This window comes from Cupriavidus sp. GA3-3 (assembly GCF_000389805.1).
Taxonomy (GTDB): domain Bacteria; phylum Pseudomonadota; class Gammaproteobacteria; order Burkholderiales; family Burkholderiaceae; genus Cupriavidus; species Cupriavidus necator_D.
Map to the genome: position 1 here is coordinate 197,237 of NZ_KB944503.1, position 56,432 is coordinate 253,668.

The following is a 56,432-nucleotide window of genomic DNA, read 5'->3' on the forward strand; positions in this document are numbered from 1 at the left end:
GGGCGCCGGCCTTGAGGCCGGCGCCCGCCGCTTTCCTGCATTTCCCTCAACCTGCAGTGCAGTTCCGGGAGGCAGTCATGTCGAGCAATCCGCAGTTGGCCGGCACCTGGCCGGTCATGTCGCTGGCCGAGGCCCACGCCCGGCTTACCGCGCCCGGCGCGCCGTTCGAAACCGAAACGCGCGTGATCCGCGGCATCCCCACCACCGTCTGGAAGAACGCACCGCCCACGCTGCGCGAGCTGTTGCTGAACACGCGCGCGTTTGCCGACCGCACCTTCGTGGTCTATGAGGACGAGCGCGTCTCCTACGATGCCTTCCGTCGCGCCGCCATCGCCCTCGCCCATGCACTGGTGCGCGATGGCGTGCGCAAGGGCGACCGCGTGGCCGTAGCCATGCGCAACCTGCCTGAATGGCCGGTGGCGTTCTACGGCGCGCTGCTGGCGGGTGCCATCGTGACGCCGCTCAATGCCTGGTGGACCGGGGCCGAGCTGGAGTACGGACTGGCCGATTCCGGCAGCCGCGTGGCGATCGTCGATGCCGAACGGCTCGACCGCATCCTGGAACACCTGCCGGGCTGCCCGGCGCTGGAACGCGTCTATGCCTCACGTGCCGGCGGCACCGCGGCCGAGCCGCGCGTGGCCCCGCTGGAAAGCGTGATCGGCAGCCCGGCTGACTGGGCCGCGCTGCCAGACCAGGCGCCGCCGCAGGTCGATATCGATCCGGACGACGACGCCACCATCTTCTACACCTCGGGCACCACCGGCAAACCCAAGGGCGCGCTCGGCACGCACCGCAACTCCACCAACGTGGCGGTTGCAGGCAGCTTCAGCCCGATGCGCAACCTGTTGCGCCGGGGCGAGCCGATTCCCGCGCCGGACCCCGCCGCGCCGCAAAAGGCCATGTTGCTGGCGGTGCCGTTCTTCCATGTCACCGGCTGCATGGCGGTGCTCAACGGCGCCATCGCCACCGGCGGAAAGATCGTGCTGATGCACCGCTGGGACGCGCTGCGCGGCATGGAGCTGATCGAGCGCGAGCGCTGCACCGCGGCCGGCGGCGTGCCCACCATCGCGTGGCAGATCCTGGAGCATCCGGAGCGCGGCCGCTTCGACCTGTCCTCGCTGGAGAACGTCAACTACGGCGGCGCGCCGGCATCGCCCGAACTGGTGCGGCGCATCGGCGAGGTATTCCCGCTGGCCGCTCCCGGCATCGGCTGGGGCATGACGGAAACGTCGTCCACCTTCACCAGCCACAGCGCCGAGGAATACGTGATGCGCCCGGACAGCAGCGGCCCGGCGCTGCCGATCGGCGAGATGAAGGTGGTGGACGGGCACGGCCGCGCCTTGCCGCCCGGCGCAACCGGCGAGCTGATGGCGCGCGGTGCCAATGTCGTGCGCGGCTACTGGAACAAGCCCGAGGCCACGGCGCAGACCTTTGCCGACGGCTGGCTGCGCACCGGCGACATTGCGCGGCTGGATGAGGAAGGCTACGTCTATATCGTCGACCGGATGAAGGACATGCTGATCCGCGGCGGCGAGAACATCTACTGCATCGAGGTGGAAAGCACCCTCTACGAGCATCCCGCGGTGATGGATGCCGCGGTGGTCGGACTCGCGCACAAGACGCTGGGCGAAGAACCGGCCGCGGTGATCAGCCTGAAGCCCGGCATGCAGGCAAGCGAGGCCGAGCTGCAGGATTTCGTGCGCACCCGGCTGGCGGCATTCAAGGTGCCGGTGCGTATCCTGATTTACCAGGAGATGCTGCCGCGCAATGCCAATGGCAAGATCCTGAAGTCGAACCTGCGCAAGCTGTTCGACGCTGCCACCTGAGCTGCGGCAGGACCGCCGACTCGACAAGAACAACAAGGAACGACAAATTGACGGAACAAGCAAAGCGTGACCACTCCCCGTCCGCCCCGGTGCGGGCAACTATCGCGGTGGCACTCGCCGCCCTGGTGGCTGGCTGCGCCGCCGGCGGCACCAACCTGTCCGCGGTGCCGGAACTGCGCCCGGGCGTGCCTGCCGGCTACCTGGCTACCGACGCGCGCCCGGACAGCCTGAAGCTGCTGCCCGCGCCGCCGGCGCAGGGCTCGGCAGCGCTGGCGCTGGATGAGGATGCCGCGCGGCAGGCCGGGACGCTGCGCGGTTCACCGCGCTGGCAAGTGGCTGGCGAGGATGCCGTGTTGACGTTCCCGCAGGCCGCCAGCGCATTCTCCTGCGCGCTGGGCGTGCCGGTCAGCGAAAAAGAAACGCCGTACCTGAACATCCTGCTGCGCCGCAGCCTGGTCGATGCCGGCCTGTCCACCTACAAGGCCAAGGACCACTACAAGCGCACACGCCCCTTCGTTGCCAACAAGACCCAGATGTGCACGCCGGCCGAGACCGCCAAGCTGGAAAAGGACGGCTCGTACCCGTCCGGCCACAGCGCCATCGGCTGGGCCTGGGCGCTGATCCTGGCTGAGGTCGAGCCGGAACGCGCCAATGACATCCTGGCGCGCGGGCGCGCGTTCGGCCAGAGCCGCGTGGTCTGCAACGTGCACTGGCAAAGCGATGTCAACGAGGGCCGCATGATGGCCGCGGCAACGGTGGCGCGGCTGCATGCCGACCCCACCTTCCGCGCCGACCTGGACCGCGCCCGCCGCGAAGTGGCGGCGGCACGCGCCAGCGGCGCGCGCCCGTCGCGCGACTGCCAGGCGGAGAGCGCGGCGCTGGCGCCCTGATCCACCAGGTGCCGGGGCCGGCTGCTGCAGGGTTACTTCACCGGGATAACCGTGCCGGCCGGCACCGGCACGGCGGTGACGCTGTTCTGCGGGCTGCCGCTGACAATGCGGTCGGAGTACGTCAGGTACACCAGCGTATTGCGCTTGCGGTCGACCGCGCGCACGACATGCAGGGCCTTGAACAGGATCGACATGCGTTCGGAGAAGACGTTGTCCTGTTGCCGGATCGGCCCCTTGAAGGCAATCGTGGCCACCTGCCGGCAGGCGATCGATGCCTCCGGCGGGTCTTCGGCCATGCCCAGCTGGCCCTTGATGCCGCCCGTGCGGGCGCGCGACACATAGCAGGTCACGCCGTCCACCTGGGGGTCGTCATAGGCTTCGATCACGACCTTGTCGGAGCCGGTCATGCGGAAATTGGTACTGACGCTGCCGATCTCCTCGGCGTGGGCGCCCGAGGCGGCCGTCAGACAGACGACGGCCAGGACCGTGCGGATGCGATTGCAGTAGCGCTTCATGGCGGGGGTATTCAGGTCACCGACGACTTGATGTCGTCGTGGCGCTTTTCCATTTCCTGGCGCAGCGCGCGGCGCTGCTGGGCGGCGGCAAAGCGCTGGCGCTCCACCTCGTCGCGCGGCTCCAGCGGCGGCACCTCGGCCGGCGTGCCGTTGTCGTCCACGGCCACCATGGTGAAGTAGCAGCTGTTGGTATGGCGCACCAGCTTGCTGCGGATATTTTCCGTCACCACCTTGATGCCGATTTCCATCGAGCTGCGGCCGGTGAAGTTGACCGAGGCCAGGAAGGTCACCAGCTCGCCCACGTGGATCGGCTGGCGAAACACCACCTGGTCGACCGACAGCGTTACCACGTAGCGGCCGGCGTAGCGGCTGGCGCACGCATAGGCAACCATGTCCAGGTACTTGAGGATGGTGCCGCCGTGGACGTTGCCGGAGAAGTTGGCCATGTCCGGCGTCATCAGCACGGTCATGGAAAGCTGGTGGGACAGATCGTTCATGATGCGGGTACGGATTGCGGGGGCGGGATTTCTGGGGCGAACCTGCGACGGCGGCATTGCCTGACTGCACGCCGGAACGCTGGCGCCGGCAGTTTAACCCGGATCGTGCCCGCCGTTGCCGGCTGCAGCCCGGTACCGGCAGGCGTGGCCGTGCCAGGCAACAAAAAAGCGGCCTGCAAGGCCGCTTTTCACGCTGTGGACGCAAACTGCTTACTTCTTCTTGTTCACCGCGTCCTTGAAACCCTGCCCGGCAGAGAACTTGACCGTCTTGGCGGCCGGGATCTTGATGGTTTCACCGGTGCGCGGATTGCGGCCGGTGCGGGCGGCGCGTTTGCCGGCGCTGAAGCTGCCAAAGCCCACCAGCGTCACCGAATCGCCCTTTGCCACTGCCTTCTTGATACTGTCCAGCGCTGCGTTGAGCGCGCGCTCGGCGGCGGCATTGCTCAGTTCTGCTTCCGCGGCGATGGCCGATACCAGTTCACCTTTATTCATGGCTGATTTCCCTTGTTGGTCGTCGTCACCGATGTGCGTGCCTCGCGGCAAAGCCATCGATCGGCGCAGTCTAATCTGCCCGTCGCGCGTAGAGCAATCCCCAGTGGCACCAATGCGACAAAAAAACCCGCAAATCCTTGATTGAGGCCGGTTAGCGGGCAATTTTCCACGCTTTTCCCGCTTGCCAGAAGCCGGCTTTGCCGGGCCGTCCCGCAGCGCGGCAACGCCAGACCGGCCCGCGCGTGGGGCAAACCAGCAGCATAGGATAGATTCCCACAAATGGGGCGCCGCACCATAACGGTTCAGCCCGCGCCGCCGTTTCGCGCCATTTTGGCGCATCTGCACTATCACGGCGATGCCAGCGGCAACGCTACCAGCAGCGCCCGCCCCTGCCTGCGCGCGGCATTCCGGTGCGGTTTTACCCGACAAGGTGCACATGGCACCAGGATGCGGCCGTTGCTGGAATGCTTTTTGCGTACTCACGCTCCCATTTTGAGCATGAGGTCACTATGGACGACTGGAAGACCGGCACCGACGCCCTGTTTATCCTGCTAGGCGCCATCATGGTGCTGGCCATGCACGCCGGCTTCGCCTTCCTGGAACTGGGCACGGTGCGCAAGAAGAACCAGGTCAACGCACTGGTAAAGATCCTGGTGGATTTTGCAGTTTCGACCATCGCCTATTTCTTTATCGGCTACACCATTGCCTACGGCGTGCAATTCATGTCCGGGGCCGAAACGCTGGCGCAGAAAAACGGTTACGAACTGGTCAAGTTCTTTTTCCTGGCGACATTTGCCGCGGCCATTCCTGCGATTATCTCGGGCGGTATTGCCGAGCGTTCACGCTTCAACCCGCAACTGGTCGCCACCTTCGTGCTGGTAGGTTTTGTCTATCCGTTCTTCGAAGGCATCGCCTGGAACCAGCGCTATGGTGTGCAGGACTGGATTACGCGCGTGGCCGGCGCGCCATTCCATGACTTCGCCGGCTCGGTGGTGGTGCATGCGCTGGGCGGCTGGATCGCGCTGCCCGCGGTGCTGCTGCTGGGCGCACGGCGCGGGCGCTACCAGAAGGACGGCCGCATCAGCGCCCATCCGCCCTCAAACATCCCGTTCCTGGCGCTAGGCGCCTGGGTGCTGGCGGTGGGCTGGTTCGGCTTCAACGTCATGAGCGCGCAGACGGTCGACAAGGTCAGCGGCCTGGTGGCAATCAACTCGCTGATGGCAATGGCCGGCGGCACGCTGGCGGCCTGGGCGGCCGGACGCAACGACCCGGGCTTTGCCTACAACGGGCCGCTGGCCGGACTGGTGGCGGTGTGCGCTGGCTCGGACCTGATGCACCCGCTCGGCGCGCTGATCACCGGCGCGGTGGCCGGCGCGCTCTTTGTCTATATGTTCACGCTGGCGCAGAACAAATGGCATATCGATGACGTGCTCGGCGTGTGGCCTCTGCACGGGCTGTGCGGCGCCTGGGGCGGCATTGCCGCGGGCATCTTCGGGGCCAGGACGCTGGGCGGGTTGGGCGGTGTGTCGCTGGGCGCGCAGGCGATCGGCACCGTGCTTGGCATCGTGGTGGCGCTGGCCGGGGGCACCCTGGTATATGGCGCGCTGAAGAAGCTGGTGGGCATCCGGCTCGATGCCGAAGGCGAATTCAACGGAGCGGACCTGACCTTGCACCGGATTTCGGCAACGCCGGAACGGGAAACCAACTGGTAATGGCGTGCGGGCCGTCCTGATTTAAATAGACAAGCTGCGCAAGGCAGCTTGTCTTAACAATAATTTGCTTGCACTTCCGGTACGGCGTCTCAATAATTGCCGTGCCCATGTATTGCGCCGCAACAGCGCGCAGGGCTAGCACATTGCTGCCGGCTGAATCGGGGGATGTTGTGCCGGCGGCCGGCCGGACACCAACATGAAAGGACTACGCCGATGGATGCCACTACCTTCGATAACCTCAAGGCCCTGGTCGTCACCTACGCGACAGAATTCGGGGTCAAGATCCTGGCAGCCCTTGCCTTCTGGGTCATCGGCCGCTGGCTGATCCACTTTGTCGTGCGCATGGTGCAGAACGCGCTCGGCAAGCAGAAGGTCGATCCCACGCTGCTGCGCTATGTCGGCTCGATCGTCACCGTGACGCTGAACGTGGTGCTGGTGATCGGCATCCTTGGCTACTTCGGCATCCAGACCACGACCTTCGCCGCACTGATCGCCGCCGCTGGCGTGGCCATCGGCATGGCCTGGTCGGGGTTGATGGCGAACTTCGCTGCCGGTGCGTTCCTGGTGGTGCTGCGCCCGTTCAAGGTGGGAGACTTCGTGACGATCGGCGGCGTGACCGGCACGGTGCGCGAGATCGGCCTGTTCGCGACCTCGCTCGACACACCGGACAATGTGCAGACCGTGGTCGGCAACAACAAGATCTTCAGCGATACCATCCAGAACTTCACGGCCAACCCGTACCGGCGCGTGGAACTGAAAGCGCAGCTTGCCGGCAGCACCGACACCGCCCATGCGGCAGCGCTGCTGAAGGCCCGCATCGCGGAGATCCCCAACGTGCTGGCCGAGCCCCCGGTCGATGTCGAGATCCTGGAGTTCACGCTGGTCGGCCCGGTGCTGGCGGTGCGTCCGTACTGCCACAACGACCACTACTGGCAAGTCTATTTCGATACCAACCGCATCATCCGCGAGAGCTTCGGCCAGGCCGGCTATGCCGCACCAATGCCGGCGCAGATGGTGGTGGTGCAACAGGCTTTGGCGCAGCAGGCCGCCGCGCAACAGGCTGCCTGACGACGGCTCGCAGACGGTATCAGCGGGGGCCTGAGCGCCCGTAGTATCGCATCAGCACCGCGCCCGCGCCGCAGGCCGCCATCACCACGCCCAGCGGCAGCGCGGTGCCGTCGCGCCACAGGCTGACTGCCGCGCCGCCCAGCGTCCCGAGTGAAAACTGCAGCGTGCCCATCAGCGCCGAAGCCGTGCCGGCGCGATGGCCCTGATGGGCGAGCGCCAGTGCCGACGCATTCGGCGATACGCAGCCGAGCGCGCCGATAAAGACGAAAAAGCCCGCCAGCAGCACCGGCAGCACCGCCACGCCTGCAAGCGCGGCAACAGCCAGCGCCAGGCCCGCTGCACAGGCAGCCAGCAGCGCGCCCCCGAGCACCTGATCGAGCGAGCGGCCGCGCACCAGCCTGGCGTTGAGCTGCGACATCGTGATCAGGCCCAGCGCATTGGCACCGAACACAAAACCGTAGTGCGACGGCGCAATGCCGTGCAGCTCGATCAGCACGAACGGCGAGCCGGAGATATACGCGAACATGCCCGCCGAGCCGAAACCCGCAGACAGCGAATAGCCGAGGAATTCGCGATCCCGCAGCAGCTCGGCGTAGCTTTTCGCCACCGTGCCGAGCCTCAGCGGCGCCGCATGGCGCCGGTCCAGCGATTCCTCCATGCGCAGGTGTACCAGCAGCAGGATCAGCATCCCTGCCACCGCCAGCACCCAGAAGATCGCGCGCCAGCCCGACACCGAGAGAATGGCGCCGCCGACGATCGGTGCCAGGATCGGCGCAACCCCCATCACCAGCATCAGCGACGAGAAGGCGCGCGCCGACTCATGCGCCTCAAGCCGGTCGCGGATCACCGCGCGTGCCATCACCATGCCGGCGCAGCCGCCCAGCGCCTGCAGGAAGCGCCACAGCATCAGCGACTCCACGCTGCGTGCCAGCGCGCAGCCCACCGCGGCGGCCACATAGAGGCACAGGCCGACATAGAGCGGCGGCTTGCGCCCGAAGCGGTCGCTGAACGGCCCATAGAACGCCTGCCCCAGCGCCAGCCCCACCAGGAATGTGCCGAGGGTCAGCTGCACCTGGCCGATGTCCACGCCGAGATCGCCGGCCAGCGACGGAAAACTCGGCAGGTACATGTCGATCGACAACGGCGCGATCGCCATCAGCGAACCGCAGATCAGCAGCCAGGCAGGAAAGCGCGCGGCCGAGGCAGCGCTGGTGGAACGGAGCATGGGAAGTATCCGGGGGGAACGGCGTTGTCATGCACGGCCAGCCTGCTTGCGCCGCAGCCCGCGCCTGCAACCCGTGAAAAGACGCAATTGTTGCACAGCATAACGAAAGCGGTACGGCACTGGCGTAGCCGGTTTTGAAACAGTCGTTCAGAAAAACTGCCCCGCCAAGGTCGGGTTCGATGATGCTGGCGAAGTTGGCGCTATTGGTGAATAGTGGTGTCAGGTCATTTGCGATCACGGCAGCGCGAATCCGGCGCTGCGGATGCCCTTGCGGGGTGGCGCGGCTTTCACCTGTGGCAAGGTGGAGGGTACAATGCCAGCCTGTCGGCGCAAGCCACACCGTCGGCCACGCAGAGACGGACGACAGTATCGGTCCCGGCAACGTTAGCCTGCATGAGAATACGACACACGCCGCTTTCCGCTTCGCTAGGCCCGGCCGCACTCGCGGCTGCGCTGCTGTTGCCTCTGCCCCAGCCCGGCAACGCCGCGCCGGCGCAGGCGCGCAATGTCGCCGCCTCGGCGCCGGCCCCAGCGATCGATGAGGCCGACCCGCTGTCACGCATGCTCAAGGGCGCTGCCACTGGCCAGAACACCGGCGCCGCCGGCGTGCCTGAATTGCTGCGCAACACCACGCGGCCCGACAACGTGCTGGCACGCGCCTGCCGCCAGCTCAACGACGCCCTGCCAATCGAAATCGACGGAGAAACGCGGCTGCGCCGCTGCCAGTCGATCCCCGGCAAGCATGTGCTGTTCCAGCTGGAGCTCACCAACTACCGCGGGCCGATGCTGGACCTGGCCAGCTTCGAGGTCAACTACGCTGCGCCCCTGCAGCGCAATATCTGCGCCAACCGCGACGTCGAGATCCTGACCAAGCTAGGCATCAGCCTGATGTTCCGCTACATGACGCGCAAGGACCGTGGCGAGCGCCGCATCGGCGATGTCTACATCAACGCGCCCATCTGCACGGCCGCGCTGCGCTAGCCAATACAAACAAGAATCGATTGCAATTGATGCGGCACGGCACGCCGCCCGCGCAAAAGAAAGACGGCCCGCAGATGCGGGCCGTTCTCGTTTGGGTCAGTACCGCTCAGGCAGCGCGCGGGCGCAGCGGCAGCACGTTGGCCGCGCGCCGCACCAGGATGCGCGTGTCCTTCCAGCCGGCATCGGCCAGCGGCGAGCCCCACACCAGTTCATGCAGGCGTGCCAGTGCAAACGGATTGCCCAGCAGCACATGCTTCTGCGCGGGCGTCAGCGCGCGCGGGCCATGCGTGAGCGCATGCTCGACCAGGGCCTCATGGCGCTTGCGTGCCGATTCCGGCTGCACCACGCGCGGCGTGGCGGTCGCGCACATCAGCGCATTGGTAACCGGGTCCACCACGGCATCGACAAAGTCAGGCGTTTCGGCCGCGGCTTCGACATGCTGCTGCGTCTCGACGATCTCGCGCGGTACCTGCGTCTCCTCGGGGATCATGAAGAGGCCCGCATTGCGCGAGGCGCGACCGAACGACACCCGCGACAGCATCACCGACAACGGGATCGACAGCGCCAGCGAGCCCACGATCGGCAGCAGCCACAGCACGTAGGACGGGTTCAGCCAGTACACCAGGCCACCCCAAGCCAGGCCCAGGGCGGTGTGCCAGCCGTGGCGACGGAATGCTTCGCCCCAGCTGGTCTCGGCGTCTTCGCGCGGGGGCGACTTCCACGAGATGCCCCAGCCGCTGTACGCGGCGATCACGAACTTGGTGTGGAACAGCATGCGCGTGGGCGCCAGCAGCGCGGACAGCATCACCTCGATCAGCATGCTGGCAATCAGCTGCACCGCCCCGCCATAACGGCGCGCCTGCTTCAGCAGCAGCACCACGCTGGCCAGCTTGGGCAGGAACAGCAGCGTGGCCGTGGCGGAGAACAAGGCCAGCGCTTTTTCCGGATGCCATTCGGGCCAGGTCGGGAACAGCTGGTATTGCTGCGTGAAGTACTCCGGCGGCACCAGCGCGTGCTTGGCCAGCATCGCCGTGGACAGCAGCAGGAACAGCAGCCACAACGGCGCCGACAGGTAGGCCATGATGCCGGTCAGGAACACCGCGCGGTGCACCACGTGGAAGCCCTGCTTGAGCCACAGCCTGAAGTTCATCAGGTTGCCCTGGCACCAGCGGCGGTCGCGCTTGACCTCGTCCAGCAGGTTCGGCGGCAGTTCTTCGTACGAGCCTTCCAGGTCGTAGGCGATCCACACGCCCCAGCCGGCACGGCGCATCAGCGCGGCTTCGACAAAGTCGTGCGACAGGATCTCACCCGACAGCGGGCCGCGGCCGGGCAACGGCGCCAGCGCGCAGTGCTCGATGAACGGATGCACGCGGATGATGGCGTTATGGCCCCAGTAGTGCGATTCACCCAGCTGCCAGTAATGCAGGCCGGCCGTGAACAGCGGCCCGTACACGCGCGTGGCGAACTGCTGCACGCGCGCGTAGAGGGTCTCGCGACCCACTGCCAGGGGTGCGGACTGGATGATGCCCGCGCCGGGGTTGGCTTCCATCAGCCGCACCAGCGTGGCCAGGCAGTCGCCGCTCATCACGCTGTCGGCATCGAGTACCACCATGTAGCGGTACTTGCTGCCCCAGCGGCGGCAGAAGTCGGCCACGTTGCCGGTCTTGCGCTTCACGCGGTGGCGGCGCCAGCGGTAGAAGATGCGGCCAAAGCCGCCGACGGCGCGGCACAGCTCCATCCACGCGTCATGCTCGGCGGTGCGCAGGTCCGGATTGCCACTGTCCGACAGCACGATGAAATCGAAGTTGGACAGGTGGCTGGTGCGCGCCAGCGATTCATAGGTGGCGCGCAACCCCGCGAACACGCGCGTCACGTCCTCATTGCAGATCGGCATGATGATCGCGGTGCGCGCCTCGGGCGCTATCGGCCCGTCGGGCGCGGCCGAGCGCGAGATCAGGTGGCGGTCGCCGCCCTTGGCCAGCACCAGGAAGCCCATCATTGCCGTCCAGAAGCCGGCCGACACCCATGAGAACAGGACGGCGAACAGCACCAGGATGGCGATCTCGAGCGGATCGGCGCCGTGGTATGGCAGCACGTTGCTCATGAAGTAGGTGGCCAGCACGGTCTGGATCACGACCAGGCCCAGCAGGAACCAGCGTCGGTGCGAGCCGGCGGGATGCCATTTGCCTTCGGCATCGGGACCGTCGTGCAGCGTGTCCCAGGTCTCGGGCACGGGCGGGCGGCCGAGCATGCGGCGCCAGGTATTGCGCAGCCAGCCGGTGACGATATGCGGCGGCCATTGGCGCGGCACCATCGAGCTGCGCTCGGGCTCGGGGCCGGTGTCGACCTTCACGGTGCCGTCTTCGCGCCGCTGCAGCAGCGGTGCGCCATCCACCTGGGGATTGCCGTATGCGATCGTGAAACGCCGGCCGACAGAGGCGTAGGCACTGCCGCCTTGCGCGGGCGGCGTGTCCTTGGCCGCCAGGCGCGACTGCAGGCGCGTGATCGCGTCCTGCGCATCGCGGCCGTCGGCGGTAACGGCGATCACGGGGGCAACGGATGCCACGGGCGTGACCGGTGCGACCGGCGTCGCGGGCGCGCCGTCTGCCAGCAGTTCGCTGCGCACTTCAGGCGATACCGGCAGGCGGTCGACATAGCGCTCGCATGCCGCCGCCTTGGCCGGTCGCTGCTTTAGCCTGGGGGTAAGATGTAGCTCCATGTCTCGGATAGGGTTGTATTGCCGTTGCGAAGATAGCCGCGCAACTCAACCGGCTTGGTTTCGTCCTTGCGGCGCATCACCATGGTCATGCGCCAGCCGCCGGTCGCCTCATTGCGCTGCACCGACGTTTTCAGCAGCTCACCGTTGGCATCGGCCGAAACTACCGGGTCGATGCGCACGTTCGCCGGCAGCTTGCCGAAGGCAGGGCCTTCGAAGTCCACCACCAGCGAAAAGCTCGTGTCTTCCTTGTTGCGGGTCTGGCCCTGCCCCAACCGGGTCTGGGTCACCCACGACAGCGGCGGTTGTTGTTCGCCGTCCTTCTGCCACAGCAGCCGGTACTCATAGTCGAAGGGTTGCTTCGGCTTGGGCGGGTTGTCCGGCACCCAGTACGCGACGATATTGTCGTTGGTCTCGTCCGGCGTCGGGATCAGCACCAGCTCTACCCGGCCCGAGCCCCAGTTGCCTCGCGGCTGCACCCAGCCACTCGGCCGGCGCTCATACCACGATCCGATCTCCTGGTAGCTATTGAAGGTGCGGTCGCGCTGCATCAGCCCGAAGCCCTGCGGATTGGTCGCCGCGAACGAGGTGACCAGCAAGCGCTTGGGATTGACCAGCGGGCGCCAGACCCATTCGCCGGTGCCCAGGTGGATCGACAGGCCGTCAGAGTCATGCACCTCGGGACGGAAATCCTGTGCGGGCGACGGCTGGTTCTCGCCGAACAGGAACATGCTGGTCAGCGGCGCCAGGCCCAGCTTGGTCACGTTCTCGCGCAGGTAGAGGCGCGACTTGACCTCCATCGCGGTCTCGGCGCCGGGCTTGATGGTGAAACGGTACGCGCCGCTCATGCGGCGCGAATCCATCAGCGCGTAGATCGTGATCTCCTTGGCATTGGGGCCGGGACGCTCGATCCAGTACTCAACAAAGCGCGGGAACTCCTCGCCCGAATTGAGCGCGGTGTCCACCGCCAGGCCGCGTGCCGACAAGCCGTACCACTGGTCCTTGCCCAGCGCACGGAAATAGCTCGCGCCCAGGAACGACGCCAGCTCATCCTTGCGCTTGCCCTGGTTCAGCGGATACAGGATGCGGAAGCCCGCGAAGCCCAGGCCCTTGAGCTTGCCGGCATCGACCTTGTGCGGGCCGTAGTTGAACGCGGACGGGTCGAAGCGGAATTCACGCACGCTGTTGCCCACCACTTCATGGATGCGCACGGGCTGGTCGAACACCATGCCCTCGTGGAAGAATGACAGCTCGAACGGCACGCGCGTGCCGCGCCAGGCAAAGCGCTCGGGCTTGTATTCGATCTCGCGGTAGCGCTCATACGACAGCTCGCGCAACTCGCGCGGCAGGTTCTGCGGGGGCGCCTTGTAAGGCGAGGCTGCCAGCTGGCGCGCACGCGCCGCCACCGTGTCGAAATCGAACGCCTGGGCTGCCATGGCACACAGCGCCAGCGCGCTGCCACCAAGCCAGGCTGCGATCCGCACACCCGCCCGCGCCGCCCGGCGGCGGGCCCCCGGCCCGGCGGCGGGCAAGGTATGGGGAATGGACAGGCGTGGCGTGGCGATCTGTGACATGTATGCCAGGGTAAGCGGTTGAATCGGGGTGACCGGCATCGGCGGTCGGAACGAAGGACGACACAGCAAGAGACGGGCCCGGCGCCGAGTGGCGAGGCCCGGACACGAGGCAGACGGCCCGCGGGGCACTGTGTCCGGTTTGTTGCGATGCGCAATAAACCATAACAATTCGAGATGCAAAAGTCACGTTTCGATCACGCAAGGTTTGAAACAAAATGTTGGCCAGGTTGCCTGAAAGCCGCTCCGGACAAGGCTTTGCGGGCGTCGGGATCACGCGGCCGCAAGCTCCGGCGAGGCGAACGCCTCCCGGCTGCGAGAACCTGGTGCGGATCGGGGCCGGCCGGCAGCCGGCCCTTTTAATACGGTGTTACTTTTTAGCGCCTTCGCTGTACGGATCGAACTTGCCGCTCTTGGCGCCTTCGGAATACGGATCGAACTTCCCGCTCTTCATGCCACCCTGGCTATATGAATCGAAGGATTTCTGCGCGCCGCCCTGGATCGGCTCCATCTGGTCAGGGCGGGCACCCGGGTTCAGCGAAGTCACGTTGTCGCTTTTTGCGCCATCCGAGTACGGGCTGAATTTGTCCTGCTTGGCGCCATCGGAGTAGGTACTGAACTTGTCTTGCTTGGCGCCGTCAGTGTAAGGATTGAATTTGTCGGCCTTGCCCGTGGTCTGGGCGTGCAGCGTGCCGAATGCGCAGGCCAGGGCCAGGCCGATGGTCAGATAGCTCAGCTTCATGGGATCTCCTCTCGCTGGGGGAAAGGCGCTTGCCTTGCAAAGCGCACGGCAGGCGCCGCTGCCGGCCGACGCGAAGCGCGGGGGCAACAATCAACGCTAGGTCAGCGGCTGGCACGTGTCAACCGCACCGCAGCGCCGCTGCGGCGCTGCATTGCGCTTACAATGCCACCCAAACGCCACCACGAAGCCACAAGGAATCGTCATGCTGCCTCGGCCATCCGACCCTACCGTCAGCCCTGTCCGCCCTGCCCTGCGCGCCGCCGTCACTGGCGCGCTTGGTGCCGCCCTGCTGTTTGCCGCTGCGGCACCGGCGCAGGCGTACTTCGACAACTACCTGAGCGGCACCATCATCGGCACGCTCAACGACAAGGAAGGCGCATCGCTGGCCAAGTCAGTGCGCACCGCACTGAACGATACGGCCGACGGCAAGACGGTTGAATGGACGTTCCCGGCGGCGGGGCGGCGCCAGCAGATCGACGGCACCATCACGCCGGTCGAAAGCAAGACCGACAAGGGCCAGCCCTGCCGGCGCCTGAAGTCTGACCTCAAGCGCGGCAGCGCTGAAGAGCACTGGAGCGGCTGGTTCTGCAAGCAGTCCAACGGGCAATGGAAGTCGCGCCACGTCGATGAGTAAGCGGCGCTGAGCGCTCGCGCCGCCGGCGTTCATGCCGCGCGCGACGGCGCGCGATGCGGCCGCGCCGCCGGATCGACCTGCGGCGACCCGGGTTCCTCGTACCACCTGGTCCCGGGCACGTAGACGGTCTTGTCCGGCTGCGCCATGAAATGCGGCGACATGATCTGCACCCCGTGGGTGTTGAACTGGTCCTGGATCGCCGCGTGCAGTGCCGACAGCGCGTAGAAGCGATTGCGCGGATGGTCCAGCGCGCAGAACAGTTCGTACTCGACGTAGAAGTCGGACAGCCCCCGCTGCAGCACGAATGACGTCGGCGACGGCGCAATATGCGCCGCCTCGGCGGCGGCTGCCAGCAGCATCGCATGGACCTGCCGCCAGGGCGTGTCGTAGCCGATCGTGACCGAAGTCGAGATCAGCGCAGCCTGCCAGCCTTCCTGCACGCGGGGATCACGCACGCTGCCGTGCCGGGTGTAGTTATGGATGGCACTGCCGACCACCACCGCATTGGGCAGCGTCACCTCTTCATTGCGCAGGTTGATCACCTTCACCGACAGGGCGTCGAGCGAGGCCACGGTGCCCACCGTATCGCCGATGCACACCATGTCGCCACGCCGCAGCGCACGCGAATACACCACCACCATGCCGCTCATCAGCTGGTTGACCACGTTGGCCGATCCCAGCGTCACCATGAAGCCCAGCAGCACTGACAGCCCCTTGAAGACATCGCTGTCCGAGCCCGGGATGTAGGGGTAGGCAAAGGTGAAGCCCAGCGCCCAGATCACCACCGCCGCCAGCCGCCGCGTGGCGCCTGCGGTTTCCGGATGCATGCCGGGCACCGTGATCTGGCCCTTCTGCACCGCCTTGAAGATATTCGACACCAGCCGCTGCACCGCGCGGGTAATCAGCACGATCACCGCCACCGTGACCAGGCCCGGCACCGACGACACCATCGACAGCGCGATCTGCGACAGCAAACCGACGATAAAGGCGCCCATGCGGTCGCCCATGGGCTGGGTCAGCGGAAACAGCTCGAGCGCAAACTCCAGCCAGGCAAAGGCCAGCACCAGCACCAGCCCGATCGCCAGGATCTGCACGATGCGGGCAACCAGGTGGTAGAGCGCGCCGGTCCAGTCGAACTGGCCGCCGACGCGCCGCGCCAGGTGGCGCTCCAGTGCCACCTGCAGGCGAGCGCGCAGGGCCACGCCGGCTCGCGCCACGCCCCATGTCAGCGCGGCCAGCACGGCCAGGCCAAGCAGGCTCAGCGCGGCGCCGCGCAGCAGGTTGGGCCAGTGCAGGTGCGCGCGCCGCGCGGCAATGGCCTGGCGCAGGCCCGCCGCGGTGCGCGTTGCGGCAGCCTCAAGCGTAAGGTGATCCTCCGGGGAGAGGTCTTGCGAGGTCAGCGCGAACAAGAGCCGGTCGCCCAGCCGGAAGGCGACCATCGGCGCATCGCCGAACGTGCCGCTGACCTGCCCGAGCGGCAGTGCCAGTTCGCTTTCCGTCAGGTCGTCGAACACCAGCTGCGCGCGCGAGACGCGCATGGCCGGGGTGGCTCCCGCGATCTCGGCGCGCATGGTGGCGATGGGCCTATCCATCAGGCGCAGCTCGACCGCAGCGCCGCTGCGCACGGCGATCGGAGCCGGCACGGCCGCGGGCTCGGACGCCGGCGCAGCCAGGCTGGCTTGCATCCAAAGCGTGCCTATCACCCAGCCCAGTCCCGCCATCCAGAATGCCGTCAATCGCCGCCACCGCCGCCACACCGCTAGCGTTGCCATAAGACCGCTCCCGTCCGAGTTGGCCTGCGCCGGCGCGAGGGCTCCACGCCCGGTCCGGCACGATGCCCGCAAGCATAGCGTGCGGCGGCGCAGGCGCAAAGCCGGCGCGGCGGCAGCCGCCCTGCGGCAGCGGACGAAAAAAAGGAGGCCGAAGCCTCCTGGTTGCGATCCGCCCGGACATGCCCTGCTCTATCCCCCCGGAAGACACGCAACGCGTGCCGCGGGGCTGTCCTGCGCACGGCGGGTCCGCGCCATGCAGGCGCGGCCGGCCATTATCTGCGTGGCGGCATGGCAGTCACGGGCGCAGCCTGCCTCCCCGCTTGCCGGGGAGCCGTGCGCCCGCCGCCATCATCAGCGCGCTCAGGCGCCTTTGTTCTTCGTCGGATCCTTGGCCGCAGGCGCGTGGCTCTTCTTCTTGCTGCTGGTCTTCTTGGCCTTGGCCTTGCTGCTGTCTGCCTTGGCCGGCGCGGCCTTGTCAGTCGACGCTGCCGCCGGCGTGGCCGGGGTGGCAGGCGTCGCCGGAGTAGCCGGCGTCTGCGCCATCGCGCCCGCACCGAACATTGCCATCGACAGCATGACGATCCATTTCTTCATTTCCGTCTCCTCGTTTGCCCTGCGGGTAGGTATGGCAGGGATGCCTGCCATGACGGGCGCTTTTGGCTCGCGCCCTGTCACCAGCATCAACGAGGAAGGTTTGCGCGCCGTTGACCGGGACAAACCCTGATAGGGAGCTGGACAGGCAGCCGTGGATCGCCGCTCGCCGCCAGGCTTACCGGCACAGCTTGCGCAGCAACTCTCCGGCAATCGTGCCGGGGCCGGCGACCTGGAAGGTGCCGTACTGCGGCGCGCGGATCGTATAGAGCGAATCGCCGCGCGCAAAGCGCTTGTTGTAGAGCGTCTGCTCGACCACGGCGAACATGGACGTGGCGCAGTTCAGCACCATGCGCTTGAGCGACGAGCGGATCGGCTCGCCGCTGGCGGTGCGGATCACCCCCGACGGCGAATTGCGCATCACCACCACGCCGACTTCGGTGCCCTGGCGGCGCACCGTGGATTGATCGAAATACGAAATCACGCCGTTGGCACCCATCAGGGGAAGCCATCGTTGCGGATCGGGGGCGGCGGGATCGGGTGCCGCGACCAGCCGGCAGCCTTCCCTGGGCGTGGACCGGAATACCGTGCCGGTGCCAGCGACCTGGCACTCGTACAGGCCAGCGGCGGCAGCCGGGCGGGTGGTGCTGGAGGGAACGGGGGACGGCGCCGTCACGGCGCTGCCTTCGGCATGCGCCAGCGGTGCGGCCAGTCCGAGCAGGCAGCCAGCAAACGCGGCTGCGTGCCTAAAAATGCGGAACATCATGGAATTGCCCTCATATAGACGGGAAAAAGCGATCCGCATTGTCGCACAGGAAGCACGCATCCCGGGCGCGTTTGCATGCCGGGGTGCGTGCAGGCGGCGACTTTTCAGTCGTGCAGGCGGCGCCAGGCCACCAGGTCCTCGATGGTCAGCACCGGTAGCTGGTACATCTCGGCAAAGGCCAGCGCCTCCGGCCGGCGTGCCATGGTGCCGTCGGGGTTCATCAGCTCGCACAGCACCGCGGCCGGTGACAGGCCTGCCATGCGGGCCAGGTCGACCGAGCCCTCGGTATGGCCGCGGCGCACCAGCACCCCGCCGTCGCGCGCCACCAGCGGAAACACATGGCCGGGGCTGACCACAGCATCGGTGCCCGCATCCCCGGCAATGGCAGCGCGGATGGTGGTGATGCGGTCGGCGGCGCTGACACCCGTGCCGACACCTTCGCGGGCTTCGATCGATACCGTGAAGGCGGTGCCATACTGGCTGCGGTTGTGCTCGACCATCGGCCGCAGGCCGAGGCTGCGCACCTTGTCCTCGGTCAGGCACAGGCAGACGATGCCGCTGCATTCGCGGATCATCATCGCCATATTGGCATTCGTCAGGCGTTCCGCGGCCAGAATCAGGTCGGCCTCGTTCTCGCGGTCGTCATCGTCGAGCAACACGACCGGACGGCCTTCGCGCATGGCGTCCAGCGCCTGCGCGATGCGCGCGGCCAGGGAACGGGAGTCGGCATCGGCGGCAAGATCCGCGGACACCTCGGGTGCAACAGCTTCGGTGGAAAGGCTAGGCATGAAACGCTCCTTGTTCAGCATCAATGGGCGTTCCAGGGGAAGGATCAACGGAGTTGCAGCGCCGCACGCCGCGCCTGAAGCGCACGCACGAACAGCCGCGCCCTGCGCGCGGCGCAAGGCAACAGCGAACCGCAAGGCTCGGGCAAGGCGCCGGGCCGCGCGGGCAAGCTCCGCCCATCTTCTTTCATCCGGACTATGACCGTCGGCCCTGGCCTCTCACCAGGTCTGCTGACCTCGCACGGGAATGCGAGCGCTCGCGGGCTCGCCGGACACGCACTGCGCGCCGCGGCATACCGCCGGTGGGGACTTTCACCCCGCCCTGAAGACGTAACGAACCGGCGCGGCCTTGTAGCCGGCACCGGCGCGCGAATGTTAGCACGATTATTTTTTTCTTTGTCCCGACGCAGAGCGCCGGACGGGCGCTCGACCACGCTTGAACAAATCCGACCATCGCAACGTGGCCTCGCGTGTACTACAAATAAGGCAGGGAGGCAGCGCATGTGCAAGCTGGCGCCCGCCGTGGCGGCCGGCTCATGCCTTGCCGGACAACAACGCAGCACCTCTTCATCCGTGCTTCCCATGCGCCGACACGAACCAGAAGCCAGACAAGACCGCCGTGTGAGTTGTTCCTCGTTCCATCCCCCCCCGCCCTGCCGACATGCGTGGCAACAGCGGGTGCGCCGCACCGTCGCCGCGGGCCTGCTTGCCCTGCCCTTGTGCCTGGCAGCGACGGCACGCGCCGCGCCTGCCGTGCAGCTTGGCTACGGCTTCGACGATGGCCACGACGTGCAGAAGGCGGAGGTCGCCATGTTGTGGGATTCGGGCTTTGCGTGGGGCAATCCGCAAGGCTGGCAGGTCGACCTGCAATGGGAGGTCAACATTGCGCGCTGGCGCAGCAGCAGCGACAACCAGCCCAACGACCTATGGGAGTTTGGTGCCTCGCCGGTGGTGCGGATCGCATGGTGGCGCCACACCTGGGTGCCCTTCCTCGAGCTGTCGGTCGGGCCGCGCCTGCTGACCAGCACGCACACCTCGGCCAACCACGACATTTCCACCGCCTTCCAGTTCTCGGAGTACGCCGGGATCGGCTTGACGGTGGGCAAGGACCGGCGCTTTGCCGCGGGCTACCGGTTCCAGCACCTGTCCAATGGCGGCATCAAGGACCCCAATCCCGGCACTACCTTCCACGTCATTTACCTGCGCTACCGCTTCTGACAGCGGCCGCTGCAGCCCCGGCCTGCGCTTCAAACAAGGTGCGGGTGGCGTCGTCAGCCGGGAAGAAGCACTCGATGCGCAGCTCCTGCAGCGTGATGTCCTGTGGAATGCCGAGCGTGGTCAGGGTCGAGAACAGCGACGCGCGGAACGCGCCCGCATGCAGCACCACCGGCAGCAATGGCGCCGGCGGGCCATCGGTGCCGTCGTCCTCGGGCAGCAGCGTGCCGCCCGGCCCGACCATGTCAGGATGCCAGGCGGCGATGCGCCCGAAGATCTCGCGCGCGGTCTGGTCGTGGGCCTGCACCTGCAGCTCCTGCCACACGCGCCGCAACAGGTAGCGTCCAACCTGGCGCGCGTTCTCGATCACTGGCCACAGGCCCTCCGGATCAAACACGGTCAGCATCAGGTTGATCCTGTGGCTGCCTTCCGTGAGCGATGCCGGCTCGCGCCCGCCCAGCAGGGTCTCGAGCATGCGCCGGTAGGCCGGGTTGGCATCCACCAGGTTCCAGAAACGGTCCAGCACCACGGCCGGGTACGGCTCCTGCTTGGCCAGGATCAGCGCGATCGCCTGCTGCACCATCTGCAGCGGCGGCGAAGCCAGCGCGTGTTCGCTGTAGGCCGGGGCAAAGCCGCCGGCCAGCAGCAGCCGGTTGCGCTGGCGCAGCGGCACGCCCAGGCGCTCGGCCAGCGCCAGCACCATTTCACGGCTGGGGCGGGCGCGGCCGGATTCCAGGAAGGAGATGTGGCGCTGCGACACCCCGGCGGCCAGCGACAGCGCCAGCTGGCTGTAGCCGCGCTTGCTGCGCCAGTAGCGCAGCAGGCCGGGGAAGTCGAGGGTGGCCTCGGAGGCTGGGGTCAGCGTGTCCATGGCATGCATTACAGCATGCACCGCGGCGTATGACCATTACCTTGCAGGTAATGGCTCCAATTCAGTCATCGCCTGCGGAGCGCCGGGCCCCGCCGCGCGCACCGCGTCGATCAGCAGGCGCATGGCCGGCGTCGCGGCCCGCCGCCGGCGCAGCACAATCCCATAGGGGACCAGCCGCCCGCGCATCGCCACCGGCAGGACCGCCAGCGCACCCAGGGCGACGAAGTACTCCGCGATCGCGCCCGGCACGACGGCAATGCGGTCGCTATCCGCCAGCAGCGGCAGCGTGCCCATGATCGACGAAGTCTCGATGATGTCTTCCGGCAGCGGCACGCGGTTGTCGCGGAAGGTCTGGTCGATGATCTGCCACATCGGCACCGCCGCTGGCGGGATGATCCAGGGATAGCCGGCCAGGGAAGCCAGCTTGACGCCGCGCTTGCCTGCCTGCGGATGGCCGGCGCGCGCCACGATGGCCAGCGACTCTTCGAACAGTGGCTCGAAGTCAAGATCGTCGGCCACCGTGCCTTCGGGAATGCGTCCGATCACCACGTCCAGCGCATCCTGCCGCAGCGCCTGTACCAGTACGTCGCTGGTATCGACCTGCATCACGATATGCAAACGCGGATAGCGTGCCTTGAGCGCGTTGATGACGCCCGACAGAACGGAAGGCACCGGGGCCAGGATCGAGCCGAGCCGCACCTTGCCCACCTCGCCCGCGGCGATGGCGGCAAATTCATCGTGCAGGGCATCCAGGTCGGCCAGCACCACGCGCGCATAGCGGATCAGCGCCTCGCCGAACACCGTCGGCTCGATGCCGCGCGCATGCCGCGTGAACAGCAACGTGCCGACCACGCTCTCGAGCTCGTGCAATGCCTTGGTGACGGCTGGCTGGGACAGCGCCATCTGTGCCGCGGCGCGCCGCAGCGAGCGGTGCTCGGCAAGGGCAAGGGCCAGGCGCAGATGCCGCATATGCAAGCGTTTGCGCAGGGTGGCGGCACTGGAGAGGGTGGCTGGGAGGTCTGGCATGGTGGCCGGGCTGCGGCGAAGATAGGACTTATAGCATGCTTGTGCCTGCCGCTGGTTCTAGGCCAGCTCGGACGGCCTTGGAACATTGATCCGATAGAACCTGGCCGCATTGCCAGCCAGCACGCGCTGCCTGGCGACGGGATCCGGCAGCGCCTCGCACACCGTGCCAAGGATCGTGCCCAAGTCCGCGCTCAGGCCCGACACCGGCAGGTTGCTGCCGAACATCGCCCGCTCATGCCCGAATATCGCCAGCACCTCGCGCACGATGCCGCGGTTGCCCTGCGCATCCCAGCGCCCGCCGGCCAGCCCGAACTCCGACAGCTTGACCAACACATTGGCGCAGGCGGCCAACGCCTCCATGCCGGCGCGCCAACTGGCCAGGCCCTCTTTCGAGCGGTCCAGTGGCAGGCCCGCGTGATTGAGCGCGATCGGCACGCCCGGCAAGGCGGCCGCCACCCGCGCCGCCTCGCGCAAATGCCAGAACGGTACCCGCAGATCCCACGACAAGCCATGGCGCTCCAGCCGCGCCAGGTCGTCCAGCCAGGCCTGGTCCTGCATCGACCCGGGCCGCCCTGCCACTGACTCGCCCTGCGCCGCGGCTGTCAGCGGTTTGCACCGGATCCCCCTGACCCGCGCGAAACCGGCCTGGCGCGCCAGCAGCTCCGCGCATCCTGGAGTGCCGAACGGCGCGTAGGCCACCACCGCGGCAGCCATGCCGGGGCGCCAGGCCTGGCCGTGCAGCCACGCGGTCTCGTCGACGGCTTCGCGGCGGTCGCGTTCGGCCTCTACGTGCACAGTGGCCAGCACTGTGACGGCGCTAGTGTCATGCGCGTACTGCGCCTCAAGGTAATCGCTGCGCAGGGCCTGGTAATCGCCGAGAAAGAAGCTCTGTGGCCGGTATTCGTCCTGCAGCCAGGGATAGCGGCCGCGCCCGAGTTGCCACAGGTGGTGGTGGGCGTCGACGATGGCCAGGCCTGCGGGCAGCGCGGCAGTTGTTACGCTGCTCATCGGCACCGCCTCGGCAGCGTGGCGGCCAGGGCGCCGGCCATCACCAGCGCGGCGACCAGCAGGTAGACACCGGCGCCCGCGCTGACGCGCTCGATCAGCACGCCCGCGGCATAGGGACCGCAGAATCCGCCCAGGTTGCCCAGCGCATTAATCACGCCGCGCGCCACGCCCGCGTGCTCGGCGGCCAGCAGCCGTGGCGGCAGGGTCCAGAACACCCCCGCCGCGGACTGCAGGAAGAAGCCGCTGCCGACCAGCAGGCCATAGGACAGCCAGGTATTGTCGTGCCACCAGACCGAACCGGCCAGGCAGGCGGCGAAACCCAGCAGCGGCCAGACCACGAAGTCCTTGCGCCGGCCGGTGCGGTCGGACAGCGAGGAGATCGCGAGGATGCCGGCCATGGTGCCCAGGTACGGCAGCACGGCCAGCATGCCGACCTGCCCCATGCCGCCTCCGGTCAGGCCCCTCAGGATGGTGGGCAGCCACAGCGTGTACCCGTAGATCCCCATCTGGTAGAGAAAATTGACGGCGATCAGGCGCCAGATCACGTCCTGCGACAGGATGTGCGCCAATACCGCCCGCGTGCCGGCCGCGCCCTGCCCCACGCTTGCGCCAGCGGCGGCTGCCTGCTGCTCTTCCTCGCGCAGGCGGGCCAGCAGATAAGCCTTCTCTTCGGCGGAAATCCAGCGCGCCTGCTCCGGCCGGTCACAGGCCAGCTTCCACCACACGCCGAGGCAGGCCAGCGAAATCAGGCCTTCCACGATAAACAGCCAGCGCCAGTCGAGCGCCGCGATTACCAGGCCCGACAGCGGCGCGGTGATGACGCCGGCGATCGGCACGAACAGGATCACCAGGGCGTTGGCGCGTCCGCGTTCGTGGTCGGGAAACCAGTTGCCGACCATGGTCAGCACCACCGGCAGCATGCCGCCCTCGGCCACCCCCAGCGCAAAGCGCAGAATCAGCAGTTCGGTCTCGTTGCGCACCAGGCCGGTCAGCACGGAAATGACGGCCCAGGCCAGCATCGACCAGGCGATGAAATTGCGCCCGCTGCCGCGCACGGCCAGCTTGCCGCCGGGAATCTGCAGGAACAGATAGCCGACAAAGAAGATGCCGCCGGCCAGGCCGGCCATGCTGGCGCCGATACCGAGCGCATCGCCCATCCCGCCCGGCATCGCGAAGGCGATATTGACGCGATCCATGTACGAGACGATGCAGACCATCAGGATCGGCGGGATGATGCGCCACCAGCGCTGGGCTGGAATGCTGGCGGCACCGGTGAGTGGTGTCGCATCGATGGCGACCGACGTGCCGGCGCCGGCTTGGTCCAAGCCTTTCATACTCTGTCTCCGTATGGATTTCCGGGTATGGGCCGCTGGCATCCGCGCTGCCTTCGCGGCCGTGAACGCCAGTTGACTACCGCGTCGGCAAAGCCAGGATGGCAAGACCGTCCGGTTCCTTGCCGGTGGTGAAGGCATGGCGCAGGGCCAGGCCAGGCAGGTCAAGCTGGCCGACGGTGTGGTCGTTGAGCGCGATATAGGCGCGGCTCGGGTCAGCCGGATGGAAGGCGAGCGCAATCGGCCTGGCGCCGGTGTCGACCCGGCCGGTTTCGGCGAGCGTGTCGGGGTCGAAAACGCGGATGCTGCGCTCGCCGTAGTTGAGCACGAACAGGCGGTCGTCCGGCGACCAGTAGATGCGGGTGGGATCCTCGCCGGTCGGCACCGTGCGCACCGCTTCCATCGTGCGCGCGTCCAGCCGGGTCAGACTGTGATCGTCGCGGCTGGCGACGTAGAGCGCCGCTTCGTCGCGGCTCAGGCAGCAGCCCTCGGGGCGCCTGCCGGCGTACGCCGCGCGCGGAGCGCGGGTGGCATCGTAGGGGTGGACCAGTGTCACGGTATGCGACAGCAGGTTGGTCACGTAGGCACGCTCGCCATCGGCCGACAACACGAACAGATGGCTTTTCACCCCGCCCGCGGGCACGGCGCGGTCAGGCACGGGGTGCTCCAGCGGCGCCTCGAACACCACCAGCATATTGTCGCGCTCGCTCAGCGCGTAGACGCGTCCTTGCCGGTCGATCTGCAGGCCATGGATACGGTGATAGGGCGAGCAATCGAGCCGTGCCCCCACTGCGCCGCGCATCAGGTCGACCGCGATCACCGCGGCGCCGCCGTCGCCGGCGTGCGCGAAGGTCTGCACGCCATAGTGCCCGACGTAGCCGCACAGGCGCTCGCGGTCCACCACGAATTCATGCGGATAGTCAGGCAACTGCACACTGAAGCGGCGCTCGCCGCCATCCAGTTCGTAAGCGCTGAAGCTATGGCCGAATTTCTCCACCAGCACGGCCGTCCATTGGCTTTCCATTCTGTCTCCTTGTGATTCGCACGCCTGTAGGCTCCAGGCTGTTCGGAAGGCGGCACAGGTGCTGCCATGGGCGGAAGTCTGGCGCAGCCAACGATAACTATCTATTGAATATTAGGTATCGAGCTATCTCCATTAGTTATCGCCACGCCAGGCGGAGGCGCCACCATCACCTGCACCGGGGAACCGCCGGGCCGTCATGCGCGGATGGTATGCTTGGTGCTTTCAACTCACACGCAAAGAGCGCGTACCCTGATGGAAATTGCCATACTACTGGCGCTCATTCTGCTTAACGGCCTGTTCGCGATGTCCGAGATCGCGCTGGTCACGGCCCGTAAGGCACGTCTGCAGCGCCAGATCGAGAACGGTGACCGCGGCGCGATTGCCGCGGTCCAGCTGGGCGAGGACCCCACGCGCTTTCTGTCCACGGTGCAGATCGGCATCACGTCGATCGGCGTGCTCAACGGCGTGGTCGGCGAATCCACGCTGGCGCAGCCGCTGGGCCTCTGGCTGCAAGGCTTCGGCTTGTCGCCTAACACCTCCGGCTATGTGGCAACCGCCATCGTGGTGGCCGGCCTGACCTACTTTTCCATCGTGCTGGGCGAACTGGTGCCCAAGCGCCTGGGCCAGATGGCGCCCGAAGCCATCGCGCGGCTGGTGGCGCGCCCGATCGGCTGGCTGGCGGTGGCCTCCACCCCGTTCGTCAAGCTGCTGTCCAGCTCAACGCGGCTGGTGCTGCGGCTGCTCGGCACCAAGGTCGACCGCGGCCCGGGCGTGACCGAGGAAGAAATCCACGCGCTGCTGGTCGAGGGTTCCGAAGCCGGCGTGATCGAACAGCACGAGCACACCATGGTGCGCAACGTGTTCCGGCTGGACGACCGCCAGCTGGCATCGCTGATGGTGCCGCGCGGCGATGTCGTGTACCTGGACGTGGAAGAGACGCTCGATGAAAACCTGCACCGCATCGAAGAATCCGACCACTCGCGCTTTCCGGTCGTGCGCGGCGGCATGCACGACATCATCGGCGTGGTCAGCGCGCGCCAGCTGCTGGCGCGCCGGCTGCGCGGCGAGGAAGCCGACCTGAAGGCCGCGGCGCAGCCGGCGGTGTTCGTGCCCGAGAGCGTGACCGGCATGGAGCTGCTGGAGAATTTCCGCGGCTCCGGCGGCCAGATGGCCTTTGTCATCGACGAATACGGCGAAGTGCTGGGTCTGGTCACGCTGCAGGACCTGATCGAGGCCATCACCGGCGAATTCAAGGCCGACGCCGCCGGCGAGGAATGGGCGGTGCAGCGCGACGACGGCTCGTGGCTGCTCGACGGCCTGATCCCGATCCCGGAACTGAAGGACCGCATCGGCCTGCGCCAGGTGCCCGAGGAAGAAAAAGAGCGCTACCACACCCTGTCCGGCATGCTGCTCCTGCTGCTGGGCCGCCTGCCGCAGATCGCCGACAGCGTGCAATGGGGCGACTGGCGCTTCGAGATCGTCGACATGGACGGCAAACGCATCGACAAGGTGCTGGCCGCGCGCCTGCCCCCGCAGGAAGGACCTGAGGAAGAGACCACCGGCTGATCAGGGCCAGCCCATCCGCCGCTGCCGGATTCCGGCGGTGGCGTCAATCCAGGATCACGGCCAATTCCGGCCATATTGATCCATATCAAGTTGCAGGTTGCGACCAAGTCACCTTGGCGCAATTTGCAATGTTCCGCACCTTCCCCTTCGCTTATGATCGGCCTGTGCGGCCCGCATGCGGCCGTGGCAGGCGTGGATTACCAAGGCCTGACGACAAGCGCCGGCGGCCGTCCCAGCGGCAAGCCGAACGACCAAATCTGATACCGGGGAGACGCGGGCAGCGCACGGCCTTCAACAGGCTGCCCGCAAGACCATCCATGCATCCTGATGCCGATGACAACGCCGCGGGCGCGCCTGGCGCGATGCAGCCGTCCGCCCTGGTGTCCGCGCTAGCGGCACGCCGCTCCGGCACCGGGCAGCCAGCGACGATCCTTTCTATCCGCCTGGACCGGTTTGCCAGCGCCTGCGAAACCCTGGGGCCACGGCGCGCGGCCAGGCTGCAGGCCATCGTGCAGGCACGCATCGCCTGCCTGCTGCCGCCCGGCGCCATCATGCACTGGATGGCGCCGGCAGACCTGGTGGTCATTACCGCGCTGCCGGACGGTGAGCCCGACCCCGGCCCGGTGGCCAGCCGGCTGGCCGACGACCTGTCCCGGCCGTTCGCGCTGGAGGGCTTCGAGCTGTTTATTTCGTGCAGCATCGGCGTGGCCACCGACCATCCGGATATCCCGGCGGAACGCAGCCTGCAGCAGGCCCTGGACGCCATGCTGCGGGTCGATCGACGGGGAGGCGACGGCCTGGCGCGCGCCGACAAGCCCGCCGCGCCACCGACGGCGCCCCTGCTGGCCGCCCTGCCCGACGCACTGGAGCGCGGCGAACTGAGCCTGCAGCTGCAGCCGCGCGCCGACTTCGCCAGCGCCGTGGTCAGCGGCTACACCGTGCGGCTGCGCTGGCACCATCCGGCGCTCGGGCGGGTGGCGCCGCAGGATTTCCTGCCGGCGGTGGAGTCGCTGGGGCTGGTCGGCCGGATTGGCAGCTGGCTGCTGGAAAGCGTGCTGCCGCTGGTACGCGCCGCCGAAAACGTGGCCCCGCTGCAATTCACCCTGCTGGCCTCCAGCGCCCAGCTGCACCGCCCGCAGATGGTGGAGGCACTGGCCCAGGCCATCGACGCAGGCGGCATCGCACCGGACCGCCTGTGCATCGAAGTGTCGGCCAGCGCGGTGCCGGCCGACGCCGACATCATTGCCCGCTTTGCCGCCCTGCGCCGGCGCGGACTGCAACTGACGCTGGGCGATTTCGACGACAGCCCGGGCTGCCGCCAGTTGCTGGCGGCGCTGCACCCGGACCGCGTCACGCTGGACGCGCGCCGGCTGGGCCATGCCCCCCGGCCCGGTGATTCCGCCAACCGTGCCGACAGCCTGCGCGCCGCCTGCCGGCTGGCCCGGGGCGCCGGCGTGTCGGTCTGCGCCAAGGGGATCGAGACCCGCCAGCAGCTCGAGGCGGTGCGTGCCTGGGGCTGCCACAGCGTGCAGGGCTACCTGCTGGCGCAGCCATTCCCTGCGACCTGGCTGCTCCAGACCCATGCGGCAATCCAGCAGCGCGCCCGGGAACTGCTGGCGCCCCACGCCTGAGAAGCGGCTGGCGTTGCGCCCGTTGCACGATTTACAAATTGGCACATACCAGATGTCAAACCCGCTCACAGCAGCGGTAAAATCGGCGCAAATCCCTCAATCCCTGAATCTCTCGATTCTTGAAATCCTCGAAAGGAGCCCGGCGTGAAGAAAGGTTGGATCTGGTGCGTTTTGTTTGCCACACTGTTGGCTGGATGCAACACGATGGCGGGGCTCGGCCAGGACATTCAGCGCGGTGGCCAGAAGCTCGAAAGCTCGGCGGACCGTCACAAGTAAGCCGCCAGCCCCCCAAGCCTGATGCGGCCCGGACCGCGTCGATATGAAAACGGCACGCCGCATGGCGTGCCGTTTCTCTTTGCGCTGCCGCTGCTCAGCGCTTGTTGCGCAATGCCCTGGCCTGCTCGGCCAGCGTGCGGATGCGGCCCCAGTCGCCACTGGCAACCGCGTCCTTGGGCACCACCCACGAACCGCCCACGCACACCACGTTCGGCAGCGCCAGGTAGGTCGGCGCCAGCGCGGCGTCGATGCCGCCGGTCGGGCAGAAGCGCAGCTGCGGCAGCGGGCCGCCCAGCGACTTCAGCATCGGCACGCCGCCCGCTGCCTGCGCCGGGAAGAACTTGAGGAAGGTGAAGCCGGCTTCCAGCGCCGCCATCGCCTCACTGGCGGTGGCCACGCCCGGCAGCAGCGAGATGCCCGCGCCCTGCGCGCCCTCGGCCAGCGCCGGGGTCAGGCCGGGCGAGACGGCAAACTGCGCGCCCGCATCGCGCACGGCGTGCAGCTGCTCGACGTTCAGCACCGTGCCGGCTCCGACGCAGGCCTGCGGCAAGGCTGCCGCCACCGCCTTGATCGCCTCCAGTGCCACCGGCGTACGCAGCGTGATCTCAAGCAGCGGCAAGCCGCCGGTGACCAGTGCCTCGCTGACGTGCAGGGCCTCGTCGACCGAGTGGAATTCCAGCACCGGGATCACCGGCACGTCGGCAAGGCGTTGAAGCAGCGGGGAAGTCTGGTTTTGCATGGCTGTCTCGGAGTAGGGAGTGCAGGAGCAGGGTTTCAGGGAAGCAGGAGTTCAGGCCAACCGGGTCATGCGATCACCGACACCGACTGCGCCAGCCGGCCCAGCACGGTCTGGGCGTCGGGGATCGGCGCCACCGCGCCATAACCGGTGGTCGACAGCGCGGCAGCCACGTTGGCATAACGCGCCGCCTCGAACGGGTCGGCACCCGCGGCCAGGCGCGCAACAAAGCTGCCGCCGAAGCAGTCGCCCGCCCCGGTGGCATCGACCGGCTTGACCGGATAAGGCGGCACCAGCGCGCGCGACTCTGGCGTGGCCACATAGGAGCCCTCTTCGCCCAGCTTCAGCGCGACCAGGCCGATGCCGCAGCCCAGCAGGTAGTCGACGATGGCGTCGCGGTCGTCCAACCCGGTCAGCACGGTGATGTCATCCCAGCTGGGCAGGCACACGTCGGTCAGCATCAGGGCCTCGCGCATGATGCCGCGCGCGCGCGCCAGCGACCACAGCCGCAGCCGCAGGTTGGTGTCCAGCGTGACCTTGGTGCCGGCCTTGCGCGCATGCTCCATCGCGTCCAGCCCGGCATCGCAGGCGCTGGTGCTGATGGCCAGGCTGATGCCCGACAGGTGCAGGTAGCGCGCCGCGGCGATCGCGCCCAGCGGCAGATGCTCGTGCTGGTAGCGGCTGGCAGCAGAGCCTTCGCGCAGGTAATCGAAGCGGTGGCCGTGGTTGTCGTGCGAGACAAAGTAGACCCCGGTAGGCGCGCTCGGGTCGACGCGCACGTGGCGGGTATCGACCCGCTCCTGCGTCCATAGCGCGCGCAGGCGCTCGCCGAAGGTGTCGGCACCGACCGCGCAGATATAGCCGGTGCTGGCGCCCTGGCGCGCAGCGGCAATGCAGAAGTTGGAAGTGTCACCGCCAAAGCCTTGCAGGTAGCGCGACGGATCGTCGGGCTGTTGGTTGAACTCCACCAGCGGTTCGCCGTAGGCCAGGATATCGATGCTCATGGGGCTGCCTGCCTCAGAAGAAGGTTTGCACGATGTCGATCACGCGCATGTCGCGGTCCAGCACCGGGATATGGCGCCACTTGTCGAAAGTCAGGCACGGGTGCGAGATATCGAAGGCGATCATGTCGCCGACCTGAACGTCGTCGCCAGGCTTGACCTGCAGGTAGGCGTGCTGGTCCATCATGCCGGTGACTTCCCAATGCGCGGGGACGTCCACCAGCGCCTCGGTGCCAGGCCGGTACAGCCGTGCCGGGATCGGCATGCCGGCGTCGAAGGCCGCATCGCGCTTGCCCATGCCGATGATGACGCGGTCCGGCTCGGGGATCGACTGCACATAGGCCCACAGCTGCAGCGCCGGCAGCAGGCCCTCGCGCATCTTCTGCGCGACCGGGTTGCTGGCCAGGATGCGCTGCTGCGCGGCGCGGTAGATGCCCACGTCATGCGTCAGGTAGCAGCCCGGGCGCAGCACGATGTCGATCGGCGCGCCGATCTCGGTGCGCGCGAATTCCTCGGCCACCACGTCGTACCAGGCCGAACCCGCGCCCGACATCACCACCGGGCTGCGGCCGAAGCGGCCTTCCTGTGCCAGCTGCCGCGTTACCGCCACGGTGCGCTGCAGGAACTTGCGGATATCGGCTTCTTCCTTGAGCACGCCTTCATAGATCTCGACGCCGGCCAGCGACAGCGCCTGCGGCCAGCGCGCCAGCGCGTCCAGCACGGCCTGCTGCTGCGCGTCGTCGCGTACGCCGGTGCGCCCGCCTTCCACGCCCAGTTCCAGCAGCACCTGCAGCTTCTGGCCGCGCTCCTGGAAGAACTTGCCGAGCTGGTCGACCAGCGCGGCCGAGTCCACCAGCGCGAAGAATTCGAAATCCGGATCGCGCAGCAGGTCAGCGATGATTTCCATATTGCGCCGGCCCACCAGCTGGTTGGCCATCAGCACGCGCTTGACGCCGTGCGCATGCGCGGCAGCGGTCTGGTGCGCGGTGGCCAGCGTGATGCCCCACGCGCCGGCGCCAAGCTGGCGCGCAAACAGCTTGGGCGCCATGGTGGTCTTGCCATGCGGCGCAAGCTGCACGCCGTATTCGTTCATGAAGCGGCGCATCCATTCCAGGTTATGCGCAAGCCGGTCTTCATAGAGCACCGCGGCCGGCAGGCTCAGCTCTTCCCGCAACAGGTTCCAGCCGGTCTGGCCGGCCGCATCCGGGGCGATCGGGGTCTCCATCCGTCCCAGCGCCTTGTTGAGCGGATCGATCACGCCAGCCTGATACTTTATTTCACGCATGCTTGTCATCACCCTGAAAAAATCTGATTGACGTAATGATAGCCCTGAAAATAAGATATTTCATCCTTGTTATAAAGTAACACGCAGATGCCCGGAAGGGCTAGCCGGGACCACGCGACTGGCATCCGCCACGTGCGCCAATCACTGTTATAGCCCCTGCCTGCAAGCACCGCAGTTTTCGTCACATTTCGATCCGACCCGTCTTCCGACCAGACCTGCCGCCCATGACTGCGCCCTTCGACATCCTGACCCGCATCGCCGAGCGCGGCCCCGCGCTGCGCCTGGCCGAGCAGAAGGTGGCGCAGGTGGTACTGGAAGACCTGGCCGGCGCGGCCGCCGCCAGCATCAATGAGCTGGCGCGCAAGGCCGGCGTCAGCGAGGCCAGCGTGACGCGCTTTGCCAAGGCCATCGGCTGCCGCGACGTGCGCGACCTGAAGCTGCGCCTGGCGCAGGCCACCGCGGTGGGTGCGCGCTTCCTGCAGCCCGGCAGCGTTCCCGCCGGTGAAGCCACCCCGGCCACACTCGCTGACAGCATCCACGCCGACATCCTCACCGCGCTCGAAGTCAACCGCGGCATGATGGATGCGCAGCGCATCGAACAGGCCGCGCGCCTGTTGCTCGGCGCACGCATGGTCTACGCTTTTGGCATGGGCGGCGGCTCGTCGTTCATGGCCGACGAGGCCCGCCATCGCCTGGCGCGCCTGGGCCAGCCGGTGGCGAGCTACCAGGACGCGCTGCTACAGAAGATGGTGGCGGCCACGCTGGGCCGCGACGACGTGGTGCTGGCCTTCTCGGCCAGCGGCCGCGTGCCGGAGATGCTGGCCAGCTGCGATATCGCGCGCGAGTACGGTGCCCGCCTGGTGGCCGTGACCGCGCTGGGCTCGCCGCTGGCCGCGCGCGCCGACGTGCTGCTGCCGGTGCGCACGCTGGAGACGGATTTCATTTTCAAACCGTCGGCATCGCGCTACGCCATGCTGATGGTGCTGGACGTGCTCGCCACGCAATGCGCGCTGTTGCAGCCGGACCAGAGCAAAGAGCGCCTGCGCCGGCTCAAGTACGTGCTGGACAGCCACCGCGGCGAAAGCGGCCCCGCCCGGGGCCCTGACAGCCGCCAGCCGCTCGGAGACTGACCATGCCACACCTGTTCGATACCCTGATCCGCTGCGTCACCCTGATCGACGGCTCCGGCGCCGCCGCACGCCTGGCCGACGTGGCCCTGCGCGACGGCCGCATCGCCCGCATCGATGAAGCCGGCGCGATCGATCCCGACGCCGCCTCGCATGTAGTCGAAGGCGACGGCCTGGTCCTTGCACCGGGCTTTGTCGACGTGCATACGCACGACGATACCAACGTGGTGCGCCAGCCCGAGATGACGCCCAAGCTGTCGCAGGGCGTGACCACGGTGGTGGTCGGCAACTGCGGCATCAGCGCCGCACCGGTGACGCTGGCGGGCGAGCCGCCCGACCCGATGAACCTGCTCGGCCATGCCGACGCCTTCCGCTACCCGGATTTCAAGTCCTACGTCGATGCGGTGGAAGCCGCGCAGCCCGCGGTCAACGTTGCCGCGCTGGTCGGCCATACCGCGCTGCGCAGCAACCATATGGACCGCTTCGACCGCGCCGCCACGCCGGAAGAAATCGCGGCAATGCGCGCGCAGCTGGAAGAAGCGCTGCAGCACGGCGCGCTGGGCCTGTCCACGGGCCTGGCCTACGCCAACGCCTTCAGCGCGCCGACCGATGAGGTGCTGGCGCTGGCCGAACCGCTGGCCAAGGCCGGCGCGCTCTACGCCACCCACCTGCGCAGCGAGTTCGCCGAGATCCTCGACGCCATGGACGAGGCCTTCCGCATCGGCCGCCATGCGCGCGTGCCGGTGGTGATCTCGCACCTGAAATGCGCGGGCGTGGCCAACTGGGGCCGCAGCACCGAGGTGCTGGACGCGCTCGACGGTGCGCAGCGCTGGCAGCCGGTGGGCTGCGACTGCTACCCCTACACCGCCAGCTCCTCCACGCTGGACCTGAAGCAGGTCACCAGCGACTTCGACATCATGGTGACCTGGTCCGAAGGCGCGCCCGAGATGGGCGGCCGCCTGCTGGCCGATATCGCCGCCGAATGGCAGGTAAACCTGCACGAAGCCGCGCGCCGGCTGATGCCCGCGGGCGCGGTCTACCACTGCATGGAAGACGCCGACGTCGACCGCATCCTGAGCCATCCGGCCACGGTGGTCGGGTCGGACGGGCTGCCCAACGACCCGCTGCCGCATCCGCGCCTGTGGGGCGCCTTCCCGCGCGTGCTGGGCCACTACGCCCGCGACCGCGAGCTGTTCCCGCTGACGGTGGCCGTCAACAAGATGACCGGCATGTCCGCCGAGCGCTTCGGGCTGCAGGAGCGCGGCTTCGTGCGTGAAGGCTACTGGGCCGACCTGGTGCTGTTCGACGCCACCACCATCCGCGATGCGGCCAGCTTTACCGATCCCATGCAACCGGCCGAGGGCATTGCCGCGGTCTGGGTCAACGGCGAGCTGTCATGGCAGCAGCGCCAGGCCACCGGCGTGCGCGCCGGCCGGTTCCTGCCGCGAGGCTCGCGGCCTGAGTTCGGCGCCGCCTGACCGGCGCGCTGCCCTCCTTCCTTCCCATATCCAACCCATCCCAGGAGTACCCATGGACATCAAACGATTCGGCGTCGAAGGCGGCACCGGTACCGGCGGCCAGCACATGCCCTTTGCCCGCGCGGTCGCGGCCGACGGCTGGCTCTACGTCTCCGGCCAGGTGCCGATGGTCAGCGGCGAGGTCATCGACGGCGGCATCGTGCCCCAGACCCACCAGGCCATCAAGAACGTGCTGGCCATCCTGGCCGAGGCCGGCTACGGCCCGGAGCACGTGGTGCGCTGCGGCGTCTGGCTGGACGACACGCGCGACTTCGCCTCGTTCAACAAGATCTTCAAGGAATACTTCGGCGCCAACCCGCCCGCGCGCGCCTGCGTGCAGTCGAGCATGGTGGTGGACTGCAAGGTCGAAGTGGACTGCATCGCCTACAAGAAGCCGGCGGCCTGAGCCTGCTGCCTGCGGATTGCGTGCCCTCTCCCGCTACCGCGGGAGAGGGGAAAAACTAAAAACTAACCCCTGCCGCCACAAGCGGCCTTTTTTCCACACAAGGAGACTATATGGGTGCCGTCACCGGAACCACGCTCTTGGTGTATGCGCTGATCGCAGTGATCGCACTGGTTGTGCTGATCGCGCGCTTCAAGCTCAACCCCTTCATTACCCTGGTGGTCGTATCGGTGCTGCTCGGCTTTGCCGTGGGCATGCCGATGGGCGACATCGTCAAGTCCTTTGAAGCCGGTGTCGGCGGCACGCTGGGCCATATCGCGCTGGTGGTCGGCCTTGGCACCATGCTCGGCAAGATGATGGCCGAATCCGGCGGCGCGGAGCGCATCGCGAACACACTGATCGATTTCTTCGGCGCGAAGAACGTGCATTGGGCGATGGCCACCATCGCCTTTATCGTCGGCCTGCCGGTGTTCTTTGAAGTGGGCTTCGTGCTGCTGGTGCCGATCGCCTTCAACGTGGCCAAGCGCACCGGCACGTCGATGGTGCTGGTCGGCATCCCGATGGTGGCCGGCCTGTCCGTGGTGCACGGCCTGATCCCGCCGCACCCGGCCGCGCTGCTGGCGGTGACCGCCTATGGCGCCGACATCGGCAAGACCATCATGTACGCGCTGATCGTTGGCATTCCCACGGCAGCCCTCGCCGGCCCGCTGTTCGCCAAGCTGATGGACCGCTACGTCAAGCTGCCCGAGGTCAACCCGCTGGCGGACCAGTTCACCGAAGAGGATGAGCGCGTCAAGGCATCGCACGAGTTGCCGGGCTTCGGCATCACGGTGTTCACCATCCTGCTGCCCGTGATCCTGATGCTGATCGGCAGCTGGGCCGACCTGTTCACCACGCCCAAGACCTTTGCCAACGACTTCCTGAAGCTGATCGGCAACTCGGTGATGGCGCTGCTGATCGCCGCGCTGGTGAGCTTCTACACCTTCGGCAAGGCGCGCGGCTTCAACCGCGAGACCATCCTCAAGTTCACCAACGAGTGCGTGGCGCCCACCGCCATCATCACGCTGGTGGTCGGCGCCGGCGGCGGCTTTGGCCGCATCCTGCGCGACTCCGGCATCTCCAACGCCATCGTCGACGTCGCCACCGGCGCCAACGTGTCGGTGCTGGTGCTGGGCTGGCTGGTGGCGGTGATGATCCGCATCGCCACGGGCTCGGCCACGGTGGCCATGACCACCGCCGCGGGCATCGTCGCGCCGATCGCCGCCAGCGTGCCGGGCACCCGCCCGGAACTGCTGGTGCTGACCACCGGCGCCGGCTCGCTGATCCTGTCGCACGTGAACGACGGCGGCTTCTGGCTAGTCAAGGAGTACTTCAACATGACCGTGACCCAGACCTTCCAGACCTGGTCGGTCTGCGAAACCATCATCTCCGTGGTGGCACTGCTGCTGACGCTGGGCCTGGCCACGCTGATCTGAGCGTTACCTCCCGCGCCCCCGCCCCGGGGGCGCGCCGGGCGGCCCCGGCAGGCCCCGGTATCCACCGGGATTGGCTTGCCTGCGCGGGCCATCCCAAGCTTCATGGCCGTGACTGCCGTCGACGGCATGGGCGCGGTTTACGAAAGCCGCACGTGCATTTTCAAGAGTCGGCGATTTCTGGATCCGCTGCATGGATTCAAACTTCGCCCGCCCCTGGAAATGCGACAGCTCTCATCGATTCCCCTGCACCGACAGCAAATACTGGTGGCGTCATCGGATCACCGATGATCGGGTGTGGAAAGCCCGGATGCCTGACGAGGACAGGCGTTGCGCTTGCAGCATGCAACGCCTGTGTGCTCGCATGGTTCCATGGCGGGCCAGCCGCAAGGCTGGCCGGCTCCACCTCGTCAGACCGGTCTTTCCACCCTCGTTGACTGGCCCGCCGCCCTCACGTGGAAAGGAGTGGCGCGCACTCACCAGTGAGGAATCAATGACGACGATCGATAAGATGACTAACGAATGCTTGCAGCAGGTCCGCGCTGGTATCGACGGAGTTCTCGTACTTCTGGATCACGAAAGCGAACGCTCGGAGGGCAGCTTCAGCGCGCTTTGCCTGCTTGGCATGGTGAAGGGCGCAGCTTGATGGACTGCTGGCCGAACGGGAGCGGATGCTGTAGCGGCGCGTTGGTGTGACGGAGCAGTCACCATCACACCATCCTGCGGGCAACCTTGCCCAGATGCTTTTTTTGATGCAAAATAACATCAAATCTGAGGCACGGAGCATGCTATGCGCACGACCGTCACTATCGATGACGCCCTTTATGAACAAGCACTAGAGATAGCCGACCCTGGCATGGACAAATCTGATCTTTTTCGTGAGGCAATCAAGACTTTCGTGCGGGTGCAAGCAGCCAAGCGCCTCGCGGCGCTGGGTGGCACCGCGCCCGACATGGAAGATGTGCCACGTAGCCGCATGGAACCCGAATCGAAATGAGCGTGCTCGTCGACACCTCTGTGTGGGTGGATCATTTCAAGAACCGCAATGACGCACTGGTCAGTTTGCTCGTGTCGGATCAAGCACTGACCCACCCCATGGTCCTGGTCGAACTAGCCTGCGGCACGCCCCCGGCACCGCGTGCGCGGACACTCGGTGACATCGGGCTGTTGCAGCCCGCAAGGCAGGCCAGCCTGACAGAGGTAATGGCGTTCATCGAGCACGAGAAATTGCATGGACTCGGTTGCGGCCTGGTGGATGTCTCATTGCTGGCTTCCACTTTGATCACGCCAGGCGCACGGCTATGGACACTGGATCAGCGTCTCAACGACTTGTCAGTGCGTTTTCGTGTGGCGCATCGACCCAAGCTTCACTAGCAGGCTGCTGAAGTACGCCCCGCTACAACCGGATGCTTTCCAACTGTTGGTGTGCCGATGATTCTGCACTGTCACGCCTCGTCCTGCGGGAATCAGTACCGATACACCACCTGCAACCCAGCCGTCACCGCGGCCGTATGGAACGCTGCGGGCTTATAGACCGGCATACCGACGAACACGTCATACGAGACTGAGCCCAGCCGCGAGCCCAGCCCTCCGCGTAGTCCAATCACCGCCCCGGCCAGTTGGGTGCCGGCCAGCGCAGTGGTAATCGGCCCGAAGCCCCTTCCATAATCGAGTCCTGCATACAGCGCCTGCCCGCTGCCGCCCAGGGGCGCATGTAGCTCATTGCGCCAATAGAAGCCGCGCTCGCCGGCCAGCAGGTTCTCTCCATCGAAGCCACGCACCGTGTAGCGGCTGCCGATGGTGAGCGCATCAATGTAGTAGAGCCGGTCGTTGATGAACTGGCCGTGGAAAGTGGTGACATACCGCAGCGGCAGCTCGCCCAGCTTGAACGGTACCGACAGGTTGGCCGGCGCTGCTGCGCGACCTCGGTGTCCTCGATGAAGCTCTTGCCAAAGCGCCGGGTCAGGCGAAACTGCATGCCGAACACATCGTTCTGGCTACGGTTGAGCACGCGGTGCAGCTTCAGGTCCGCTGTCTCCGACTTGCCGCTGGAGATGAAGGTCTGATTGACACCGGCGATCTGCTGGAAATAGTTGTTCGAATAGGCCGACAGCGTCGCCGTCAGGGCGCCTTCGTCGGCACGATCTGCATGTCCACATCCTGGGCTCGGCACACGCTTCATTTGCTCCAGGCCTTGCTCAAGGTCGCGCAGTTCAGCAAGTCGCCTGGGTGCGGGGAAAGCCGATTTCCGGGTGCCCCACAAGTTGGGGTCGGCGAAGCGCAGTTCGCCTATGACGCCGGGGAGCAGTGCCAGCTTCAGCGTGCCGGAACTCAAGTCCTGCTCGGGTACCAGCACGCGGGTGGTGACGTAGCTCTTGTCCGGCAACCTCCAGGTAGCCGCGCAACTGGCTCGGCAGTGTGCCGGTGGCCTGGTTGACGATGATGCGGGCCGAGCCGCCCGGCAGCAGGTTCGGGTTGCCGTTGACGTACCCCGCCTGCTGGGTAGCCACGATCGACGGCGAATTGTTCAGGATGATGCCGGCCTTGGGGACGTCGAACTGGGTGTAGGCGTTGACGGACACGCCGGCGGTGGACGGCCGGGTGATATTGACCTGCTGCAGCCCGTTCGCGGTCTGGACCACGGCGGGCCGGTTGGCGCCCGCGTTCGGGTCCGCCACCACCTGTGCGCTGGCCGCCCATGGCAGCCCCATTGCGCACCAGGCGGCCAGGGTCGTTGCCGGCAGGCCGAAGCGCGCCATGCGGGTGAACGCCGGAGCCTGTGTGCCGCGTGACCCGGCGATGCGCCCCTTGCCCAGGCCGCTCGCCGATTCCTCGACCGCCATCAGCATGGCGCGTGACCGATTGAAGACAAGGCGGTAGCAACGGCGATTCATGATCTGGGTAACGGCACACGGTTTGATACGTGCGCAACTTTACCCAAGCCACTAAGGAATAAATGTTAAAAATCTCAAAATGAGACAAAACATGAAAATCTGAATTGCCTGATTGATTCCACAAGAAATTTAACGTTAGTGGCTCATTTTCGCCTGTGTCCGGAGCCACCGCGCCCCGCCAGGCCGCGCTCACCAGCGCATCCAGCCGCGCCTTGCCATTCCCCGCCCTGAACGGCGAAGTCTGCCGCGCAACCGATCAACGCAACGGTTTACAAGGCTCCGCCCACCGCCTAAGGTCAACCAGTAAGTGACTTGCCGGGAACCATCCCATGTCGATCGACCGCCGCTCCTTCCTCAGCCTTGCAGCAGGCCTGGCCGCTACCGGCCTCGGCCCTGTGCTGCCGGCTCATGCCGCCACCGTCGCCGCCCCCTTGCGCCGCAATATCCCGGGCACCACCGAAGCCCTGCCCGTGATCGGCATGGGCACCGCCGACACCTTCAACGTCGGCACCGGCGCCGCCGAACGCAAGCCGCTGGCGGAGGTAATGGGCCTGCTGCTGCAGAGCGAAGGTTCGGTCGTCGATACCGCGCCCAGCTACGGCAGCGCAGAGGCCGTGACCGGCGACCTGCTGCGCGCGGCCAACGCCCGCAGCCGGGTGTTCCTGGCCACCAAGATCTCGGCCAAGTCCGGCGCGCCCGCGCAGGCGCAATGGGCACGCTCGCTGGCCGACCTGCATGCAGACAAGGTCGACCTGCTGCAGATACACAACCTGATTGACTGGCAGGCCAACCTGCGCTGGCTGCGCGAGCTGAAGGAACAGGGCCGCATCCGCTACCTGGGCGTCACCCACTACCGCGACGATGCGCACGAGGCGCTGGAGAATATCGTGCGCAGCGAGCGCGTGGACTTTGTCCAGATCAACTATTCAGTGGCCGAGCGCAATGCCGAGCGCACGCTGCTGCCGCTGTGCGAAGCACGCGGCGTGGCGGTGCTGATCAACCGGCCATTTCAGGACGGGCGCCTCTTTCGCGCCGTCAAGGACCGACCGCTGCCGCCGTGGGCCGGCGATATCGACTGCGGCTCGTGGGCCCAGCTGTTCCTGAAGTTCATCGTCAGCCATCCCGCCGTGACCGCGGCGATCCCGGCCACCTCCAAGCCGCCCAACATGGCCGACAACCTCGGCGCCGGACTGGGCCGCATGCCTGACCCCGGCCAGCGCGAGCGCATCGCCGCGCTGCTGCGCTGAGCGGCAATCTATCGTGGACGATCCCGCGCGCGAGGCGCCTGCCGGCGGCCTGGCCCGGCTGCGGCGCGGCTTCGGCATCCGCCCCGGCGAGACCGGCGCCGTGGTGGCCGGCTTCCTGTTTTTCTTCTGCCTGTTCGCCAGCTATTTCATGCTGCGCCCGGTGCGCGAGACCATGGGCATTGCCGGCGGCGTGAAGAACCTGCAGTGGCTGTTCACCGCCACCTTTGTCGTGATGCTGGCCGCGATCCCGCTGTACGGCGCGGTCTGCGCGTGGCTGCCGCGGCGGCGCTTCGTGCCCTGGGTGTACGCCTTCTTTATCGCCAACCTGCTTGGCTTTGCGCTGGCCACTCGCGCCCTGCCTGACAACGTCTGGCTGGCGCGCGTGTTCTATGTGTGGCTGTCGGTGTTCAACCTGTTCGTGGTGTCCGTGGCATGGAGCCTGATGGCCGATGTGTTCCGCCCCGAACAGGCGCGCCGGCTGTTCGCATTGCTGGCCGCCGGCGCCAGCGCGGGCGGGCTGGCCGGCCCCGTGCTGGGCGGCTGGCTGGTGCCGCAGATCGGCCTGACCGGGCTGATGCTGCTGTCGGCAGCGCTGCTGGCCGCAACGCTGCCGGGCGTGGGCTGGCTGTTCGGCTGGCGCCGCCGCGCCGGCGCGGGCGTGGTGCAGCCGGGCGAAGCCCCGGCCGGCGCGGAGCAGGATCCGGCCAACCCCATCGGCGGCGGGCTGCTGGCCGGGCTGTCGCTGCTGCTGCGCTCGCGCTACCTGCTTGGCATCGGCCTGTTCGTGATCCTGCTGGCCACGGCCAGCACCTTCCTGTATTTCGAGCAGGCGCGGCTGGTGGCCGAGGCCTTCCCGGAGCGCACCCGCCAGACCCAGGTCTTCAGCGCGCTGGATGCTACCGTGCAGGCGCTGACCATCCTGGTCCAGCTCTTCTTCACCGGCCGCATCGCGCGCCGCTATGGCGTCACCGTGCTGCTGACCGCGGTGCCGCTGGCGGTGACCTGCGGCTTTCTCGTGCTGGCGATGCTGCCGACCTTCGGCGTGCTGGCCGGCGTGATGATCCTGCGGCGCGTGGGCGAATACGCGCTGCTGCGCCCCGGGCGCGAGATGCTGTTCACCGTGGTCGATCCCGAGACCAAGTACAAGGCCAAGAACGTGATTGACACCGCGGTCTACCGTGCGGGCGATGCGGTCAGTGCGTGGGTCAAGACGGGGATCGATGCGCTGTCGGGCCATCCCGCCACGGTGGCGCTGGCTGGCGCCGTGCTCGCGCTGGTGTGGGCGGGGCTGGGCTGGTGGCTGGGGCGGCGGCATGAGGGGCAGTTGCGACCGCCGGATGCCAGCCTCAGCCGTGCAGTGGGAAATACCGCTGCACGCTAATGCCCGGGACAAGGGTTTTCCCGGTTGACGCTGTGCCTGCGAAGCCATACATTGGTCACGCAGATCTAGATAAGAGACCATCTGTAAGATGGTCTCTTCGCGCCTTGCAGTTGCTGCGGCCTCTTACAGAACAAATAAGAGGAGACCGCCGTGCAACACTCTGCCATCAAGATTCGTGGCATCGATGATGTCATTGCCTACATAGATTCCTGCCCGGGCATTCGCGGCAGGGCCGGTGTCATCTGGTGGCTCGCACTCGGCGGGCTATTCCTTGATGCATTTTCCAATTCTGCGCTGAGCGCCGGCCTCGGGCCGATGACGCGCAACCTTCAACTCGCGCCTGCAAAGGTCGCCCTGTTGACCTCGTTTGCCTCCTGGGTGGCCATTGCCTTCAACCCTATCGGCGGCTGGATGGCCGACCGCTGGGGCCGCGTCCGACCGCTGGTTCTCGCCAAGGTCCTGGCCGTGGCCGGCGCATTGCTGGTGGTGTTTGCCCCCGGCTTCGAGGTGATCCTGGCCGGTCGCTTCTTTGTCGGCGCGGCCTACGGCATCGACTTTGCCATCGCCATGGCGGTGCTGGCGGAGTTCACGCCGGTGAAACTCAAGAGTCGGCTGAACACGTGGCAAGGCATGTGGTACACGGCCGTCTGCTCCAACCTGCTGCTGGCACTGCTGTTCTACTCCTGGGACGTTGGCGATACGATCTGGCGCTACTCGGTGGCAGCCACCGCGGTCTTCGGCGTGATCATCCTGCTGCTGCAGGGCCTGTTCCTGGTGGAAAGCCCGATCTGGCTGGCACGCAAGGAATTGCTCGATGCCGCCGCACACGCCATGACGCGCATCTACGGACGTGAGTTCGTAGCCGCACCGCCCGCGGAACGCATCCCCGTCCTCAACCAGGCGCGCCGCGGCCTGGCCAACGTTCTGCTGATCTTCCGCGGCGTCTACCTGCCGCGCACCGTGCTGGCGGCCACCGTGCAGATCGGGCAGTCGATCCAGTACTTCGCGATCGGCTGGTACCTGCCGCTGATCAGTGCGGCCCTGTTCGGCAAGGACTTTGTCTACGCGACCATCGGCGCGCTGGTTTTCAACGTCTGCGGCATCTTTGGCGGCTTCCTCTCGCCCTTGATAGGCCGCAAGCTGGGCCTGCGCCGCGCCTCGGCGTTCGGCTTTGCGGCGGTATTCGCCATGCTGCTGATCCTGGGCCTGTTCAACGGCAAGATGCCGATGTGGATGGCAGTGGTGGTTCCGTCGCTGTTCATCCTGTTCCACTCGGGCGGGCCCGGCGCGAATGGCAAAAGCCTGTCGTCACTGTCCTTCCGCAGCGAACTTCGCGCGGGCGCCAACGGCATCATCGGCGCGCTCGGCGCCATCGGCGCTGCACTGGGCCTGCTGGTGTTCCCGCTGTTCCGCGCACAGTATGGGCTGGAAACCACCTTCCTGATTCTCTCTGTGGTCCCGCTGCTGGCCAGCATCATCTGCTTTGCGATCCGCTGGGACCCGACCCGCACCACCATCAACCCCGACAATGAAGCCGATGCCCCGCAGTTCAAGGGCGATGTGCCGGACGCTCCGGGTTTCATGAATCCCGCGATTGAGAAGGCCCGCCCATGACCCAGCGCAGAAATGTCATCCTTGCGATCGATGAGGGCACCTCAGGCACCCGGGCAGCGGTGGTCGCCGCTGACGGTCATGTCATGTGCCTCGAGTACACCACGCTTGAGGTCCGTTCGCCCTGCCCTGGCGTGGTCGAGCAGGACGCCGACGTCCTGCTCGACAAGACCCTGGCAGTTTGCCGCGCCACCCTGGCACAGGCTGCCCGCGAAAACCTGACCGTCACCGCCCTCGCCATCGCGACCCAGCGCGCCACCTCGGTACTGTGGGACACGCAGACCGGACGTGCGCTGGTACCCGCCATGGTGTGGCAGGACACGCGATACGCAGCCGATCTGGATCAGCTTGCGCCGGCATGGGACGCGACTCTGCGCGAAGCAGTCGGCCGCCCCACCGGTGTGCGCTCGCCTTACCTATGGGCGGCGCGGCACCTGCGCGACACGCCGGCTGTGGCTGACGCCTTCCGTGCGCGCCGGCTCGCCTTCGGCACCATCGACAGCTGGCTGCTTTGGCACCTGTCGACGGCACGCACGTGCATCACCACGCCGACCAACGCCACTTCCTGCAACGCCTATGTACTGACCGGGCATCGCTACCAGCTCGACTGGATCGACGCGCTTGGCTTTCCGCGCGAGCTGCTGCCTGAGCTGCGCCAGGATGCGGACGACTTCGGCCGCACGCGGCGGGACGTGCTGGGGCTTGACGTGCCGATCCTGGCTTGTGCCGGGGACCAGCTCGCCGGCGCAATCGGCCTGGGATGCCTCGATGCCGGCCAGGCGATGTGCCTGCATGGCACCGGCAGCTTCGTCGACCTGGTAGTCGGTCCGAACCTTCCTGCCCGCAGCGGCAAGTCGGACAGCACCCTGACCATGACCGCGCGCCGGCAACTGGGCGTGTCGCATTTCTCCGTCGAAACCTTTGTCGCCACCACCGGCTCCGCGCTCAACTGGATCTGCGACAAGCTCGGCTGGTTCGAGAACGCCAGGCAAATCAGTGCGCTGGCCAGCACCGTTGCGTCTTCACGAGGCGTGACCTTTATTCCCGCGCTGACCGGCCTGCGCGTCCCACGCATGCAGCCCGAGGCGCGCGCCGCACTGACCGGCATCTCGATGGCAACGACGCAGGCCGAGATGGCCTTTGCCATCCTTGAAGGCATTGCGCATTCGGTGACTTCCTGCATCGAGGCCAACCGGGAGATCGCGGGCGTGCCGGTGTCGGAGCTCGTGGTTGGCGGCGGCTTGTCCGGCAGCGATGCGCTGCTGCAGATGCAGGCGGATCTCAGCGGAATTTCCATCCACCGCATGAAGGAGACCGACCGCGCCAGCCTGCGCGGCATCGCTTACCTTGCCGGCTCGTCCGGCCTGCTTTGGGATTCCATGCAGCAGGCCCGGACCACCACCACCCCGGACGCAGTATTCGAACCGGCGATCAGCGCCGATGAGCGCGCCCAGCGGCGCGCGCTCTGGCATGCGCGGGTGGCATCCGAGCTCAACCATGCGGACGCGCTTGCGGTCCATTAATCAGGAGCAATAACAGACATGGTGATTTTTCCATCCCGCAGCGCTAACCGCGAGCGCGCCGCCATGACCAGCACCGAGCCGTTGCGGCTGGTGCGCCGGGACCTGCTCGACCGCCTGGAGGCGGATGCGTTCGACATCCTGGTGGTCGGCGGCGGCGTGACGGGCGCCTACGCCGCGCTGGATGCCAGCTTGCGCGGCTATCGCGTGGCGCTGGTTGAAAAGTGCGACTTCGCCGCGGGGACCTCTTCCAAGTCATCCAAGATGGTGCACGGCGGCCTGCGCTATATCGAGCAGGGCAATCTCGGCCTGGTACGCCATTCACTGCTGGAGCGCCAGCGCCTGCGCCGCAACGCGCGCCACCTGGTGCAGCGGCTGCCGTTCCTGTTCCCGGTGATGGAGCGCAACGGCGTGTTCGACAAGCGCCTCGCCAAGGCCTTCGAGAGCCTGCTCTGGACCTACGACCTCGCCGGTGGCTGGCGCGAGGGAATCCTGCACCAGAAGCTGACCAAGGCCGAGGTGCTGTCCCACTGCCCGACCTTCAATGAGGAACATCTGACCGGCGGCTACCTGTACTTCGATGCGCGCGTCGATGATGCCCGCCTGACACTGAACATCGCGCGCACGGCAGCGTTCCACGGAGCGGCCGTGGTCAATCACGCGACCGTCGCCGAGATCACCCGCGACGGCCACGGCAAGGTGGATGGTGCCATTGTCCACGCCGGCGAGCGCGAGATCCGCGTGCGCGCAGGCGTGGTCATCATGGCAACCGGCGTCTGGCTGCGCGACTGGACCGGCCGCAGGAAGGGCGAGGCCAGGACCCTGCACATTCGCCCTGCCAAGGGCGTCCACGTTGCCATCCCGTGGCTGAAGATCCGCAATGACTGCACGGTGACGATCCCGGTGCCCGGGCGCAGCCGCCGGGCAACGATCACGCGGTGGGGCAATGTGTCCTACCTCGGCACCACCGACGAAGACTATGAGGGCGACCTCGACAATGTCATGTGCACCCGGCAGGAGCTCGACTTCCTGCTGGAGGGCGCGCGCTCGGCACTAAAAACCGACCTGACGGCGGATGACGTGGTCGGCAGCATCGCGGGGTGCCGCCCGCTGGTGGCGCCGCCCGGCGGCAAGACCCTGGAAATCAAGCGCAATCACGAGATTCATACCGCGGACGACGGCCTGGTGACCATCGTCGGCGGCAAGCTCACGACCTCGCGGCACATGGCCGAGCAAACCATCGATGCGGCGCAGAAGGTCATCGGCAAGCGCAGCAAGTGCCTGACCAGATCGGCCTATCTGCTCGGGGCGGCTGGCTATGACGCGCAGGCCATCGTCGCATCCGGCGGCATGTCCGCGCACCTGGGCGAGCGCTATGGCACGGAAGCGCGCTTTGTCAGCGACATCCTGCAGGCGGACGCCACCCTTGCCAGGCCGATCGTCGAAGGCCTGCCGTATACGGAAGCCGAAATCGTCTACGCCGTGCGCCATGAACTGGCCGGCACGGTTGACGACGTCTTGTCACGACGCATCCGCGCCCGCCTGATGGCGCGCGATGCCTCCGCCCGCGCCGCAGCGCGGGTGGGCCAGATCCTCCAGGCCGAACTCGGATTGTCCGAAGCGGCCGTGGCGCGGCAGGTCAGCGAATACCTGGCCGCCGTCGCCCTCGAAAAATCCGTCCTCATGGGAGACTCAGCATGATCAGCAAGGAAGCCATCAAGCGCGGCTACAACCGCGGCAACTACGTCGTCGGCGCCCACACGCCGCCGGGCTATGCGGCGAACATCCAGGGCACCCCGGATGCGCCGGGCCTGCAACGCGACACCATTGCCGTCTGCGCGGCCGATATTGCGGCCTTGCGCAAGGTGGCCGACGAGGTCCTGACCGATACCGCCGACGTCGTGGCGTGGACGCGCGACTGGTGGGCAGGATCGATGATCACGGAGACCGCCGGCAGGCCCGCCACGCCGCGCGGGGTCATCGTGCGCGCTTCCACCGTGGAACAGGTGCAGGCAGTCATGCGCATTGCCAGCGCCAGTGCCATTCCGGTCACCGTATCGGCCGGCCGCAGCAACGTGACGGGCGCCGCCCTGCCCGTGCGCGGCGGCATCGTGCTGGACGTGTGCGGCCTGAACCAGTTGGTCGGATTCGACAAGGACAGCCAGATCGTCGACGTGGAAGCCGGCATGTTCGGCGACATTTTCGAACAGACCGTGCAGAAGGAATTCGGCATGACGATGGGCCACTGGCCATCGTCGTACGCGATCAGCACGGTCGGCGGATGGGTAGCCTGTCGCGGCGCCGGTCAGTTGTCCACGCGCTACGGCAAGATCGAGGACATGGTGTTCGGCATGGATGTGGTGCTGGCCGACGGCAGCCTCGTCACCGTGGGCGGCTACTCGCGCGCGGCATTGGGCCCGGATCTGCAGCAACTGTTCATCGGGTCCGAGGGCATGCTGGGCGTGATCGTGCGCGTGCGCCTCAAGCTGCACCGCCTGCCCGACTACGGGCGCGCCATCGCCTATGGCTTCAAGACCTTTGCCATCGGCCTGGAGGCCTGCCGCGAAATCATGCAGCGCGGGGCCAATCCCGCGGCGCTGCGGCTCTATGACGAACTGGAGAGTGGCGTGCAGTTCGGGCTGCCGGACACCAACGTCCTGCTGGTTGCCGACGAGGGGGCGCGCGAGATGGTCGATGCGGTGATGACGATCAGCGAGCGCGTGTGCCAGGAACTTGGTGACAAGCTGGACAGCGAGTCCATTTTCGAGCGCTGGCTCGACACGCGCTACCTGACCGGCAAGAGCGCCGAGGGCTTCAAGCGCAGCCCCGGCTTTGTCGCCGACACGCTCGAAATGTCGGGACCGTGGCGCGACCTGGCTGCCATCTACGCGGACGTGGTCAAGGCCATCAATGCCGTGCCGGGCACCCTCGCCGGCTCCGCGCACCAGTCGCACGCCTATGTGGACGGCGCCTGCCTGTACTTCTCGCTGCGCGGTGAGGTCGCGGTGGAAGACCGCCAGAAGTGGTATCGCCAGGCATGGGATGCTGCCAATGCGGTGCTGATCCAATACAATGCGGCACTGAGCCACCACCACGGAATCGGACTGTTGCGCGCACCATACATGGCCCCGTCGCTGGACACGGCGTTCCCGCTGCTGGCGGCGGTCAAGCAGGCACTCGACCCGCAGAATATCCTGAACCCAGGCAAGCTGGGTCTCAGTGACGTGCTCACCAACGAACCGAAGTAACCAGCATGGACAGGTCCCTCGGTGCGCGCCTGACGCGACACCCCGTCATCGGCACACTCTACGGTGTTGACCAGATCGACGCCATTTTTGAAAGCGTGGCCGAAGTCTGCATTGTCGCCAACGTGGAACTGCGCAAGCTGCAGCCCGTCATCGCCACGCTGGCCAGCGCCGGCAAGTACGTCATCGTCAATATCGACAGCTGCGAAGGCTTGTCGCAGGACAAGGGCGGGGTGGAGTACCTGGCCGACATCGGGGTGACCAGTCTGGTCTCCACGCGCGTGGCAACGATCCAGCGCGCCAACCGCGCCGGCATGGTGACGATGCAGAAGGTCTTTGTGACCGACCGCTCCACCTGGCCGCGCAGCGTCAAGGCGCTCGAACAGAGCGACCCGAACCTGGTGCAGCTGATGCCGGCACCGATGCTGTCGCACCTGCCAGAAGCGGACCGCAAGGCGCTGCCGCCGATCGTGACATCAGGCTTTGTCTGCAATCGGGATGATATCCGCAGCGCGCTCGCACAAGGCGCTGTGGCCGTCTCCACCAGCGACCGCAAGCTCTGGAACCTGGAAGCGAGAGCGCTGAAGGCGTAAGAGTCCCGCCTGGGCAGTTTCGCTGACCGCTGATCGGCCAAAACTGGCCTGCAGCCGCAGGAAGATCGTATAGTCATGTCCTCGGACCTGGCTTGCCCCGCGCCGCGCCGGCCTGCGCCGCGCAGCCTGCAAGCCACCCCCCACATTCCTGATCCCGGAGGACTCCCCCATGAAAACCAAAGCCGCCATCGCCTGGAAAGCCGGCGCCCCGCTGACCATTGAAGACGTGGACCTGGACGGCCCGCGCGCCGGGGAAGTGCTGGTGGAAGTCAAGGCCACCGGCATCTGCCATACCGATTACTACACCCTGTCCGGCGCCGACCCGGAAGGCATCTTCCCGGCAATCCTGGGCCATGAGGGCGCCGGCATCGTCACCGACGTTGGCCCCGGCGTGACCTCGCTCAAGCCCGGCGACCACGTGATCCCGCTGTACACGCCGGAATGCCGCCAGTGCAAGTTCTGCCTGTCGCGCAAGACCAACCTGTGCCAGGCGATCCGCGCCACGCAGGGCAAGGGCCTGATGCCGGACGGCACCTCGCGCTTTTCCATCGACGGCAAGCCGATCTTCCACTACATGGGCACCTCGACCTTCGCCAACCACATCGTGGTGCCGGAGATCGCGCTGGCCAAGATCCGCCCGGATGCGCCGTTCGACAAGGTCTGCTACATCGGCTGCGGCGTCACCACCGGCGTGGGCGCGGTGCTGTTCACCGCCAAGGTGGAAGCCGGCGCCAACGTGGTGGTGTTTGGCCTGGGCGGCATCGGCCTGAACGTGATCCAGGCGGCCAAGATGGTGGGCGCCGACAAGATCATCGGCGTGGACCTGAACCCGGGCCGCGAAGCCATGGCGCGCAAGTTCGGCATGACCCACTTCATCAACCCGAAGGACGTGGAGAACGTGGTCGACCACATCATCCAGCTGACCGACGGCGGTGCAGACTATTCGTTCGAATGCATCGGCAACACGCAGGTCATGCGCCAGGCGCTGGAGTGCTGCCACAAGGGCTGGGGCAAGTCGATCATCATCGGCGTGGCCGAGGCCGGCGCGGAGATCTCGACGCGCCCGTTCCAGCTGGTGACCGGGCGCGAGTGGAAGGGCTCGGCCTTTGGCGGCGCGCGCGGGCGCACCGATGTGCCCAGGATCGTCGACTGGTACATGGAAGGCAAGCTCAATATCGACGACCTGATCACGCACACGCTGCCGCTGGAGCGCATCAACGAGGGCTTCGACCTGATGAAGCGCGGCGAGTCGATCCGCTCCGTGGTGCTCTACTGAGGACGGCGCCGACATGGAACTGATCTCGCAACACGGCTGCCACGGCGGCGTGCAGCGCTTCTATCGCCATGATTCGACGGCGATCGGGCTGCCGATGCGTTTCTCGGTCTACCTGCCGCCGCAGGCGCAGGCAGGCGGCAAGGTGCCGGTGCTGTTCTACCTGGCCGGCCTGACCTGCACCGAGGAAACCTTCATGATCAAGGCCGGTGCGCAGCGCTTTGCCGCCGAGCACGGCCTGATGCTGGTGGCGCCCGATACCAGCCCGCGCGGAGCGGGCCTGCCGGGCGAGGCCGATGCCTGGGACTTCGGCGTGGGTGCCGGGTTCTATGTCGATGCCACCGAGGCGCCGTGGCAGGAGTACTGGCGCATGGAAAGCTATGTGGCCGACGAACTGTTCGGGCTGGTCACCACCGCCTTGCCGGGCGATGCCGGCCGCGTCGGCATCTTCGGGCATTCCATGGGCGGGCACGGCGCGCTGGTGCTGGCGCAGCGCCATCCGCAGCGCTTCCGCTCGGTGTCGGCGTTTGCGCCGATCGCCGCGCCGTCACGCTGCCCGTGGGGTGAGAAGGCGTTCACTGGCTACCTCGGCACGGACCGCGCCGCGTGGGCTGAGTACGACGCCAGTGAACTGATGGCACGCCAGAATGGGGCGCCCTTCCCGGCCGGCATCCTGGTCGACCAGGGACTGGACGACCAGTTCCTGCAAAGCCAGCTGCATCCGGAAGCCTTCGCGGCAGCCTGCCAGGCCGTCGGCCAGCCGCTGACGCTGCGCCGGCACAGCGGCTACGACCACGGCTACTACTTCATCACCAGCTTTATCGCCGATCACATCCGCCACCACGCGGCGCAGCTGTAGACGCGCCGCATCAACCTTCCGCCACCCGGCGGTATGCCCCCGGGCGCGATCCGGTCCAGCGCCGGAACGCCCGGTGGAACGCGCCCGGCTCGGCAAAGCCGAGCTCGGCCGCGATATCCGCGACCGGGCGGCCCGAATGGCTGAGCGCCTCGATGGCAAGATCGCGCCGCAGCGCGTCCTTCAGGTCCTGGTAGCTGACGCCCTCCTCCATCAGCCGGCGCCGCAGCGATGATGCCGACAGGTTCAGGCTGATCGCCAGATCTTCAAAGGTGGGCCATTGATCCGGGCGTTGGTTACGCAGCAGCCTGCGCACGCGCGCGCCCACGCTGGCGCGGTCGGAGTACTTCACCACCACGTTGTGCGGCGCATCGCGCAGGAAGGCCTTCAGGCTGCGCTCGTCCTGGCGCACCGGCTGCTCCAGCAGTGCCGCGTCGAAGACCAGCGCCGTGGCCGGCTGCCCGAACGCCAGCTGGCGCGAATACATGACGCGGTATTCCGCGCTGTACTGCGGCTCGTCGTAGTCGAAGGCCGCCAGCCGCACCGGCACGCGCCGCCGCAGCAGCCAGCTCATCAGGCCATGCAGCATGATCAGCATGGTTTCCTTGGCAAACACGCCGGGCTGCCGCCCCAGGTGCGCGCAGGGCGCGGTCAGCACCAGCGCGGCCTCGTCGCCGTGGCGCTCCAGCCGCACGCCGATATCGTCCAGCAGCAGCCGGAAGTACCGCGTGATGCGCTCCAGTCCCTGCCCCAGGGTGCGGCTGCCGGCCACCGCGTGGCACAGCATGGCAAAGCTGCCGCATTTCATGCTGCGCGAATCCTGCCCGAAGAATTCATCGTCCAGCGCCGCCGCCACGGCCATCCACAGCTCGCTGTAGCTGGCGGCCGATACGCGTGACTGCGGCACCGCCAGCAGCGCCGGCGCAATGCCAGAGCCGCGCAGCACCGGATCCGGGTCGATGCCGCGCGCGCGCAGCCCCGCGATGGCGTGGTGGACGAAACAGATGGCGACACTGCCTTTTTCCATGGCGCGGGAGGGTGGCAAACGAGTTCACGAAGATTGGCGGATTTTGGCATAGGAGCCCGCCCCCGGCGTTCCTACACTGCCCGCAGGTCAAACGCCAAGCGCGCATTCTGCCTGACTTGCCGCGCGGCTCCAAACCCCCACCCTCATCTGCCATGCACAGCGACTACACCGAAGAGCAAACCATGATCCGCGACAGCGCGCGCGCCTTTGCCAGCGAACGGCTGGCAGTGGGCGCCGCGCAATGGGACCGCGACGGCCGCCTGCCCGATGAAGTCGTCGCCGAGATGGGCGCGCTGGGGCTACTGGGCATGATCGTTCCCGAGGAATGGGGCGGCACCTATACCGACTACGTCGCCTATGCGCTCGCCATCGAAGAAATTGCCGCCGGCTGCGCCGCCTGCGCCACGATGATGAGCGTGCACAACTCGGTCGGCTGCGGGCCGGTCCTGCACTATGGCACCGATGCGCAGAAAGAACGCTACCTGGCGCGGCTGGCCAGCGGCGAGCTGATCGGCGCGTTCTGCCTGACCGAGCCGCAGGCCGGCTCCGAGGCGCACAACCTGCGCACGCGCGCGCGCTTCACCGACAACGGCTGGGTGCTCAACGGCAGCAAGCAGTTCGTCACCAACGGCCAGCGCGCCGGTGTGGCGGTGGTGTTCGCCTCGACCGAGCCCGAGCGCGGCAAGAAGGGCATCTCGGCCTTCCTTGTCCCCACAAACACCCCCGGCTTTATCGTCCACGCCCCGGAGAAAAAGCTCGGCATCCGCGCCTCGGACACCTGCGCGATCACGCTGGAAGACTGCACCGTGCCGCATGACGCACTGCTGGGCGAGCCCGGCGAGGGCCTGCGCATTGCGCTGTCCAACCTGGAAGGCGGACGCATCGGCATCGCCGCGCAGGCAATCGGCATTGCACGCTCAGCCTTCGAGGCCGCATGTCGCTATGCATCGGAACGCATCCAGTTCGGCCGCGCACTGCGTGAACACCCGCCCATTGCCAACATGCTGGCCGACATGGCCACCGAGCTGAACGCCGCGCGCCTGCTGGTGCACCGCGCCGCGCGCATGCGCAGCGAAGGCGTGCCGTGCCTGTCCGAAGCCTCGCAGGCCAAGCTGTATGCGTCCGAGCTGGCCGAGCGCGTGTGCTCCAAGGCGTTGCAGATCCACGGCGGCTACGGCTACCTCGAAGACTACCCGGTCGAGCGCCACTACCGCGACGCCCGCATAACCCAGATCTACGAAGGCACCAGCGAGATCCAGCGCATGCTGATCGCGCGCAGCCTGTAGTCCCCCATCCCTTGCCAACAGAACCAGACCTTCCGGAGACAACCATGAGTGCCGTGCCCAAGACCGACAATGCCGTGCCGACCGTGCCGCTGCTGATCAACGGCGAATGGGTGGATTCATCCGCCACCGAATTCCGCAACGTGGTCAATCCCGCCACGCAGGAAGTGCTGGCACGCGTGCCGCTGGCCACCGCAAGCGAGGTCGCCGCTGCCGTGGGCGCCGCACACCGCGCCTTTGCCACGTGGCGCCACACGCCCATCGGCGCACGGCTGCGCGTCATGCTGCGCTTCCAGGCCCTGATCCGCGAGCACAGCAAGCGTATCGCCGCCATCCTGACCGCCGAGCAGGGCAAGACCCTGGCCGATGCCGAGGGCGACATCTTCCGCGGGCTGGAGGTGGTCGAACACGCCTGTTCGATCGGCACCCTGCAGCAAGGGGGCTTTGCCGAGAACGTGGCCGCCACCGTCGACACCTACACGCTGCAGCAGCCGATTGGCGTGTGCGCGGGTATCACCCCGTTCAACTTCCCGGCGATGATCCCGCTGTGGATGTTCCCGATGGCGATCGTGTGCGGCAATACCTTTGTGCTCAAGCCGTCGGAGCAGGACCCGCTGTCCACCGTGGAGCTGGTCAAGCTGGCGCTGGAAGCCGGCGTGCCGCCGGGCGTGCTGAACGTGGTGCACGGCGCCAAGGACGTGGTCGATGCGCTGTGCACGCACCCGGACATCAAGGCGGTGTCGTTCGTGGGCTCGACCGCCGTTGGCACCCATGTCTATAACCTGGCCAGCGCGCACGGCAAGCGCGTGCAGTCGATGATGGGCGCGAAGAATCATGCCGTGGTACTGCCCGATGCGCACAAGGAGCAGACGCTGAACGCGCTGGCCGGTGCAGGCTTCGGCGCGGCCGGCCAGCGTTGCATGGCCACCTCGGTGGTGGTGCTGGTGGGGGCGGCACGCGACTGGGTGCCCGACCTGGTCGAACGCGCCAAGACCCTGAAAGTCGGCGCCGGCGCTGAAGCAGGCACCGATGTCGGCCCCGTGGTATCGGTGGCGGCAAAGGAACGGATCCTCGGCCTCATCGCCGCCGGCGAGCGCGAAGGCGCGACGCTGGTGCTGGATGGCCGCGGCGTGGAGGTGCCGGGCTTTCCGCAGGGCAACTTCATCGGCCCGACCATCTTTACCGATGTCCGGACCGACATGTCGATCTACACCGAGGAGATCTTCGGGCCGGTGCTGGTGGTGATCGGCGTCGATACGCTGGACGAGGCCATCGCCCTGGTCAACCGCAACCCGTTCGGCAACGGCACCGGCGTGTTCACGCAGAGCGGCGCCGCGGCGCGCAAGTTCCAGAGCGAGATCGACGTGGGCCAGGTCGGCATCAACATCCCCATCCCGGTGCCGGTGCCCTACTTCAGCTTCACCGGATCGCGTGGCTCCAAGCTGGGCGACCTGGGTCCGTACGGCAAGCAGGTGGTGCAGTTCTATACGCAGACCAAGACGGTGACGGCGCGGTGGTTTGATGACGCGACGGTCAACGATGGAGTGAACACCACCATCAGCCTGAAGTAATCGGGCGGCATTCAAGAACGACACGGAAGGAGACCCCATGCATATCGCCTTCATCGGCCTCGGCAACATGGGCGCGCCCATGGCGCGCAACCTGCTCAAGGCCGTCCATACGCTGACCGTATTCGACCTGAACGCCGCGGCAGTGGCGTCGCTGTGCGCCGAGGGCGCCGCCACCGCGGATTCCGCCCGCAAGGCCGTGGCCGAAGCAGACTTTGTCATCACCATGCTGCCCGCCGCTGCCCATGTGCGCAGCGCCTACCTGGGCCCGGAAGGCGTGCTGGCCGGCGTGCGCCCGGGCGTGCCGCTGGTGGACTCCAGCACCATCGACCCCGCCACCGTGCGCGAACTGGCCGCTGCCGCCGAGGCGCACGGCAATGCGCTGGCCGATGCACCGGTCTCCGGCGGCACCGTTGGCGCCCAGGCCGGCACGCTGACCTTCATGGTCGGCGCCACCGAAGCACTGTTCGCCCAGGTGCGCCCGGTGCTGGCCGGCATGGGGCGCAACCTGGTCCACTGCGGCGGCACCGGCACCGGCCAGGTCGCCAAGATCTGCAACAACCTGATCCTCGGCATCTCCATGATCGGCGTATCCGAGGCGATGGCGCTGGGCGTCAAGCTGGGCATCGACGCCAATGTGCTGGCCGGCATCGTCAATACCTCCACCGGCCGCTGCTGGGCCTCGGATACCTGCAACCCCTGGCCCGGCGTGATCGAGACCGCGCCGGCCGGGCGCGGCTACACCGGCGGCTTTGGCGCCGACCTGATGCTCAAGGACCTGGGCCTGGCCAACGACGCCGCGCGCAGCGTGAAGCAGCCGCTGTTCCTGGGCGCGCTGGCGCAGCAGGTCTACCAGGCCGTGAGCCATGCCGGCGACGGCCAGCTCGACTTCTCCGGCGTGATCCGCCAGTACCTGTCCGCCGCTGACAAGGAGTCCAAGCAATGATCGAGTTCGCCCTGCACGGCCACGTCGCCACGCTGACGCTGAGCCGCCCGCCCGCCAACGCCTTCACTGCGGAAGGCCTGCAGCAGTTGCGCGAGCTGGTGGCAAAGATCGACGCCAACCCCGAAGTGCGCGCCGTGGTGGTCACCGGTGCCGGCGAGAAGTTCTTCAGCGCCGGCGCCGACCTGAACGGCTTCGCCGAGGGCGACCGCGCCCATGCCCGCGTGATGGCGCAGCAGTTCGGCAGCGCCTTCGAGGCCCTGCAGAACGCGCGGCCCGTGGTGATCGCCGCGATCAACGGCTATGCCATGGGCGGCGGGCTGGAATGCGCACTGGCCTGCGATATCCGCATCGTCGAGGAACACGCGCAGATGGCCCTGCCTGAAGCCGCGGTCGGCCTGCTGCCGTGCGGCTGCGGCACGCAGACGCTGCCGTGGCTGGTCGGCGAAGGCTGGGCCAAGCGCATGATCCTGACCAACGAGCGCGTGGATGCCGCCACCGCGTTGCGCATCGGGCTGGTGGAAGAAGTCGTGCCGCGCGGCCAGGCCATCGCCACCGCGCTGGCGATGGCTGAGCGCGCCTGCAACGTGAGTCCCCGGGCCGCCGCGCACAGCAAGCGGCTGGTGCACCTGGCGCGCCAGGGCGTGCCACGCCAGGCCGCGCTGGCGCTGGAGCGCGAGCGCTTTGTCGACCTCTTCGACGATGCCGATCAGCGCGAA

Annotated in this window: 50 protein-coding genes, 2 pseudogenes and 1 riboswitch (1 of these 53 cut by a window edge); of the genes and pseudogenes, 30 read left to right on the forward strand and 22 right to left on the reverse strand. The window is 67.2% G+C overall.

Translation table 11 applies throughout. The annotated features are described in order from the left end of the window. The first annotated feature begins 77 nt into the window (after positions 1-77). Both C265_RS27585 and C265_RS27590 read left to right on the forward strand, forming a co-directional pair. Positions 78-1,826, forward strand: a complete 1,749-nt coding sequence (locus tag C265_RS27585) for a class I adenylate-forming enzyme family protein (protein ID WP_010814170.1) — start codon at positions 78-80, stop codon at positions 1,824-1,826. Positions 1,827-1,873: 47 nt separating this feature from the next. Continuing rightward, a complete protein-coding gene (locus C265_RS27590; protein ID WP_231881501.1) occupies positions 1,874-2,716 on the forward strand; it encodes a phosphatase PAP2 family protein in 843 nt (280 codons plus the stop codon). A 32-nt stretch (positions 2,717-2,748) separates the two neighbouring features. Here C265_RS27590 and C265_RS27595 read toward each other — a convergent pair whose 3' ends face one another. From C265_RS27595 to C265_RS27605, 3 genes are all read right to left on the reverse strand, one after another. Further along, the gene (locus tag C265_RS27595; RefSeq protein ID WP_010814168.1) at positions 2,749-3,231 is read right to left on the reverse strand and encodes a CreA family protein; all 483 of its coding nucleotides are present in this window, start codon (positions 3,229-3,231) and stop codon (positions 2,749-2,751) included. An 11-nt stretch (positions 3,232-3,242) separates the two neighbouring features. After that, on the reverse strand, positions 3,243-3,728 hold the full coding sequence (locus C265_RS27600; RefSeq protein WP_010814167.1) for an acyl-CoA thioesterase: 486 nt from the start codon (positions 3,726-3,728) through the stop codon (positions 3,243-3,245). Positions 3,729-3,938: 210 nt separating this feature from the next. Then, positions 3,939-4,220, reverse strand: a complete 282-nt coding sequence (locus C265_RS27605; protein WP_010814166.1) for an HU family DNA-binding protein — start codon at positions 4,218-4,220, stop codon at positions 3,939-3,941. Between the two features lie 509 nt (positions 4,221-4,729). Here C265_RS27605 and C265_RS27610 point away from each other — a divergent pair. Further along, entirely contained in the window at positions 4,730-5,932 is a 1,203-nt protein-coding gene (locus C265_RS27610) for an ammonium transporter (RefSeq protein ID WP_010814165.1), read from the forward strand. 213 nt (positions 5,933-6,145) lie between these two features. Next, complete coding sequence (locus C265_RS27615) at positions 6,146-7,000, forward strand: mechanosensitive ion channel family protein (RefSeq protein ID WP_010814164.1); 855 nt, start codon at positions 6,146-6,148, stop codon at positions 6,998-7,000. Between the two features lie 19 nt (positions 7,001-7,019). Here C265_RS27615 and C265_RS27620 read toward each other — a convergent pair whose 3' ends face one another. Further along, on the reverse strand, positions 7,020-8,225 hold the full coding sequence (locus tag C265_RS27620; protein ID WP_010814163.1) for a Bcr/CflA family multidrug efflux MFS transporter: 1,206 nt from the start codon (positions 8,223-8,225) through the stop codon (positions 7,020-7,022). Between the two features lie 393 nt (positions 8,226-8,618). On the opposite strand from C265_RS27620, the gene C265_RS27625 reads away from it, so the two are divergent. Then, positions 8,619-9,206, forward strand: a complete 588-nt coding sequence (locus C265_RS27625; protein WP_037025453.1) for a hypothetical protein — start codon at positions 8,619-8,621, stop codon at positions 9,204-9,206. A 106-nt stretch (positions 9,207-9,312) separates the two neighbouring features. Here C265_RS27625 and mdoH read toward each other — a convergent pair whose 3' ends face one another. The 3 genes from mdoH to C265_RS27640 all read right to left on the reverse strand — a co-directional run bounded on the left by mdoH (position 9,313) and on the right by C265_RS27640 (position 14,235). Beyond that, complete coding sequence (gene mdoH / locus C265_RS27630; RefSeq protein ID WP_081225829.1) at positions 9,313-11,925, reverse strand: glucans biosynthesis glucosyltransferase MdoH; 2,613 nt, start codon at positions 11,923-11,925, stop codon at positions 9,313-9,315. After that, positions 11,898-13,496, reverse strand: a complete 1,599-nt coding sequence (locus C265_RS27635; RefSeq protein ID WP_037025456.1) for a glucan biosynthesis protein G — start codon at positions 13,494-13,496, stop codon at positions 11,898-11,900. Before C265_RS27635 ends, mdoH begins: the two co-directional genes overlap by 28 nt. A 367-nt stretch (positions 13,497-13,863) precedes the next feature. Continuing rightward, the gene (locus tag C265_RS27640) at positions 13,864-14,235 is read right to left on the reverse strand and encodes a hypothetical protein (protein ID WP_010814159.1); all 372 of its coding nucleotides are present in this window, start codon (positions 14,233-14,235) and stop codon (positions 13,864-13,866) included. A gap of 202 nt (positions 14,236-14,437) precedes the next feature. On the opposite strand from C265_RS27640, the gene C265_RS27645 reads away from it, so the two are divergent. Next, a complete protein-coding gene (locus tag C265_RS27645) occupies positions 14,438-14,869 on the forward strand; it encodes an RT0821/Lpp0805 family surface protein (protein WP_010814158.1) in 432 nt (143 codons plus the stop codon). 29 nt (positions 14,870-14,898) lie between these two features. On the opposite strand, the gene C265_RS27650 is transcribed toward C265_RS27645, so the two are convergent. The 4 genes from C265_RS27650 to ribB all read right to left on the reverse strand — a co-directional run bounded on the left by C265_RS27650 (position 14,899) and on the right by ribB (position 18,786). Then, positions 14,899-16,554 (reverse strand): mechanosensitive ion channel family protein, encoded by a 1,656-nt coding sequence (locus C265_RS27650; RefSeq protein WP_010814157.1) that lies wholly within the window; start codon positions 16,552-16,554, stop codon positions 14,899-14,901. A 447-nt stretch (positions 16,555-17,001) separates the two neighbouring features. Further along, the gene (locus C265_RS27655; protein ID WP_010814156.1) at positions 17,002-17,235 is read right to left on the reverse strand and encodes a hypothetical protein; all 234 of its coding nucleotides are present in this window, start codon (positions 17,233-17,235) and stop codon (positions 17,002-17,004) included. Between the two features lie 175 nt (positions 17,236-17,410). After that, complete coding sequence (locus tag C265_RS27660; protein WP_010814155.1) at positions 17,411-17,998, reverse strand: surface-adhesin E family protein; 588 nt, start codon at positions 17,996-17,998, stop codon at positions 17,411-17,413. 104 nt (positions 17,999-18,102) lie between these two features. Next, a complete protein-coding gene (gene ribB, locus C265_RS27665; protein WP_143010665.1) occupies positions 18,103-18,786 on the reverse strand; it encodes a 3,4-dihydroxy-2-butanone-4-phosphate synthase in 684 nt (227 codons plus the stop codon). 172 nt (positions 18,787-18,958) lie between these two features. After that, positions 18,959-19,117, reverse strand: a riboswitch (FMN riboswitch). 344 nt (positions 19,118-19,461) lie between these two features. Here ribB and C265_RS27670 point away from each other — a divergent pair. Continuing rightward, positions 19,462-20,001: an acyloxyacyl hydrolase gene (locus tag C265_RS27670; RefSeq protein WP_010814153.1), complete on the forward strand. Its 540-nt coding sequence runs from the start codon at positions 19,462-19,464 to the stop codon at positions 19,999-20,001. Here the strand turns inward: C265_RS27670 and C265_RS27675 are convergent. The 5 genes from C265_RS27675 to C265_RS27695 all read right to left on the reverse strand — a co-directional run bounded on the left by C265_RS27675 (position 19,976) and on the right by C265_RS27695 (position 25,258). Next, positions 19,976-20,869, reverse strand: coding sequence for a helix-turn-helix domain-containing protein (locus tag C265_RS27675; protein ID WP_037025544.1), 894 nt, complete (start codon positions 20,867-20,869; stop codon positions 19,976-19,978). The two genes, C265_RS27670 and C265_RS27675, sit on opposite strands and share 26 nt — an antisense overlap. 36 nt (positions 20,870-20,905) lie before the next feature. Beyond that, positions 20,906-21,895 carry a LysR family transcriptional regulator gene (locus C265_RS27680; protein ID WP_011617085.1) on the reverse strand — a complete coding sequence of 330 codons (990 nt, stop codon included), beginning with the start codon at positions 21,893-21,895 and terminating at the stop codon, positions 20,906-20,908. Positions 21,896-21,952: 57 nt separating this feature from the next. Next, on the reverse strand, positions 21,953-22,903 hold the full coding sequence (locus tag C265_RS27685) for an amidohydrolase (RefSeq protein ID WP_010814150.1): 951 nt from the start codon (positions 22,901-22,903) through the stop codon (positions 21,953-21,955). Next, positions 22,900-24,237 carry an MFS transporter gene (locus C265_RS27690; protein WP_010814149.1) on the reverse strand — a complete coding sequence of 446 codons (1,338 nt, stop codon included), beginning with the start codon at positions 24,235-24,237 and terminating at the stop codon, positions 22,900-22,902. Before C265_RS27690 ends, C265_RS27685 begins: the two co-directional genes overlap by 4 nt. Before the next feature lie 76 nt (positions 24,238-24,313). Next, positions 24,314-25,258: a YncE family protein gene (locus tag C265_RS27695; protein ID WP_010814148.1), complete on the reverse strand. Its 945-nt coding sequence runs from the start codon at positions 25,256-25,258 to the stop codon at positions 24,314-24,316. A gap of 252 nt (positions 25,259-25,510) precedes the next feature. On the opposite strand from C265_RS27695, the gene C265_RS27700 reads away from it, so the two are divergent. From C265_RS27700 to C265_RS27710, 3 genes are all read left to right on the forward strand, one after another. Next, positions 25,511-26,824 carry a hemolysin family protein gene (locus C265_RS27700; RefSeq protein WP_010814147.1) on the forward strand — a complete coding sequence of 438 codons (1,314 nt, stop codon included), beginning with the start codon at positions 25,511-25,513 and terminating at the stop codon, positions 26,822-26,824. A gap of 317 nt (positions 26,825-27,141) precedes the next feature. Further along, positions 27,142-28,455: a GGDEF domain-containing protein gene (locus tag C265_RS27705; RefSeq protein ID WP_010814146.1), complete on the forward strand. Its 1,314-nt coding sequence runs from the start codon at positions 27,142-27,144 to the stop codon at positions 28,453-28,455. Between the two features lie 144 nt (positions 28,456-28,599). After that, positions 28,600-28,731, forward strand: a complete 132-nt coding sequence (locus C265_RS27710; protein WP_010814145.1) for an entericidin A/B family lipoprotein — start codon at positions 28,600-28,602, stop codon at positions 28,729-28,731. A gap of 94 nt (positions 28,732-28,825) precedes the next feature. On the opposite strand, the gene C265_RS27715 is transcribed toward C265_RS27710, so the two are convergent. From C265_RS27715 to C265_RS27725, 3 genes are all read right to left on the reverse strand, one after another. After that, a complete protein-coding gene (locus C265_RS27715) occupies positions 28,826-29,470 on the reverse strand; it encodes a bifunctional 4-hydroxy-2-oxoglutarate aldolase/2-dehydro-3-deoxy-phosphogluconate aldolase (protein ID WP_010814144.1) in 645 nt (214 codons plus the stop codon). Between the two features lie 65 nt (positions 29,471-29,535). After that, positions 29,536-30,471: a sugar kinase gene (locus tag C265_RS27720; RefSeq protein ID WP_010814143.1), complete on the reverse strand. Its 936-nt coding sequence runs from the start codon at positions 30,469-30,471 to the stop codon at positions 29,536-29,538. Between the two features lie 13 nt (positions 30,472-30,484). Next, positions 30,485-31,753: an amino acid deaminase gene (locus tag C265_RS27725; protein ID WP_010814142.1), complete on the reverse strand. Its 1,269-nt coding sequence runs from the start codon at positions 31,751-31,753 to the stop codon at positions 30,485-30,487. 224 nt (positions 31,754-31,977) lie between these two features. On the opposite strand from C265_RS27725, the gene C265_RS27730 reads away from it, so the two are divergent. From C265_RS27730 to C265_RS27760, 7 genes are all read left to right on the forward strand, one after another. After that, positions 31,978-32,883, forward strand: coding sequence for a MurR/RpiR family transcriptional regulator (locus C265_RS27730; protein WP_010814141.1), 906 nt, complete (start codon positions 31,978-31,980; stop codon positions 32,881-32,883). Positions 32,884-32,885: 2 nt separating this feature from the next. Beyond that, on the forward strand, positions 32,886-34,358 hold the full coding sequence (locus tag C265_RS27735; protein WP_010814140.1) for an amidohydrolase family protein: 1,473 nt from the start codon (positions 32,886-32,888) through the stop codon (positions 34,356-34,358). 52 nt (positions 34,359-34,410) lie between these two features. Next, positions 34,411-34,803, forward strand: a complete 393-nt coding sequence (locus C265_RS27740; RefSeq protein ID WP_010814139.1) for a RidA family protein — start codon at positions 34,411-34,413, stop codon at positions 34,801-34,803. Positions 34,804-34,913: 110 nt separating this feature from the next. After that, a complete protein-coding gene (locus C265_RS27745; protein WP_010814138.1) occupies positions 34,914-36,275 on the forward strand; it encodes a GntP family permease in 1,362 nt (453 codons plus the stop codon). A gap of 490 nt (positions 36,276-36,765) precedes the next feature. Next, positions 36,766-36,918, forward strand: a complete 153-nt coding sequence (locus C265_RS27750; RefSeq protein ID WP_010814137.1) for a hypothetical protein — start codon at positions 36,766-36,768, stop codon at positions 36,916-36,918. 144 nt (positions 36,919-37,062) lie between these two features. Beyond that, positions 37,063-37,269 carry a type II toxin-antitoxin system VapB family antitoxin gene (locus C265_RS27755; RefSeq protein WP_010814136.1) on the forward strand — a complete coding sequence of 69 codons (207 nt, stop codon included), beginning with the start codon at positions 37,063-37,065 and terminating at the stop codon, positions 37,267-37,269. Beyond that, positions 37,266-37,646, forward strand: coding sequence for a type II toxin-antitoxin system VapC family toxin (locus C265_RS27760; protein ID WP_010814135.1), 381 nt, complete (start codon positions 37,266-37,268; stop codon positions 37,644-37,646). Before C265_RS27755 ends, C265_RS27760 begins: the two co-directional genes overlap by 4 nt. Positions 37,647-37,738: 92 nt before the next feature. Here the strand turns inward: C265_RS27760 and C265_RS33030 are convergent. Both C265_RS33030 and C265_RS32705 read right to left on the reverse strand, forming a co-directional pair. Next, positions 37,739-38,649, reverse strand: a pseudogene (locus C265_RS33030) (ShlB/FhaC/HecB family hemolysin secretion/activation protein); the annotation flags it as partial. Position 38,650: 1 nt separating this feature from the next. Next, positions 38,651-39,166: pseudogene (locus C265_RS32705) on the reverse strand (ESPR-type extended signal peptide-containing protein); the annotation flags it as partial. Between the two features lie 329 nt (positions 39,167-39,495). Between C265_RS32705 and C265_RS27775 the strand changes: the two are divergent. From C265_RS27775 to fghA, 9 genes are all read left to right on the forward strand, one after another. Beyond that, positions 39,496-40,413 (forward strand): aldo/keto reductase, encoded by a 918-nt coding sequence (locus C265_RS27775; RefSeq protein WP_010814131.1) that lies wholly within the window; start codon positions 39,496-39,498, stop codon positions 40,411-40,413. Between the two features lie 13 nt (positions 40,414-40,426). Then, positions 40,427-41,794: an NTP/NDP exchange transporter gene (locus C265_RS27780; RefSeq protein ID WP_010814130.1), complete on the forward strand. Its 1,368-nt coding sequence runs from the start codon at positions 40,427-40,429 to the stop codon at positions 41,792-41,794. 150 nt (positions 41,795-41,944) lie between these two features. Continuing rightward, positions 41,945-43,408: an MFS transporter gene (locus C265_RS27785; RefSeq protein ID WP_010814129.1), complete on the forward strand. Its 1,464-nt coding sequence runs from the start codon at positions 41,945-41,947 to the stop codon at positions 43,406-43,408. Beyond that, positions 43,405-44,928, forward strand: a complete 1,524-nt coding sequence (locus tag C265_RS27790; RefSeq protein ID WP_010814128.1) for an FGGY family carbohydrate kinase — start codon at positions 43,405-43,407, stop codon at positions 44,926-44,928. Before C265_RS27785 ends, C265_RS27790 begins: the two co-directional genes overlap by 4 nt. Positions 44,929-44,946: 18 nt before the next feature. After that, complete coding sequence (locus C265_RS27795; RefSeq protein WP_010814127.1) at positions 44,947-46,626, forward strand: glycerol-3-phosphate dehydrogenase/oxidase; 1,680 nt, start codon at positions 44,947-44,949, stop codon at positions 46,624-46,626. After that, a complete protein-coding gene (locus C265_RS27800) occupies positions 46,623-48,173 on the forward strand; it encodes an FAD-binding oxidoreductase (protein WP_010814126.1) in 1,551 nt (516 codons plus the stop codon). Before C265_RS27795 ends, C265_RS27800 begins: the two co-directional genes overlap by 4 nt. 5 nt (positions 48,174-48,178) lie before the next feature. Then, a complete protein-coding gene (locus tag C265_RS27805) occupies positions 48,179-48,763 on the forward strand; it encodes a glycerol-3-phosphate responsive antiterminator (protein WP_010814125.1) in 585 nt (194 codons plus the stop codon). Between the two features lie 169 nt (positions 48,764-48,932). Next, positions 48,933-50,039 (forward strand): S-(hydroxymethyl)glutathione dehydrogenase/class III alcohol dehydrogenase, encoded by a 1,107-nt coding sequence (locus C265_RS27810; protein ID WP_010814124.1) that lies wholly within the window; start codon positions 48,933-48,935, stop codon positions 50,037-50,039. A 13-nt stretch (positions 50,040-50,052) separates the two neighbouring features. Further along, positions 50,053-50,895, forward strand: coding sequence for an S-formylglutathione hydrolase (fghA, locus tag C265_RS27815; protein WP_010814123.1), 843 nt, complete (start codon positions 50,053-50,055; stop codon positions 50,893-50,895). Positions 50,896-50,905: 10 nt separating this feature from the next. On the opposite strand, the gene C265_RS27820 is transcribed toward fghA, so the two are convergent. After that, on the reverse strand, positions 50,906-51,919 hold the full coding sequence (locus C265_RS27820) for an AraC family transcriptional regulator (RefSeq protein ID WP_010814122.1): 1,014 nt from the start codon (positions 51,917-51,919) through the stop codon (positions 50,906-50,908). A 152-nt stretch (positions 51,920-52,071) separates the two neighbouring features. Between C265_RS27820 and C265_RS27825 the strand changes: the two genes are divergently transcribed. The 4 genes in view from C265_RS27825 to C265_RS27840 are tightly spaced (at most 44 nt apart) and all read left to right on the forward strand, a layout consistent with a single transcriptional unit that may run on beyond the window. Next, positions 52,072-53,205, forward strand: coding sequence for an acyl-CoA dehydrogenase family protein (locus tag C265_RS27825; protein ID WP_010814121.1), 1,134 nt, complete (start codon positions 52,072-52,074; stop codon positions 53,203-53,205). Positions 53,206-53,249: 44 nt separating this feature from the next. Further along, positions 53,250-54,773 (forward strand): CoA-acylating methylmalonate-semialdehyde dehydrogenase, encoded by a 1,524-nt coding sequence (locus C265_RS27830; protein WP_010814120.1) that lies wholly within the window; start codon positions 53,250-53,252, stop codon positions 54,771-54,773. A gap of 37 nt (positions 54,774-54,810) precedes the next feature. Beyond that, complete coding sequence (gene mmsB, locus C265_RS27835; RefSeq protein WP_010814119.1) at positions 54,811-55,716, forward strand: 3-hydroxyisobutyrate dehydrogenase; 906 nt, start codon at positions 54,811-54,813, stop codon at positions 55,714-55,716. Then, positions 55,713-56,432: the 5' portion of an enoyl-CoA hydratase gene (locus tag C265_RS27840; protein ID WP_010814118.1), read on the forward strand. It continues 51 nt past the right edge of the window; only the first 720 of its 771 coding nucleotides appear in the window; it begins with the start codon at positions 55,713-55,715; the stop codon falls past the right edge of the window. Before mmsB ends, C265_RS27840 begins: the two co-directional genes overlap by 4 nt.

What these genes read in the sequence shown, in the direction of transcription:
- C265_RS27585 (WP_010814170.1), top strand. Translation starts at nt 78, where the DNA reads ATGTCGAGCAATCCGCAGTTGGCCGGCACCTGGCCGGTCATGTCGCTG.
- C265_RS27595 (WP_010814168.1), bottom strand. Translation starts at nt 3,231, where the DNA reads ATGAAGCGCTACTGCAATCGCATCCGCACGGTCCTGGCCGTCGTCTGT.
- C265_RS27600 (WP_010814167.1), bottom strand. Translation starts at nt 3,728, where the DNA reads ATGAACGATCTGTCCCACCAGCTTTCCATGACCGTGCTGATGACGCCG.
- C265_RS27605 (WP_010814166.1), bottom strand. Translation starts at nt 4,220, where the DNA reads ATGAATAAAGGTGAACTGGTATCGGCCATCGCCGCGGAAGCAGAACTG.
- C265_RS27610 (WP_010814165.1), top strand. Translation starts at nt 4,730, where the DNA reads ATGGACGACTGGAAGACCGGCACCGACGCCCTGTTTATCCTGCTAGGC.
- C265_RS27615 (WP_010814164.1), top strand. Translation starts at nt 6,146, where the DNA reads ATGGATGCCACTACCTTCGATAACCTCAAGGCCCTGGTCGTCACCTAC.
- C265_RS27620 (WP_010814163.1), bottom strand. Translation starts at nt 8,225, where the DNA reads ATGCTCCGTTCCACCAGCGCTGCCTCGGCCGCGCGCTTTCCTGCCTGG.
- C265_RS27625 (WP_037025453.1), top strand. Translation starts at nt 8,619, where the DNA reads ATGAGAATACGACACACGCCGCTTTCCGCTTCGCTAGGCCCGGCCGCA.
- mdoH (WP_081225829.1), bottom strand. Translation starts at nt 11,925, where the DNA reads ATGGAGCTACATCTTACCCCCAGGCTAAAGCAGCGACCGGCCAAGGCG.
- C265_RS27635 (WP_037025456.1), bottom strand. Translation starts at nt 13,496, where the DNA reads ATGTCACAGATCGCCACGCCACGCCTGTCCATTCCCCATACCTTGCCC.
- C265_RS27640 (WP_010814159.1), bottom strand. Translation starts at nt 14,235, where the DNA reads ATGAAGCTGAGCTATCTGACCATCGGCCTGGCCCTGGCCTGCGCATTC.
- C265_RS27645 (WP_010814158.1), top strand. Translation starts at nt 14,438, where the DNA reads ATGCTGCCTCGGCCATCCGACCCTACCGTCAGCCCTGTCCGCCCTGCC.
- C265_RS27650 (WP_010814157.1), bottom strand. Translation starts at nt 16,554, where the DNA reads ATGCAAGCCAGCCTGGCTGCGCCGGCGTCCGAGCCCGCGGCCGTGCCG.
- C265_RS27655 (WP_010814156.1), bottom strand. Translation starts at nt 17,235, where the DNA reads ATGAAGAAATGGATCGTCATGCTGTCGATGGCAATGTTCGGTGCGGGC.
- C265_RS27660 (WP_010814155.1), bottom strand. Translation starts at nt 17,998, where the DNA reads ATGATGTTCCGCATTTTTAGGCACGCAGCCGCGTTTGCTGGCTGCCTG.
- ribB (WP_143010665.1), bottom strand. Translation starts at nt 18,786, where the DNA reads ATGCCTAGCCTTTCCACCGAAGCTGTTGCACCCGAGGTGTCCGCGGAT.
- C265_RS27675 (WP_037025544.1), bottom strand. Translation starts at nt 20,869, where the DNA reads ATGGACACGCTGACCCCAGCCTCCGAGGCCACCCTCGACTTCCCCGGC.
- C265_RS27680 (WP_011617085.1), bottom strand. Translation starts at nt 21,895, where the DNA reads ATGCCAGACCTCCCAGCCACCCTCTCCAGTGCCGCCACCCTGCGCAAA.
- C265_RS27685 (WP_010814150.1), bottom strand. Translation starts at nt 22,903, where the DNA reads ATGAGCAGCGTAACAACTGCCGCGCTGCCCGCAGGCCTGGCCATCGTC.
- C265_RS27690 (WP_010814149.1), bottom strand. Translation starts at nt 24,237, where the DNA reads ATGAAAGGCTTGGACCAAGCCGGCGCCGGCACGTCGGTCGCCATCGAT.
- C265_RS27695 (WP_010814148.1), bottom strand. Translation starts at nt 25,258, where the DNA reads ATGGAAAGCCAATGGACGGCCGTGCTGGTGGAGAAATTCGGCCATAGC.
- C265_RS27700 (WP_010814147.1), top strand. Translation starts at nt 25,511, where the DNA reads ATGGAAATTGCCATACTACTGGCGCTCATTCTGCTTAACGGCCTGTTC.
- C265_RS27705 (WP_010814146.1), top strand. Translation starts at nt 27,142, where the DNA reads ATGCATCCTGATGCCGATGACAACGCCGCGGGCGCGCCTGGCGCGATG.
- C265_RS27715 (WP_010814144.1), bottom strand. Translation starts at nt 29,470, where the DNA reads ATGCAAAACCAGACTTCCCCGCTGCTTCAACGCCTTGCCGACGTGCCG.
- C265_RS27720 (WP_010814143.1), bottom strand. Translation starts at nt 30,471, where the DNA reads ATGAGCATCGATATCCTGGCCTACGGCGAACCGCTGGTGGAGTTCAAC.
- C265_RS27725 (WP_010814142.1), bottom strand. Translation starts at nt 31,753, where the DNA reads ATGCGTGAAATAAAGTATCAGGCTGGCGTGATCGATCCGCTCAACAAG.
- C265_RS27730 (WP_010814141.1), top strand. Translation starts at nt 31,978, where the DNA reads ATGACTGCGCCCTTCGACATCCTGACCCGCATCGCCGAGCGCGGCCCC.
- C265_RS27735 (WP_010814140.1), top strand. Translation starts at nt 32,886, where the DNA reads ATGCCACACCTGTTCGATACCCTGATCCGCTGCGTCACCCTGATCGAC.
- C265_RS27740 (WP_010814139.1), top strand. Translation starts at nt 34,411, where the DNA reads ATGGACATCAAACGATTCGGCGTCGAAGGCGGCACCGGTACCGGCGGC.
- C265_RS27745 (WP_010814138.1), top strand. Translation starts at nt 34,914, where the DNA reads ATGGGTGCCGTCACCGGAACCACGCTCTTGGTGTATGCGCTGATCGCA.
- C265_RS27750 (WP_010814137.1), top strand. Translation starts at nt 36,766, where the DNA reads ATGACGACGATCGATAAGATGACTAACGAATGCTTGCAGCAGGTCCGC.
- C265_RS27755 (WP_010814136.1), top strand. Translation starts at nt 37,063, where the DNA reads ATGCGCACGACCGTCACTATCGATGACGCCCTTTATGAACAAGCACTA.
- C265_RS27760 (WP_010814135.1), top strand. Translation starts at nt 37,266, where the DNA reads ATGAGCGTGCTCGTCGACACCTCTGTGTGGGTGGATCATTTCAAGAAC.
- C265_RS27775 (WP_010814131.1), top strand. Translation starts at nt 39,496, where the DNA reads ATGTCGATCGACCGCCGCTCCTTCCTCAGCCTTGCAGCAGGCCTGGCC.
- C265_RS27790 (WP_010814128.1), top strand. Translation starts at nt 43,405, where the DNA reads ATGACCCAGCGCAGAAATGTCATCCTTGCGATCGATGAGGGCACCTCA.
- C265_RS27795 (WP_010814127.1), top strand. Translation starts at nt 44,947, where the DNA reads ATGGTGATTTTTCCATCCCGCAGCGCTAACCGCGAGCGCGCCGCCATG.
- C265_RS27800 (WP_010814126.1), top strand. Translation starts at nt 46,623, where the DNA reads ATGATCAGCAAGGAAGCCATCAAGCGCGGCTACAACCGCGGCAACTAC.
- C265_RS27805 (WP_010814125.1), top strand. Translation starts at nt 48,179, where the DNA reads ATGGACAGGTCCCTCGGTGCGCGCCTGACGCGACACCCCGTCATCGGC.
- C265_RS27810 (WP_010814124.1), top strand. Translation starts at nt 48,933, where the DNA reads ATGAAAACCAAAGCCGCCATCGCCTGGAAAGCCGGCGCCCCGCTGACC.
- fghA (WP_010814123.1), top strand. Translation starts at nt 50,053, where the DNA reads ATGGAACTGATCTCGCAACACGGCTGCCACGGCGGCGTGCAGCGCTTC.
- C265_RS27820 (WP_010814122.1), bottom strand. Translation starts at nt 51,919, where the DNA reads ATGGAAAAAGGCAGTGTCGCCATCTGTTTCGTCCACCACGCCATCGCG.
- C265_RS27825 (WP_010814121.1), top strand. Translation starts at nt 52,072, where the DNA reads ATGCACAGCGACTACACCGAAGAGCAAACCATGATCCGCGACAGCGCG.
- C265_RS27830 (WP_010814120.1), top strand. Translation starts at nt 53,250, where the DNA reads ATGAGTGCCGTGCCCAAGACCGACAATGCCGTGCCGACCGTGCCGCTG.
- mmsB (WP_010814119.1), top strand. Translation starts at nt 54,811, where the DNA reads ATGCATATCGCCTTCATCGGCCTCGGCAACATGGGCGCGCCCATGGCG.